Origin of the sequence: Streptomyces sp. NPDC098789, assembly GCF_044759975.1 — a bacterium.
In the GTDB taxonomy this organism is placed as follows: Bacteria; Actinomycetota; Actinomycetes; order Streptomycetales; family Streptomycetaceae; genus Streptomyces.
The window spans coordinates 151,250-206,547 of record NZ_JBIWAJ010000002.1; the positions used below are offsets into that span (position 1 = coordinate 151,250).

At 72.3% G+C, this 55,298-nt stretch carries 52 protein-coding genes and 4 tRNA genes (2 of these 56 running past the window's edge); 29 read left to right on the top strand and 27 right to left on the bottom strand.

Translation table 11 applies throughout. The features are described from left to right. The 8 genes from ACIQWR_RS04955 to ACIQWR_RS04990 all read left to right on the top strand — a co-directional run. Positions 1-32: the 3' end of an ABC transporter ATP-binding protein gene (locus ACIQWR_RS04955; RefSeq protein WP_404005187.1), read on the top strand. It extends 1,018 nt beyond the left edge of the window; the window shows 32 of its 1,050 coding nt (coding positions 1,019-1,050); the start codon falls outside the window, past its left edge; it ends in the stop codon at positions 30-32. Then, positions 25-963 carry a 2-aminoethylphosphonate ABC transporter permease subunit gene (locus tag ACIQWR_RS04960; protein WP_404005188.1) on the top strand — a complete coding sequence of 313 codons (939 nt, stop codon included), beginning with the start codon at positions 25-27 and terminating at the stop codon, positions 961-963. The genes ACIQWR_RS04955 and ACIQWR_RS04960 overlap by 8 nt, the downstream gene beginning before the upstream one ends. Further along, positions 950-1,747, top strand: a complete 798-nt coding sequence (locus ACIQWR_RS04965) for an ABC transporter permease (RefSeq protein ID WP_404005190.1) — start codon at positions 950-952, stop codon at positions 1,745-1,747. The genes ACIQWR_RS04960 and ACIQWR_RS04965 overlap by 14 nt, the downstream gene beginning before the upstream one ends. 49 nt (positions 1,748-1,796) lie before the next feature. Continuing rightward, positions 1,797-2,867 (top strand): 2-aminoethylphosphonate ABC transporter substrate-binding protein, encoded by a 1,071-nt coding sequence (locus ACIQWR_RS04970; protein ID WP_404005759.1) that lies wholly within the window; start codon positions 1,797-1,799, stop codon positions 2,865-2,867. A gap of 149 nt (positions 2,868-3,016) precedes the next feature. Beyond that, positions 3,017-4,546: an alkaline phosphatase family protein gene (locus ACIQWR_RS04975; RefSeq protein ID WP_404005191.1), complete on the top strand. Its 1,530-nt coding sequence runs from the start codon at positions 3,017-3,019 to the stop codon at positions 4,544-4,546. Between the two features lie 153 nt (positions 4,547-4,699). After that, positions 4,700-5,479, top strand: coding sequence for an HAD-IIA family hydrolase (locus tag ACIQWR_RS04980; protein WP_404005192.1), 780 nt, complete (start codon positions 4,700-4,702; stop codon positions 5,477-5,479). 110 nt (positions 5,480-5,589) lie between these two features. Continuing rightward, on the top strand, positions 5,590-6,195 hold the full coding sequence (locus ACIQWR_RS04985; protein ID WP_404005194.1) for a hypothetical protein: 606 nt from the start codon (positions 5,590-5,592) through the stop codon (positions 6,193-6,195). 10 nt (positions 6,196-6,205) lie between these two features. Continuing rightward, the gene (locus tag ACIQWR_RS04990; RefSeq protein WP_404005195.1) at positions 6,206-6,946 is read left to right on the top strand and encodes a class F sortase; all 741 of its coding nucleotides are present in this window, start codon (positions 6,206-6,208) and stop codon (positions 6,944-6,946) included. Between the two features lie 180 nt (positions 6,947-7,126). Here the strand turns inward: ACIQWR_RS04990 and ACIQWR_RS04995 are convergent. After that, positions 7,127-7,200, bottom strand: a tRNA-Lys gene (locus ACIQWR_RS04995). 213 nt (positions 7,201-7,413) lie between these two features. Here ACIQWR_RS04995 and ACIQWR_RS05000 point away from each other — a divergent pair. The 5 genes from ACIQWR_RS05000 (at position 7,414) to ACIQWR_RS05020 (ending at position 13,509) form a co-directional block, all read left to right on the top strand. Further along, on the top strand, positions 7,414-8,760 hold the full coding sequence (locus tag ACIQWR_RS05000) for a peptidoglycan-binding protein (RefSeq protein WP_404005761.1): 1,347 nt from the start codon (positions 7,414-7,416) through the stop codon (positions 8,758-8,760). Between the two features lie 11 nt (positions 8,761-8,771). Next, complete coding sequence (locus ACIQWR_RS05005) at positions 8,772-10,799, top strand: SPFH domain-containing protein (RefSeq protein WP_404005197.1); 2,028 nt, start codon at positions 8,772-8,774, stop codon at positions 10,797-10,799. 240 nt (positions 10,800-11,039) lie between these two features. Then, on the top strand, positions 11,040-11,633 hold the full coding sequence (locus ACIQWR_RS05010) for a lytic polysaccharide monooxygenase (RefSeq protein ID WP_404005763.1): 594 nt from the start codon (positions 11,040-11,042) through the stop codon (positions 11,631-11,633). A gap of 26 nt (positions 11,634-11,659) precedes the next feature. Further along, a complete protein-coding gene (locus ACIQWR_RS05015; RefSeq protein WP_404005198.1) occupies positions 11,660-13,369 on the top strand; it encodes an AMP-binding protein in 1,710 nt (569 codons plus the stop codon). 66 nt (positions 13,370-13,435) lie between these two features. Then, positions 13,436-13,509: transfer RNA gene (locus ACIQWR_RS05020), tRNA-Lys, on the top strand. Positions 13,510-13,592: 83 nt separating this feature from the next. Here the strand turns inward: ACIQWR_RS05020 and ACIQWR_RS05025 are convergent. Next, complete coding sequence (locus ACIQWR_RS05025; protein ID WP_404005199.1) at positions 13,593-14,351, bottom strand: IclR family transcriptional regulator; 759 nt, start codon at positions 14,349-14,351, stop codon at positions 13,593-13,595. 287 nt (positions 14,352-14,638) lie between these two features. Here ACIQWR_RS05025 and ACIQWR_RS05030 point away from each other — a divergent pair, with 287 nt between their 5' ends. Next, on the top strand, positions 14,639-15,745 hold the full coding sequence (locus ACIQWR_RS05030) for an LLM class flavin-dependent oxidoreductase (protein ID WP_404005200.1): 1,107 nt from the start codon (positions 14,639-14,641) through the stop codon (positions 15,743-15,745). 263 nt (positions 15,746-16,008) lie between these two features. After that, complete coding sequence (locus tag ACIQWR_RS05035; RefSeq protein ID WP_404005201.1) at positions 16,009-17,721, top strand: glycosyl hydrolase family 18 protein; 1,713 nt, start codon at positions 16,009-16,011, stop codon at positions 17,719-17,721. A 99-nt stretch (positions 17,722-17,820) separates the two neighbouring features. Here the strand turns inward: ACIQWR_RS05035 and ACIQWR_RS05040 are convergent, their stop codons facing one another. After that, positions 17,821-19,749, bottom strand: a complete 1,929-nt coding sequence (locus tag ACIQWR_RS05040) for a putative bifunctional diguanylate cyclase/phosphodiesterase (protein WP_404005202.1) — start codon at positions 19,747-19,749, stop codon at positions 17,821-17,823. A gap of 326 nt (positions 19,750-20,075) precedes the next feature. Here ACIQWR_RS05040 and ACIQWR_RS05045 point away from each other — a divergent pair, with 326 nt between their 5' ends. Beyond that, positions 20,076-21,341, top strand: a complete 1,266-nt coding sequence (locus ACIQWR_RS05045; RefSeq protein ID WP_399267001.1) for a M6 family metalloprotease domain-containing protein — start codon at positions 20,076-20,078, stop codon at positions 21,339-21,341. 337 nt (positions 21,342-21,678) lie between these two features. Here the strand turns inward: ACIQWR_RS05045 and ACIQWR_RS05050 are convergent, their stop codons facing one another. The 9 genes from ACIQWR_RS05050 to ACIQWR_RS05090 form a co-directional block, all read right to left on the bottom strand. After that, a complete protein-coding gene (locus ACIQWR_RS05050; protein ID WP_404005204.1) occupies positions 21,679-22,353 on the bottom strand; it encodes a DUF7019 family protein in 675 nt (224 codons plus the stop codon). A 106-nt stretch (positions 22,354-22,459) separates the two neighbouring features. After that, the gene (locus ACIQWR_RS05055) at positions 22,460-22,882 is read right to left on the bottom strand and encodes a hypothetical protein (RefSeq protein ID WP_404005206.1); all 423 of its coding nucleotides are present in this window, start codon (positions 22,880-22,882) and stop codon (positions 22,460-22,462) included. A 485-nt stretch (positions 22,883-23,367) separates the two neighbouring features. Continuing rightward, a tRNA-Lys gene (locus ACIQWR_RS05060) sits at positions 23,368-23,441 on the bottom strand. After that, positions 23,432-24,082: a bifunctional DNA primase/polymerase gene (locus ACIQWR_RS05065; RefSeq protein WP_404005207.1), complete on the bottom strand. Its 651-nt coding sequence runs from the start codon at positions 24,080-24,082 to the stop codon at positions 23,432-23,434. Before ACIQWR_RS05065 ends, ACIQWR_RS05060 begins: the two co-directional genes overlap by 10 nt. Before the next feature lie 122 nt (positions 24,083-24,204). Further along, entirely contained in the window at positions 24,205-24,549 is a 345-nt protein-coding gene (locus tag ACIQWR_RS05070; protein ID WP_354382508.1) for a hypothetical protein, read from the bottom strand. A gap of 133 nt (positions 24,550-24,682) precedes the next feature. Then, on the bottom strand, positions 24,683-26,038 hold the full coding sequence (locus ACIQWR_RS05075) for an AAA domain-containing protein (RefSeq protein ID WP_404005209.1): 1,356 nt from the start codon (positions 26,036-26,038) through the stop codon (positions 24,683-24,685). Next, complete coding sequence (locus tag ACIQWR_RS05080) at positions 26,035-27,624, bottom strand: hypothetical protein (RefSeq protein ID WP_404005210.1); 1,590 nt, start codon at positions 27,622-27,624, stop codon at positions 26,035-26,037. Before ACIQWR_RS05080 ends, ACIQWR_RS05075 begins: the two co-directional genes overlap by 4 nt. Beyond that, on the bottom strand, positions 27,612-28,778 hold the full coding sequence (locus ACIQWR_RS05085; protein WP_404005212.1) for a hypothetical protein: 1,167 nt from the start codon (positions 28,776-28,778) through the stop codon (positions 27,612-27,614). Before ACIQWR_RS05085 ends, ACIQWR_RS05080 begins: the two co-directional genes overlap by 13 nt. Continuing rightward, positions 28,717-29,643, bottom strand: a complete 927-nt coding sequence (locus tag ACIQWR_RS05090) for a phosphatase PAP2 family protein (RefSeq protein ID WP_404005214.1) — start codon at positions 29,641-29,643, stop codon at positions 28,717-28,719. The genes ACIQWR_RS05085 and ACIQWR_RS05090 overlap by 62 nt, the downstream gene beginning before the upstream one ends. Before the next feature lie 154 nt (positions 29,644-29,797). Between ACIQWR_RS05090 and ACIQWR_RS05095 the strand changes: the two genes are divergently transcribed. Then, a complete protein-coding gene (locus ACIQWR_RS05095; protein WP_404005215.1) occupies positions 29,798-30,394 on the top strand; it encodes a histidine phosphatase family protein in 597 nt (198 codons plus the stop codon). 48 nt (positions 30,395-30,442) lie between these two features. Here ACIQWR_RS05095 and ACIQWR_RS05100 read toward each other — a convergent pair whose 3' ends face one another. Continuing rightward, positions 30,443-31,786 (bottom strand): tetratricopeptide repeat protein, encoded by a 1,344-nt coding sequence (locus ACIQWR_RS05100; protein ID WP_404005216.1) that lies wholly within the window; start codon positions 31,784-31,786, stop codon positions 30,443-30,445. A 258-nt stretch (positions 31,787-32,044) separates the two neighbouring features. On the opposite strand from ACIQWR_RS05100, the gene ACIQWR_RS05105 reads away from it, so the two are divergent. Together ACIQWR_RS05105 and ACIQWR_RS05110 are read left to right on the top strand one after the other, a co-directional pair. Beyond that, positions 32,045-32,467 carry a hypothetical protein gene (locus tag ACIQWR_RS05105; protein ID WP_404005218.1) on the top strand — a complete coding sequence of 141 codons (423 nt, stop codon included), beginning with the start codon at positions 32,045-32,047 and terminating at the stop codon, positions 32,465-32,467. A gap of 47 nt (positions 32,468-32,514) precedes the next feature. Next, positions 32,515-33,423 (top strand): spermidine synthase, encoded by a 909-nt coding sequence (locus ACIQWR_RS05110; RefSeq protein WP_404005219.1) that lies wholly within the window; start codon positions 32,515-32,517, stop codon positions 33,421-33,423. Positions 33,424-33,450: 27 nt separating this feature from the next. Here ACIQWR_RS05110 and ACIQWR_RS05115 read toward each other — a convergent pair whose 3' ends face one another. Continuing rightward, entirely contained in the window at positions 33,451-33,987 is a 537-nt protein-coding gene (locus tag ACIQWR_RS05115; protein ID WP_404005220.1) for a hypothetical protein, read from the bottom strand. A gap of 79 nt (positions 33,988-34,066) precedes the next feature. Between ACIQWR_RS05115 and ACIQWR_RS05120 the strand changes: the two genes are divergently transcribed. The 6 genes from ACIQWR_RS05120 to ACIQWR_RS05145 all read left to right on the top strand — a co-directional run bounded on the left by ACIQWR_RS05120 (position 34,067) and on the right by ACIQWR_RS05145 (position 38,306). Continuing rightward, the gene (locus ACIQWR_RS05120) at positions 34,067-34,756 is read left to right on the top strand and encodes a response regulator transcription factor (RefSeq protein ID WP_385772660.1); all 690 of its coding nucleotides are present in this window, start codon (positions 34,067-34,069) and stop codon (positions 34,754-34,756) included. Between the two features lie 43 nt (positions 34,757-34,799). After that, entirely contained in the window at positions 34,800-36,200 is a 1,401-nt protein-coding gene (locus ACIQWR_RS05125; protein WP_404005221.1) for a sensor histidine kinase, read from the top strand. Positions 36,201-36,314: 114 nt separating this feature from the next. Next, positions 36,315-36,479 carry a DUF5993 family protein gene (locus tag ACIQWR_RS05130; RefSeq protein ID WP_404005222.1) on the top strand — a complete coding sequence of 55 codons (165 nt, stop codon included), beginning with the start codon at positions 36,315-36,317 and terminating at the stop codon, positions 36,477-36,479. Positions 36,480-36,490: 11 nt separating this feature from the next. Continuing rightward, entirely contained in the window at positions 36,491-37,126 is a 636-nt protein-coding gene (locus ACIQWR_RS05135; protein WP_404005223.1) for a disulfide bond formation protein B, read from the top strand. Between the two features lie 97 nt (positions 37,127-37,223). Further along, positions 37,224-37,937, top strand: a complete 714-nt coding sequence (locus tag ACIQWR_RS05140; RefSeq protein WP_404005224.1) for an NADPH-dependent F420 reductase — start codon at positions 37,224-37,226, stop codon at positions 37,935-37,937. Positions 37,938-38,003: 66 nt separating this feature from the next. Further along, positions 38,004-38,306, top strand: a complete 303-nt coding sequence (locus ACIQWR_RS05145) for a hypothetical protein (protein WP_399266985.1) — start codon at positions 38,004-38,006, stop codon at positions 38,304-38,306. 9 nt (positions 38,307-38,315) lie between these two features. On the opposite strand, the gene ACIQWR_RS05150 is transcribed toward ACIQWR_RS05145, so the two are convergent. Further along, on the bottom strand, positions 38,316-38,834 hold the full coding sequence (locus tag ACIQWR_RS05150; RefSeq protein ID WP_404005225.1) for a MarR family winged helix-turn-helix transcriptional regulator: 519 nt from the start codon (positions 38,832-38,834) through the stop codon (positions 38,316-38,318). Positions 38,835-38,999: 165 nt separating this feature from the next. On the opposite strand from ACIQWR_RS05150, the gene ACIQWR_RS05155 reads away from it, so the two are divergent. Continuing rightward, positions 39,000-39,923 (top strand): NAD(P)H-binding protein, encoded by a 924-nt coding sequence (locus ACIQWR_RS05155; RefSeq protein WP_404005227.1) that lies wholly within the window; start codon positions 39,000-39,002, stop codon positions 39,921-39,923. On the opposite strand, the gene ACIQWR_RS05160 is transcribed toward ACIQWR_RS05155, so the two are convergent. From ACIQWR_RS05160 to ACIQWR_RS05175, 4 genes are all read right to left on the bottom strand, one after another. Further along, a tRNA-His gene (locus tag ACIQWR_RS05160) sits at positions 39,905-39,977 on the bottom strand. The genes ACIQWR_RS05155 and ACIQWR_RS05160 overlap by 19 nt on opposite strands. A gap of 105 nt (positions 39,978-40,082) precedes the next feature. Beyond that, positions 40,083-40,685, bottom strand: a complete 603-nt coding sequence (orn, locus tag ACIQWR_RS05165) for an oligoribonuclease (RefSeq protein WP_385772676.1) — start codon at positions 40,683-40,685, stop codon at positions 40,083-40,085. Positions 40,686-40,839: 154 nt separating this feature from the next. Then, the gene (locus tag ACIQWR_RS05170; protein WP_354382488.1) at positions 40,840-42,012 is read right to left on the bottom strand and encodes a helix-turn-helix domain-containing protein; all 1,173 of its coding nucleotides are present in this window, start codon (positions 42,010-42,012) and stop codon (positions 40,840-40,842) included. Between the two features lie 376 nt (positions 42,013-42,388). Continuing rightward, positions 42,389-42,709, bottom strand: a complete 321-nt coding sequence (locus ACIQWR_RS05175; RefSeq protein WP_404005228.1) for a hypothetical protein — start codon at positions 42,707-42,709, stop codon at positions 42,389-42,391. A 415-nt stretch (positions 42,710-43,124) separates the two neighbouring features. Here ACIQWR_RS05175 and ACIQWR_RS05180 point away from each other — a divergent pair, with 415 nt between their 5' ends. Together ACIQWR_RS05180 and ACIQWR_RS05185 are read left to right on the top strand one after the other, a co-directional pair. Continuing rightward, positions 43,125-43,655, top strand: coding sequence for a universal stress protein (locus ACIQWR_RS05180; RefSeq protein ID WP_404005230.1), 531 nt, complete (start codon positions 43,125-43,127; stop codon positions 43,653-43,655). Positions 43,656-43,846: 191 nt separating this feature from the next. Beyond that, positions 43,847-44,413 carry a GPR1/FUN34/YaaH family transporter gene (locus tag ACIQWR_RS05185; RefSeq protein WP_385772682.1) on the top strand — a complete coding sequence of 189 codons (567 nt, stop codon included), beginning with the start codon at positions 43,847-43,849 and terminating at the stop codon, positions 44,411-44,413. 74 nt (positions 44,414-44,487) lie between these two features. Here ACIQWR_RS05185 and glmS read toward each other — a convergent pair whose 3' ends face one another. From glmS to ACIQWR_RS05200, 3 genes are all read right to left on the bottom strand, one after another. Then, on the bottom strand, positions 44,488-46,305 hold the full coding sequence (gene glmS, locus ACIQWR_RS05190) for a glutamine--fructose-6-phosphate transaminase (isomerizing) (protein ID WP_399266981.1): 1,818 nt from the start codon (positions 46,303-46,305) through the stop codon (positions 44,488-44,490). A gap of 67 nt (positions 46,306-46,372) precedes the next feature. Beyond that, entirely contained in the window at positions 46,373-46,648 is a 276-nt protein-coding gene (locus tag ACIQWR_RS05195; protein ID WP_354382483.1) for a hypothetical protein, read from the bottom strand. Positions 46,649-46,755: 107 nt separating this feature from the next. Continuing rightward, positions 46,756-47,679, bottom strand: coding sequence for a DUF4429 domain-containing protein (locus ACIQWR_RS05200; protein WP_404005232.1), 924 nt, complete (start codon positions 47,677-47,679; stop codon positions 46,756-46,758). 42 nt (positions 47,680-47,721) lie between these two features. Between ACIQWR_RS05200 and ACIQWR_RS05205 the strand changes: the two genes are divergently transcribed. Beyond that, positions 47,722-49,317, top strand: coding sequence for a beta-N-acetylhexosaminidase (locus tag ACIQWR_RS05205; protein ID WP_404005234.1), 1,596 nt, complete (start codon positions 47,722-47,724; stop codon positions 49,315-49,317). A gap of 85 nt (positions 49,318-49,402) precedes the next feature. Here ACIQWR_RS05205 and ACIQWR_RS05210 read toward each other — a convergent pair whose 3' ends face one another. The 5 genes from ACIQWR_RS05210 to ACIQWR_RS05230 form a co-directional block, all read right to left on the bottom strand. Continuing rightward, positions 49,403-51,184, bottom strand: a complete 1,782-nt coding sequence (locus ACIQWR_RS05210; RefSeq protein WP_404005236.1) for an IucA/IucC family protein — start codon at positions 51,182-51,184, stop codon at positions 49,403-49,405. Next, positions 51,181-51,765 (bottom strand): GNAT family N-acetyltransferase, encoded by a 585-nt coding sequence (locus tag ACIQWR_RS05215; protein WP_404005237.1) that lies wholly within the window; start codon positions 51,763-51,765, stop codon positions 51,181-51,183. The genes ACIQWR_RS05210 and ACIQWR_RS05215 overlap by 4 nt, the downstream gene beginning before the upstream one ends. Next, positions 51,762-53,081 carry a lysine N(6)-hydroxylase/L-ornithine N(5)-oxygenase family protein gene (locus tag ACIQWR_RS05220; protein WP_404005238.1) on the bottom strand — a complete coding sequence of 440 codons (1,320 nt, stop codon included), beginning with the start codon at positions 53,079-53,081 and terminating at the stop codon, positions 51,762-51,764. Before ACIQWR_RS05220 ends, ACIQWR_RS05215 begins: the two co-directional genes overlap by 4 nt. After that, positions 53,065-54,555, bottom strand: coding sequence for a pyridoxal phosphate-dependent decarboxylase family protein (locus tag ACIQWR_RS05225; protein ID WP_404005239.1), 1,491 nt, complete (start codon positions 54,553-54,555; stop codon positions 53,065-53,067). The genes ACIQWR_RS05220 and ACIQWR_RS05225 overlap by 17 nt, the downstream gene beginning before the upstream one ends. Before the next feature lie 187 nt (positions 54,556-54,742). Then, positions 54,743-55,298 carry the 3' portion of a siderophore-interacting protein gene (locus ACIQWR_RS05230; RefSeq protein WP_404005240.1) on the bottom strand. It continues 344 nt past the right edge of the window, so the window shows 556 of its 900 coding nt (coding positions 345-900); its start codon lies off the right edge, out of view; its stop codon occupies positions 54,743-54,745.

Genomic DNA, 55,298 nt, shown 5'->3' on the forward strand with positions numbered 1-55,298 from the left:
TCCTGCTCTCGGCGGGAGTCTCCGATGGCTGAGGCCCCCGCCCCCGCACCCCCGGCCCCCGCCCCCGCACCCCCGTCGCTGTCGGCGTCGGCGTCGGTGCCCGCCGCGGGCCGCCGGGCGCGGCCCGCCGGAGCCGGCGCGCGGACCCCGCCCCGCTGGGTGTGGGCCCTGCCGCCCGTGGTCGTGCTCGCCCTGGTCTTCCTCTACCCCCTCGCGCTGGTCGTCCAGCAGTCCTTCACCCCCGACACGGGCGACGGCGCCTTCGACGCCTACGGGAAGGTCTTCGCCTCCACCGCCTTCCGCGAGGCCCTCGGCACCACCGTCTGGCTGGCCGTCGGCGCCACCGTCGGCTGTCTGGTCCTCGGCTTCGCGCTCGCCCTGGTCATCGCCTTCGTGCCCTTCCCCGGGGCGAAGGCCGTCGCCCGCTTCGTCGACGTCTTCCTCTCCTTCCCCTCCTTCCTCATCACCCTCGCGCTGCTCTTCCTCTACGGCAGCGTGGGCGTGGCCAACGGGGTCTGGACGGACGTCACCGGCGCGGCGGAGGGGCCCTTCCACTTCCTCACCACCCCCTGGGGCGTCCTCCTCGCGGAGATCACCTACTTCACGCCCTTCGTGATGCGTCCGCTGCTCGCCGCCTTCTCGCAACTGGACACCGCACAGGTGGAGGTGGCCTCCTCGCTCGGCGCGAAGCCCGGCCGGATCGTCCGGCGGGTGATCCTCCCCGAGGCCCTGCCCGCGCTCGGGGCGGGCGGCAGCCTGGTGCTGGTCATGTGCCTCAACGAATTCGGGATCGTGCTGTTCACCGGGGCCAAGGGCGTCACCACGCTGCCGATGCTGATCTACGGCAAGGCCATCCTCGAATCCGACTACCCGGCCGCCTGCGTGGTCGCCGTCGTCAACATCGCGATCTCCGTCGGCCTCTACGGCCTCTACCGGGTGGTGAGCAAGCGTGCTGGTGCATAGCAAGTCCGGCCGCTGGGCCGCCTGGGCCGGTTTCGCCGTCCTCTTCCTGCCGCTCTTCGCCCTGCCCCTGCTCGTGGTGGTGGCGGCCTCCTTCGCGACCCACTGGTCCGGGGCCTTCCCCTCCGGCCCGACCACCGGGAACTACGCGGCCGCGGTCCGCGGGGAATCCCTCCAGGCCCTCACCACCAGCCTGGTCACCGCCCTGGTCGCCAGCCTGCTCGCGCTCACCGTCGGCACCTGGGCGGCGCTGGCCGCCGCCGGGCTGAAGAAGCGCGGGAAGCGCCTGCTGGACGCCCTGTTCGTGCTGCCGGTCGCCGTGCCGTCCGTGGTCGTGGGCCTCGCCGTGCTCGTGGCCTTCAGCCGCCCGCCGGTCCTGCTCAACGGCACGAGCGGCATCGTCATCCTGGCGCACACCGTTCTTGTCACGGCGTTCGCCCACCAGTCGGTCTCGGCCGCGATCGTACGTCTGGATCCGGCCTACGAGCAGGCGGCGGCCAGCCTCGGCGCCCGCCCCTCGTACGTGCTGTGGCGGGTCAGGCTGCCCCTGTTGCTGCCCTCGCTCACCGCGGCCGCCGGACTCTGCTTCGCCCTGTCCATGGGCGAGTTGAGCGCCACGATGATGCTCTACCCGCCGGACTGGGTGCCCCTGCCCGTCCGGATCTTCACCGCCACCGACCGCGGCTCGCTCTTCGGCGGTTCCGCCGTCGCCGTGGTGCTGATGGCCGCCACCCTGCTGGTGCTGCTGGCCGTCGGCCGCGTCCGCACCAGAGCCTCCTACCGCTGAGCGGTATCCCTCCCGAACCCGAAGGAACCCCATGTCCCGCGTGTCCCGCATGCCCCACAGCCTGCTGCGCCCGCTCGTCGCCCTGACCGGCTGCCTCGCCGTCGGCGCCACCCTCACCGCCTGCGGCGGCTCCTCCGCCGCCGACTCCGGGGGCGCCGAGAAGGTCGTCACCGTCTACAGCGCCGACGGGCTCAAGGGGGAGAAGGGCGACGGCTGGTACGACAAGGTCTTCGCCGACTTCACCAAGAAGACCGGCATCACCGTGAAGTACGTCGAGGGCGGCTCCGGCGAGATGGTGCAGCGCGCCGTCCGCGAGAAGTCCAACACGCAGGCCGACGTCCTGGTCACGCTGCCGCCGTTCATCCAGCAGGCCGACGGCAAGGGGCTGCTCCAGTCGTACAAGCCCCAGGGTTCGGACCAGGTCAACGGCGCGAACAAGGCCGCCGACGGCAAGTGGACCTCGGTCGTCAACAACTACTTCGGCTTCGTCTACAACAAGAAGGAGCTGCCCGAGGCCCCCACGACCTGGGAGCAGCTGCTGGACGCCAAGTACAAGGGCAAGCTCCAGTACTCCACCCCCGGCGTCGCGGGCGACGGCACCGCCGTGCTCATCAAGTCGATGCACGACTTCGGCGGCAAGGAGCCGGCGTTGGAGTACCTGAAGAAGCTCCAGGCCAACAACGTCGGCCCGTCCTCCTCCACCAGCAAGCTCGCGCCGAAGACCGACAAGGGCGAGATCCTCGTCGCCAACGGCGACGTCCAGATGAACTTCGCCCAGTCCAAGTCCATGCCGAACCTGGGCATCTGGTTCCCGGCCAAGGACGGCGGCAAGCCCACCACCTTCGCACTGCCCTACGCGGCGGGCCTGATGGCCAAGGCCCCGCACACCGAGAACGGCAAGAAGCTCCTCGACTACCTGCTCACCGAGGACGCCCAGAAGCTGGTCAGCGAGGTCGGCGGCGGCTTCCCGGCCCGCGCCGACGTCAAGCCCACCGATGCCAACGCGGTCGAACTGACCAAGGTCATGACCGGGGTCGAGGTCTTCGAGCCGGACTGGGCCGACATCGACAAGAACCTGTCCGCGTACGTGGACGCGTGGAAGTCGGCCACTGGCAGCTGACCGGAAGCCGGTCGGTCACCCGCCCGTCACCCGCTCCCTGAAGAGTGACGTTTGCATAACGGGTCTGGTCCAGCGCGATGGACCGGACCCGCGCAGGAACCCGCACCAACCCCCGGTCCCACCCCTTCGCTTACTCCCTGGAGGAGTACGTGTCCCCTGTCCTGCCCGGACGCGCCCTCGCCGTGGCGGCCACCGCCGCGGCCCTGATCGCCGCCGCAGCCCAGACCGCGCCGGCCGCCCCCGCCGCGGCCGCAGCCCCGGCCGCCGCCGTCAACAAGGTCCTGGTCATCGGGATCGACGGCACCGTCCTCGACCGCGTCAAGGTCGCCGACGCCCCGAACCTCAACGGCCTGATGGCACAGGGCCTCACCGCGCGCAGCACCCTGTACGCGAACCCGATGGCCGCGACCTCCTCCGGCCCCGGCTGGTCCACCATCGCCACGGGCGTCTGGCCCGACAAGCACGGCGTGAAGGACAACTCCTTCACAGGCAAGAACTACACCGCGTACCCGGACTTCCTCACCCGCATCGAGAACGCCAAGCCGGCGCTCCACACCTACGCGGCGGCCGACTGGGAGCCCATCGCCTCCACCGACCAGAACGGCCCGATCTTCTCGCCCGCGGTGGACAAGCGCCTCTCCCTCAAGGGCGACCGCGACGGCTACGGCAGCGAGGACCCGAAGATCGCCGCCGCGGCCTCGGCCGAACTGCGCGACCAGAACCCGGACGCCGCCTTCGTCTACTTCGGCGAGATCGACCACGCCGGCCACAGCTCCGGCGCCGCCAGCCAGGAGTACCTGAACACCATCGGCCGCGTGGACAAGCTCGTCGGCCAGCTCCTCACCGCCGTCGCGGCCCGCCCGACGTACGCCCAGGAGAACTGGAAGGTCCTGGTCACCACCGACCACGGGCACACCGACGCCGGTGGCCACGGCGGCTCGACGATCCAGGAGCGCGGCACCTTCGTCATCGCCAAGGGGGCGGGCATCGCCGCCGGTTCGGTCCGTGGCGACGTACGCCTCGTCGACGTCGCGGCCACCGCGCTCCAGCAGGTCGGCGTCCCCACCACCGGATTGGACGGAGTACCGCTGGACGCCCCGGACAGCGACCCCTTCGACACCCTGCGCCCCGCGCTCCAGGCCCGGGTCGACGAGACGGGCATCCCGGCGGGGGTGAAGGGCTTCACGCACACCCCGCCCGCGGGCTGGAGCGTCGACAACTCCAAGATGGGCACGGGCGGTGTCACCGAATGGGCCGGATGGGCCTTCGCCACCGACGAGTTCTGGAGCCAGTCCCAGCGCGACCAGTGGCGCGAGCTGAACGTCCGCTCCCGTGACGTCTTCGCCGTCGCCGACTCCGACGAGTGGGACGACAAGAGCCACACCGGCACCTTCGACTCCACCCTGGTCACCCCCAAGTGGCCGGTGACCGGCGGCGCGACGAAGACCCTCGCCTTCCAGACGCACTACCGCCACGAGGCCGGCCAGAGCGCCCAGGTCCTCGTCTCCTACAACGGCGCCGCCCCCTCGGTCGTCAAGAACTACACCGCCGACGCCGTCGCCAAGGGCGAGGCCATCACCCTCCAGGTCCCGGCGGGAGCCACCGACGTCCAGGTCCGCTTCCGCTACAGCGGCAACAACAACTGGTACTGGACCGTCGACAACGTGACCCTCGGCTGACCTTCGGCTGAGCCTCGGCCCCGTTCTCGCAGGTGACCGGGTCGTGGACGCCCCACGCGTCCGCGGCCCGGTCCGCGTAGGGTGGTAGAGACCACATAGAGCGGTCAGCGGACCGGCCGGAATCCCGGGCCACCGAGAGCGGAGAACAGTCCAGTGGCAGAGCGCAAGCCGATCGAATCCTGGCTCACCGACATGGACGGGGTCCTCATCCACGAGGGCATTCCGATCCCGGGCGCCGATGCCTTCATCAAGCGGCTGCGCGACTCGGGCAAGCCCTTCCTGGTGCTGACCAACAACTCCATCTACACCCCGCGCGACCTCCAGGCCCGCCTCCAGCGGATGGGCCTCGACGTCCCCGTCGAGAACATCTGGACCTCGGCGCTGGCCACCGCGAAGTTCCTCGACGACCAGCGCCCCGGCGGCACGGCGTACGTCATCGGCGAGGCCGGACTCACCACGGCCCTGCACGACATCGGCTACATCCTGACCGACCACGAGCCCGACTACGTGGTGCTGGGCGAGACCCGCACCTACAGCTTCGAGGCCATGACCAAGGCCGTCCGCCTGATCAACGCGGGTGCCCGCTTCATCTGCACCAACCCGGACGAGACCGGCCCCTCCGCCGAGGGCCCGCTGCCCGCCACGGGCGCCGTCGCCGCGCTGATCACCAAGGCCACCGGCAAGAAGCCGTACTTCGCCGGCAAGCCGAACCCGCTGATGATGCGCACCGGCCTCAACGCCATCGGCGCGCACTCCGAGACCAGCGCGATGATCGGCGACCGGATGGACACCGACGTCCTCGCCGGCCTCGAAGCGGGCATGCAGACCTTCCTCGTGCTGACCGGCCTGACCTCCGAAGCGGACACCGAGCAGTTCCCGTACCGCCCCACCAAGACCGTCCCCTCGATCGCGGACCTGGTCGACCTCATCTAAACCCCCCTTCGCCCGACCGTCGTACCTCTGACACGTACGGGCCAAGCGCGCGCCGCTCCGGATGCGGAGCGGCGCGCCGCACGTGAACCTCCTTGTTGAGGAGGTTCACCATGCGCAGTGATCTGATCGCTCTCCGTGTCGCCGGGGTGGCCGTCGCCCTGACGGCACTCTCCGCCGTGACCACCGTGGCAGCGCCCATCGCCCTCGCCAACGGGGACGACCGCGGCAGCGTCTCGGCCAATCCCGACCCGGCCCACCCGGGGGCGCAGGTCAAGCTGCGCGTCCGCGGCTGTGACAGCGACTCGGCGTCCGCCACGTCCTCGGCCTTCGCCTCCGAGGTCCGCCTCGGCCGGGGTCACGGCGGCGGCGAGCGGGAGTTGTGGGGCGACGCCCACATCCGCTCCGACGCCTGGTCCGGCCGGCACGAGATCCGCGTCCAGTGCGACCGGGACGGCAGGGTCAGCGGCTCCCTGGAAGTCGAACACCGGCCCTCGCACCACTCCACCCCGATCTGGCCGGTCCACGCAGGCGGTGGCGGGATGGCGGCCGAGCTGGCCGCCGCGCCCCCCGCGAACGCCACCACCGCCAAGAAGGACCACGGCGCGGACGGCCCCGGCCTGCCGCACACGGTGATCGGCGCGGTGCTGGCCGCCGCGGCGACCCTCGCCGTCGCTGGCCGCGCGCTGGCCCTGCGCCGCCGCCGCAGCGGGCAGTGAGGCCGCCGCGGTGAGCGCGGAGCCGAAGGCGTCGGGCAGCGGCCGGCTGCTGACCGCCGCCGCCTGGACCGTGCTGGTGCTGGGGCTGTGGCTGTGGGGCCGCGAGATCACCGGGGTGCCCGGGGGCCCGTACGCCCAGCCCGGGCTGATGGCCGCCCCCGGCCTGCCCGCCGCGCACGCCCCGCTCCCCGCGCCGGCCGCGGCCGGTCCGCCGCAGCGCGTGGACGTGCCCTCCATAGGCATCCAGGCCCCGGTGATGGTCCGGGGCCTGGACGCCGAGGGGGCGATCGAACCGCCGCCGTACGACAAGCCGGGCACGGTGGGCTGGTGGTCGGGCGGGGTCCAGCCGGGCGCCGCGGGCGCCGCGCTGCTGGTCGGCCACGTGGACACCGAGTCCAAGCCCGCCGTCTTCTACGGGCTCAGCTCGGCGCAGGCGGGCGGCAAGGTGCGGGTGCTGCGCACGGACGGGATGACCGCCGAGTTCACCATCGACGACATCCAGGTCTACGAGCGGGCCTCCTTCGACGCGCACAAGGCCTACGGGCCGAAGGTGCCGGGCCGGGCCGAGCTGCGGCTGGTGACCTGCGGGGGCTCCTACGACAAGGCGGCGAAGACGTACACGGCGAACGTGGTCGTGTCGGCGTACCTGACGGCCACGATGAAGGCGGCCGAGCCGTCCGAGCCGGCCGGATCGCCCGCGGCCGGATCGCCGTCGGTCGGCTCGCCCTCGTCCGCCGCGGCGGGCGGCTGACACGGGCCCGGCCGGGTGTCCGTCGCCCGGGCCGCGGCCGGGCCCGTCCTCGACCGCGCGGGCCCGCCCGGGCTGCGGGAGGAAGCCGGGGGACCGGTGCGGGAGGTCCGCCCGCCACTGTAGGGCCGCAGGGCACAGCGAAGAAGCCCCCCGCGTGAGCGAGGGGCTTCTTCGTGTCTGTGCGCCGCCAGGGACTCGAACCCCGGACCCGCTGATTAAGAGTCAGCTGCTCTAACCAACTGAGCTAGCGGCGCTTGTTCCGACAAAGAGAACTTTACCCCACACGGGACGGTGCTGGTGACAACACACGCCCGCATTGTCCGATTAGCCCACGTTTAGGGTGTTTATCGTGCACGATGTGTTCTGGCCGCGCCGTACCTGATGCCCCGCCAGATGCGCCCCCGGCCGCCCAGTGGACGAAACAGGGGAGTGGACGGAACCGCATGACGACGCAGCCTCCGACACCGATGCCGATGCCGCTCTTCACGGAGTACGACCCCGAGCGCGACTGCGCGTGCCCGGGCTGCGTACGGCGCCGCTCCCTGGCCCGCGCACGGGCCATACCGCTCCGGGACGGCGGGCACCCGGCCGCGCGCGGAGCCCGGCGCGCGCTGGTGCTGGCCACGGCCGCGGGCGTGGTGCTCGGCGGTGGTGGCGGCGCCGCGGTGGCGGTCGCCAACCCCGAACCGGTGCCGGGTCCGCTCGCGCCCGGCAGCCCGCAGGGCCCGCGGGCCCCGCTGCACGGCCCCGCCCCGGCGGCCCCGCCGCACGCACCGACGGTGCGGCGGCAGATCGACCGCGCGACGATCATCAACCGGGCGAAGCTGTGGCTGGACGCGCAGGTCCCGTACAGCATGTCCCTCTACTGGAGCGACGGCTACCGCCAGGACTGCTCCGGCTACGTCTCCATGGTCTGGAACCTCGGCACCAACGAATGGACCGGGAGCCTCGACAAGTTCGCCACCCGGATCACCAAGGACGAGCTCCTGCCGGGGGACATGCTGCTCTTCCACAACCCGGCCGACCCCAACCAGGGCTCGCACGTCACGCTCTTCGGCGGCTGGGTGGACGAGAGCCGCACGCACTACATCGCCTACGAGCAGACGCGCCCCTACACCCGGAAGCTGGCGACCCCCTACGGGTACTGGAACAACGCGACCAAGTACCTGCCCTACCGCTACAACGGGCTCACGGGGGCGACCGTTCCCGGGGCGCCCGCGGTGACGCCGGTGCCCCCGGCGACGCCCGTGACGGTGCCCGCCCCCAAGCCGGCCGTCGACGCGCCCTATCCGGGGGCGGAGAAGTTCGGGCCGGGCGCGAACAACGCGTACGTCACCCAGCTCGGCCGGATGCTCGGCGAGCGCGGCGGCGCACGGTTCTACCCGCAGGGGGCCGGCCCGCAGTGGACCGACTCCGACCGGCTGGCCACCGAAGCCTTCCAGCGGGCCCAGGGCTGGACGGGCGAGGAAGCGGACGGCCTGCCCGGCCCGCAGACCTGGAAACTCCTGGTCCAGAAGAAGGGCAAGGACATCCCGCCCGCGACGACCGGGGCGGCGGGCCCGCCGTCGCTACGGGTGCCGACGTATCCGGGGGCCGCCGCGCTGCGCCCCGGCGCGTTCGGGCCGGCGGTCACCGCGCTGGGGCGGCAACTGATGCGGAAGGGCTTCGGCAAGTACTACACGACCGGCCCGGGTCCCCGGTGGGGCGAGGCCGACCGCCGTGCCGTCGAGGCGTTCCAGCGCGCGCAGGGCTGGCGCGGCGCCTCGGCCGACGGCTACCCGGGCCCGGAAACCTGGCGCCGGCTGTTCGCATGACGGAGGAAACCATGTACCCCACGCGCACGACGTCCACGACGGGCACCATGCGGATCCCCCCGGTGCCGCCGCCCGCGCCCCTGACCGTCCGGGCCCAGGAGCGGGCGCCGGCCCCGGCCCCGACCGCGGAGGCGACCCGGTCCCAGGGGCGCTGGACGATGCCCCCGGTGGCGCCGCGGGCGGGTCTGCACACCCTCGCCGGCCCGCTGCCGGTCCCGGACCCGCCCCGCGCCGAGGCCCACGCCTTCGCGGAGGAGCCGCGTCCGGAGCCGGCGGCGAAGCCGTACGGGTACGCGGCGCGGCCGCACCCGCAGCCGGAGGAGCGGGGCCCCGAGGCCGGACCGGACCCGGAGGAGGACCGGCCGCTGTGGGAGGCGGTCGGGCCCGAGCCCACGGCCGAGGAGGCGGACGCGCCGGAGGACACGGACGCGGAAGCGGACGCCGGTGACACCGGGTGGACGTGGTCCGAGGCGGTCGTGGCCGCCGGGGACCCGACCCGCCACGAGGTCCCCGCCGCGCGCGGCGAGACCGGAACGGAAGCGGAGGTGTCGGCGGCGCCGGTCGAGGCGGACCCGGCCCCGGAGCCGGCCATGGCCGGAGCCGGCGCGGGCCATGGCTCCGGGTCGGGCTGCGGCTCCGCCCCCGCCGTCGCCGCGGCCCCCGCGCACGTGCTGGACATCGCCGCGCTCCCCACCCCCGCGGCGGACGCACCCCCCGCCCCGGAAGCGGACCGCACCCTCCGCACCCCCGCGGCCGACGCCGCCCCCGCCCGCGCGTCGGGCGCCGTTCCCGGACCCGGAGCGGAACCGGCCCCCGGGCCCGGAGCCGGCGCCGTGCCCGGAACCGCCCCCGGTGCGGCCCGCCCGCACGCCGGCGGTGTGTGGCCGCCCGCGCCCGTGCCCGGAGGTGGGCGCGGGGTGCCCGGGCCCGGGGTCGCGCACGTGGTCGCGCAGGCCGTGGCCCGGGGGATGGAGGAGGACACCCAGGACCTGCCCCGGGTGAGCCTCCCGGGCCCGGGCTCCGCGGCCACCGAGGTACCGGCCGGCCTGCCCTTCCGGGACGGGGCGACCGGGGCGCTGCGCCCCTCGGCCGGCCCGCGGCCGCGCCCGGCGGCCCCCGCCGCGCCCGGCCGCCGGGTCCCGCGCGGTGACGAACGGCTGCGCGAGCGCCGCGGCCCGGTCCTGCCCGGCTCGGTCGGCCTGCTCGTCGGCGGCCTCGCCCTCGCGGGGTGCGCGGCCGTGCTCTGGCGGGCCGGGGCGCTGCCCGCCGCGCTGGTGGCGGGCTTCGGCGTGACGCCCAGGGCGTACCAAGGGCTGCGCGCCTACCAGTGGCCCCCGTTGGCCTTCCTCGGGATCGTCGCCCTGTTCGCCCTCGGCGGGCTCGGGCGCGGTCGTACCGGGCACGCGCTGGTGCTGACCCTCTTCGGCCGCTACCGCGGCACGGTCCGCCGCACCGGCCTGCTGTGGGCCAGTCCGCTGCTGCTGCGCCGCCGGGTCGACGTACGGCTGCGGCACTGGCGCAGCGACCCGCTGCCCGCCGTGGACTCGGGCGGTCTGGCCCTCCAGGTCGTCGTGCAGGTGGTCTGGCAGATCAAGGACACCGCCCGCGCCGCGCTGGCCGTCGAGGACCACATCGACTACCTCGCCGAGCAGGTCGAGTCCGCCATGGCCCGGGTGCTCTCGCAGCTGCCGGCCGACGCCTTCCACGAGGACGCCCCGACCCTGCGCGACGCGGAGGCGGTCGGGGACGCGCTGACCCGGATGCTGGCGGACGAGACCGAGGCGGTGGGCATCGAGGTGTACTCGGCCCAGCCGACCCGGATCGAGTACGCCCCGGAGGTCGCCGCGGCGATGCGCCGGCGCCGGGTCGCCGCGCTCGACGCGCAGCACCGGGACAGCGTGCTGACGTCGGTGGTGGACGCGGTGGACGACACCGTCAACCGGCTGACCTCGCGCGGGCTCGTCGAGCTGGACGACTACGAGCGCAAGGCGCTCGTCAAGGACCTCACCGTGGCCTTCTACACGGGCCGCCCCGAGTAGCCCGCAGGGCCGGGTGGACGGGCGAGGGGCGGCCGGAGCCACCGGCCGCCCCTCGCGCGCGTCCGCCCACATTGCGGGACGCCCGTTCGCCGATTGGTCTGGACATGGCCAACTCCCGTCAATAATCTGGAACTTGGTCTAGACCTGAATTCCGGTACCGCAGTCCCACGCGTGCGCACGCTCACCGAACTCCCCCCACGTTCTAGGAGCATCATGCGTAAGTCCCGCATGTCCATCCGCATGCCCAGACGGATCGGCTCCGCCGCGATCGGCCTCGGCATGATCGTCGGCGTATCCGTCCTCAGCGCCCCCACCGCGAGCAGCCACGGGTACACCGACACACCCATCAGCCGCCAGAAGCTCTGCGCCAACAAGACCGTCGCCGACTGCGGACCCATCCAGTGGGAACCGCAGAGCGTCGAGGGCCTCAAGGGCTTCCCGGCGGCCGGGCCCGCCGACGGCCGGATATGTTCCGGCAACCACGCCGAGTTCGCGCAGCTCGACGACCCGCGCGGCGGCGCCTGGCCGACGACGAAGATCACCAGCGGCGCGCCCTACGACTTGCGGTGGCAGTTCACGGCGAACCACTCCACCACCGACTTCCGCTACTACGTCACCAAGAACGGATGGGACCCGACCAAGCCGCTCACCAGGGCCTCGCTCGACCCGCAGCCCTTCCTCACGGTCGCCTACAACGGCGCCCGCCCCGCCATGACCACCATCCACCACGGCACCCTGCCCAGCGGCAAGACGGGCCGGCACATGATCCTGGCGGTCTGGACGGTCAACGACACGCCCATGGCCTTCTACTCCTGCTCCGACGTTCAGTTCTGACGCAACGTCAGCTACCCTCCGGCGGCATGCGGAGGACGACGACACCAGGGACCGTCGCGGAGCTCGTGGCGCGCCAGTGGGGCGATCACCGGCCCGGGCTGAGGTACGGCGACGCCGTCCTCAGCCACCACCGGAGCGCCGCCGAGAGCGCCGCGCGCGCGGCGCTGCTCGTCGACCTGCTCCCTCCGGGGGAGCCGCCGCACGTGGGGGTGCTGCTCGACAACACCCCCGAGTTCCCGTTCTGGCTCGGCGCGGCGGCCCTGGCCGGGGCCGCCGTCGCCGGGATCAACCCCACGCGGCGCGGCCCCGAGCTGGCCCGCGACGTCCTGCACACCGACTGCCGGATCCTGGTCACCGAACGGGCCCACCTGCCGCTGCTCGACGGCCTCGACCTGCCCGGCGTGCGGATCCTGGTGACGGACGACGACGGGGAGTACGCCGCCCTGCTCGCCCCCTACGCCGGCGCCGGGCCGGGGGACGCCGTGCTCCGGCCCGCCGGCCCGGAGCCCGGCGACCGGCTGCTCCTCTACTTCACCTCCGGGTCCACCGGTGCCCCCAAGGCGGCGATCTGCACCCAGGGGCGGCTCGCCGCCGCCGGCGGCGCGCTGGTGCGGCAGTTCTCGGTCACGCCTGACGACGTCCACTACATCTGCATGCCGATGTTCCACGGCAACGCCGTCATCGCCGACTGGCTCCCGGCGCTGGCCGGGGGCGCCTCGGTGGCGCTGCGCCGCCGCTTCTCGGCCTCCGCGTTCCTGGACGACGTACGGGCGTACGGGGCGACGTACTTCACCTACGTCGGGCGGGCCGTCCAGTACCTCCTGGCCACCGAGCCGCGCCCCGACGACCGGGACAATCCGCTGCGCCTCGGCTTCGGCACCGAGGCCGGGGCGGTGGACGCGGCCCGCTTCGCCGAGCGGTTCGGGGTCCGCCTCGTCGAGGGCTACGGCGCCACCGAGGGCGGCGCCTCCGTGCAGCGCACCCCGGACACCCCCGCGGGCGCCCTGGGCCGGGCCGGCGCGGGGGACGACCTGGCGGTGATCGACCCGGCGACGGGCGCCGAGTGCCCGCCCGCGGACCTCGACGCCGGGGGCCGCCTGACGAACGGCGCCGAGGCCATAGGGGAGCTGGCCAACCGGGGCCGCAGCCTCTTCGAGGGGTACTGGCGCAATCCCGACGCGGAGGCGGCCCGCACCCGGGACGGCTGGTACTGGACCGGAGACCTCTTCTTCCGCGACCGGGCCGGCTTCCTCTACTTCGCCGGGCGCACGGACGACCGGCTCCGGGTCGACAGCGAGAACCTGGCCGCCGCGATGATCGAGAACATCCTGGCCCGGTGGCAGGACGCGGCGGCCGTCGCGGTCTACGCGGTGCCGGACGAGGTGGCCGGGGACCAGGTGATGGCCGCCCTGGCGCTGCGGCCGGGGGCCGTCTTCGATCCGGGAGCCTTCGAGGCGTTCCTCGCCGCGCAGCCGGACCTGGGCACGAAGATGGCGCCGCGCTACGTGCGGGTGGTGGCGGCCATGCCCGTCACCGCGACGAACAAGGTGCACCGGGTGGGCCTGCGCCGGGCCGGCTTCCTCCCCCAGCTGTCGCTGGGAGGTGCCCCCGGGCCGGACCCGGTCTGGTGGCGCCCGGCCGGAGAGGCGGGCTACCGGCCGCTGGCGGCGGCGGACCTGTCCGCGCTCCTGGCGTCCTACGCGGCCCAGTCCCGCGCGGAACTGCTGGACCGCTGACCGGGGCGGCCGCGGGAATCGTGGTCGCGAGCACCCCCGGGGACCAGGTAATATTTTCTTTGTCAGGCGCCGCTAGCTCAGTTGGTTAGAGCAGCTGACTCTTAATCAGCGGGTCCGGGGTTCGAGTCCCTGGCGGCGCACCTGTACTTCGGGCGGTTTCCGGTTCACCGGGAACCGCCCGAAGTGTTTTTCGGCCCTGATCGCCGGCCCCGTCCGCGCCGCCCTACAGCGTGAGCGACAGCAGCAGCGGCGCGGCCTTGCGGTTCAGCGCCTCGGCCGCGGCCCGCAGCCGGTGCGCGTGTTCCACCGGCATCGACAGCGCCAGGCAGCCCACGGCCGATCCGGCGGTGATCGGAACCGCCGCGCACACCGTGCCCACCGCGTACTCCTGGAGGTCGAGCATCGGCACCGTGGCCGGCTGGCTGTCCAGCTTCGAGAAGAGGATCTGCTCGTTCGTGATCGTCTTCGACGTCAGCCGGGCGATCTTGTGGCGCGACAGGTGGTCGCGGCGGCCGTTCTGGTCCAGCTGCGTCAGCAGGCACTTGCCGACCGCGCTCGCGTGCGCGGCGGAGCGGAAGTCGACCCACTCGTGCACCTTGGGGGTGCGGGGACTGTCCGCGAACTGCGTGATGCTGACCTCGCCGTCCACGTACCGGCTGATGTAGACCGCCGCCCCCACCGAGTCGCGCAGCCGGTCCAGGGTCTCCTGGAGCTTGTCCTGGAGGGCCTGCTGCCGGTCGACGCCGGAGCCGAGCAGGACGAGCGAGTCGCCTATCGCGTAGGCGCCGTCGGACACCTGGAGCACGTAGCCCTCGCGGCGCAGCATGAGGAGCATCGGAGTGAGGTGGGCCGTGGGCAGCCCCGTCTCACGGGCGATCTGTACGTCCGTCACACCGCCGGAGTGCCGTGCGATGGTTTCGAGTACGCGCAGTGCGTACTGCACCGAGTGGAACGGCGCGGTCGGCTCGGGCTTCAGCGCCACGGTTTCCCCCTAGCAGGTTGTTACCGCTTGCTCTCACACGATAGCCACGAAGAAGCCCGCACGGGGCGCCTGTTGAAGAACTTGATGGCTCAATCATGCCCTTCCGCCAGTGGCTACTCCTGCGGCATATGCCAAGGTCAACCACCCTGTCCCGGTGTGCCGGGAATGCCCCGGGCGTGGGCGCTGTTCGACCCCTTCGTACGGCCGCGTCACGGACCGATCACGACCGTGGCGCGAACACGACGAGTGGCCGCACGAGGCCGCCGAGGGACGACAGAGGAGCGAAGATGGCTGACACGGGGGACGCGGTGGGCGCGGCGGACGCGATCCACGGGAGCGTCCACGGCTCGGCGCCGGTACCGCTGTCCGTACTGGATCTGGTCACCGTCGGCGCGGGCAGCAGCGCGCACGCCTCGCTGCGGACCAGCGTGGACATCGCCCGGCTCGCCGAAGCGCGCGGCTACCACCGCCACTGGGTGGCCGAACACCACTCCATGCCCGGGGTCGCCAGCTCCTCCCCGGCGGTGATCCTGGCGCACCTGGCCGCCCACACCTCCCGCATCCGGCTCGGCTCCGGCGGGGTCATGCTGCCCAACCACGCGCCGCTCGCGATCGCCGAGCAGTTCGGCACCCTGGAGGCGCTCGCGCCGGGGCGGATCGACCTGGGCCTCGGCCGTGCGCCCGGCACCGACGGGCGCACCGCGACGGCGCTGCGCGGCGGCGGCCGGCTCGACGAGGGGGCCGAGGACTTCCCGCGCCAGCTCGCGGAGCTGACCCGCTTCCTCGACGACGACTTCCCCGACGGGCACCCCTATGCCCGGGTGCACGCCGTGCCCGGGCCGGTGCAGGGCCCGACCGCGCGGCCGCCGCTGTGGCTGCTGGGCTCCTCCGGCTTCAGCGCGGCCCTCGCCGGGCAGCTCGGGCTGCCCTTCGCCTACGCCCACCACTTCTCCGCGGCGGGCACGATCCCCGCGCTGGACCTGTACCGACAGAGCTTCAGGCCCTCGGCGGTGCTGGCCGAGCCGTACGCGCTGATCGGGGTGTCGGCGCTGGCCGCCGACACCGAGGAGGCCGCCCGGGCTCAGGTGCTCACGGGCGCCCTGTCGATGCTGCGGCTGCGCAGCGGCCGGCCGGGCCTGGTGCCGACGCCCGAGGAGGCGGCGGCGTACGACTTCGGCCCCCTGGAGCGGGAGTTCGTCGACAGCTGGCTCGCGAACGTCGTGTACGGCACCCCGGACGCGGTGCGCGAGGGGCTGGACGCCCTGGTGAAGCGGACGGGTGCGGACGAGCTGATGCTGACCGCGACCGGGCACAGCGGGGCGGCCCGGTTGCGTTCGTACGGGCTCGTCGCAGATGCGTACGGCATGCCCGGGGAGGGCGCCGGACCTGCCTGAGTGCGCTGGATCGGGGTTTGGTTGGTTTGTTGCCAAAACCTTGCAGGAAGGTGGCCTAAGGGGGCCTTAAACCGCTCGTCACCGGGGTGACGGGCGGTTTCTGTTGGGCGGTCAGGTCTCTGACGAGGGCATTTGCCGCCTGAGTGGTCTAGTCCTTGTTTGGTCCAAACCATTGACGCGGAGTTGAAGTGATCGCTATCACTTCTCTCACCCACAGCGTTGCGACCTCCCCCCGAACCTCCCCCCGCCTCCGGAGGCCCCCCATGCACATCCGTAAACCCCTCGTAGCGGCGGCCACCACGGCCGCCCTCGCCGCCGGGGTGCTCGCCACCTTCGCCGGCCTCGGCACCGCACAGGCCGCGGACTCCTCGACGACCGCCGCGGCGGCCGGTGGTGGCGTCAAGATCGCCTACTACGACCAGTGGAGCGTGTACGGGAACGCCTTCTACCCGAAGCAGCTCGACACTCGGGGGATCGCCGGCAAGCTGGACGTCCTGAACTACTCGTTCGGGAACATCCACCCCACCAACCTCACCTGTTTCGAGGCGAACAAGGCGGCGGGCGACGACAACAACCCCAACGCCGGTGACGGCGCCGGGGACTCCTACGCCGACTACCAGAAGTCCTTCAGCGCGGCCGACAGCGTCAGCGGCGTCGCCGACAAGTGGGACCAGCCGATCGTCGGCGTGATGAACCAGTTCAAGCAGTTGAAGGCGAAGTACCCGCACCTCAAGATCAACATATCGATCGGCGGCTGGACCTACTCCAAGTACTTCCACGACGCGGCGCTCACCGACGCCAGCCGGAAGAAGTTCGTCTCCTCCTGCATCGACCAGTACATCAAGGGCAACCTGCCGGTCGAGGGCGGTTACGGCGGCGCCGGCAGCGCGGCCGGGATCTTCGACGGCATCGACATCGACTGGGAGTACCCCGGCTCCACCGGCGGCCACCTGGGCAACCACACGGGCCCCGAGGACAAGGCCAACTACACGCTCCTGCTCAAGGAGTTCCGCGAGCAGCTCGATGCCTACGGCACGGCCAACGGCGGCAAGAAGTACCTGCTGACCTCGGCCCTCCCGGCGGGCCAGGACAAGATCAAGTACATCGAGACGGACAAGATCGGCGCGTACCTCGACTACGCGAACATCATGACCTACGACATGCACGGCGCCTGGGACGGCGACGGGCCCACCTACCACCAGTCCCCGCTGCTGAACTCGGCCGCCGACCCGACCGACCCGATCGCGCCGGGCACCCAGAAGTACGGCATCAAGAACGCCATCGACTCCTGGATCGACGGCAACGCGGCCTACGGCATCGCGGGCGGCTTCCCGGCCAACAAGCTGACCCTGGGCTACGAGTTCTACTACCGCGGTTGGAAGGGCGTCCCGGCCGGCACCACCAACGGCCTCGCCCAGACGGCCACCGGCCCCTCGGCCGCCCGGCCCACCAGCCAGCAGGCGGGCATCGCCAACTACAAGGAGCTGGGCGGGATCGTCGACAACCCGGCCACCACCTTCTGGGACGACCAGGCCAAGGCGTCCTACTTCTACAAGGACGGCGAGTTCTTCACCGGCCTGAACCAGAAGTCCATCCAGGCCCGGGTCGACTACGGCAAGCAGCGCGGCCTGGCCGGCGCGATGATGTACTCCCTGCTCGGCCTGGACGACAAGACCACCCTGCTGAACCAGATCTCGGACGCCCTCGGCGGCACCACCCAGCCGCCGACCACCCCGCCGACGACGCCTCCCACGACGCCGCCGACCACGCCCCCGACCACCCCGCCGACCACGCCTCCCACCACCCCGCCCGCGGGTTGCGGAGCGGTCGCGGCCTACGTCGGCGGCACCATCTACACCGGTGGCCAGCAGGTCTCCTACGGCGGCCACAAGTGGCAGGCCCAGTGGTGGACGCAGAACGAGGTGCCCGGCACCACCGGTGCCTGGGGTGTCTGGAAGGACCTCGGCGCCTGCTGATCCCCCCACCCCGCGCCGAGCGAGCGCCGCCCCCGACCCCGCCAGGGTCGGGGGCGGCGGTGTTCGCCGGGCGGTCGCCCGGTCGGGCCGCCGGGAGGTTCAGCGGGCGAGGTCCTGCGGGCGGGCGCTGATCATCTCGGCGATCCGCTCCGGGGCCACCGCGCGGGAGTACAGCCAGCCCTGGCCGGTGTCGCAGCCCACCCGGCGCAGCCGGGCCGCCTGGCCCGCGGTCTCCACGCACTCGGCGGTCACCGTCAGGCCCAGCCGGTGCGCGAGCTGCACCAGGGCCTCGACGATGGTCTCGTCGGCCGGGTTCGGGTGGGCCCCCTCCTCGTAGCGGAAGCCGCGCACGAAGGAGCCGTCCAGCTTCAGCACCGAGACCGGCAGCCGGGACAGGTAGGCCAGGTTCGAGTAGCCCGTGCCGAAGTCGTCGATGGCGATCCGCACGCCCATGTCGCTGAGCGCCTGGAGGGCCTGGAGCGGCCGGCCCGCCGAGCCCATCACCGCCGACTCGGTCAGCTCCAGCTGGAGCAGCTGCGGCGCGAGCCCGGTCTCCGCCAGGATCTCCGCCACGTCACCGACCAGGTCCGAGTCCCACACCTGGCGCACCGCGACGTTCACGGAGACGAAGACCGGTGCGTCACTGGGGTGTTCGATCTGCCACCGGCGCGCCTGGCGGCAGGCGGTCCGCAGCACCCACTGCCCCAACTGGACGATGGAGCCGTCCTCTTCGGCGATCCCGATGAACCGATTCGGCGTGAGCGTTCCGAACTGCGGGTGGTTCCAGCGCACCAGGGCCTCCACGCCCCGCACCACCCCGCTCTCCAGGTCCACCAGCGGCTGGTACTCCAGCACGAACTCGTCCCGCTCCACGGCCGGTCGCAGCGTCGACGACAGGGCCTGGCGGGTCATCCGGTGGGCGTTGCGCTCGGGGTCGAAGAGCGTCCAGCGGGCCTTGCCGTCCTCCTTCGCCCAGTAGAGCGTGGTGTCGGCCGCCTGCATGAGGGCCGTCGCCGAGGTGCCGGCCGTCACCCGCTCCACCACGCCGATGGACGCGGAGACCGACAGCCGCTGCCCGGCCAGGTCGAAGGGCTCCTGTACGGCCGCCAGCGCGGACCGGGCCAGGTCCGCGAGCTGTTCGGTGCCGGTGGAGTCCTCCACGAGCAGCGCGAACTCGTCGCCGCCGAGCCGCGCGACCAGGTGGCCGCCCGTGCGCCCGTAGCCGGACTGGTCCGCGCAGTGGGTGAGCCGGGCCGCGACGGCGGTCAGCAGCCGGTCGCCCACCCGGTGGCCCAGGGTGTCGTTGACCGCCTTGAACCCGTCGAGGTCGAGGTAGCACAGGCCGATCCGGCCGGTCCCGCCCCGCTCGTAGGACGGGGTCTCCAGGGCGGCCGACAACCGTTCGAAGAAGAGCGCCCGGTTGGGCAGCCGGGTGACCGGGTCGTGCATCTGCAGGTGCCGCAGCCGGGCCTGCAGGTCGCGCCGGTCGCTGATGTCGGCGACCGAGAGCAGGACGTCGCCGGTCCCGGGCACCGGCCCCAGCGTGATCTCGGTCCACAGGGAGTGCCCGTCGGGGTGTTTGAGCCGGCGGGTGCAGCGCAGCCGGGCCCGCCGGCCGCGCAGCACCTCGCGGTAGGCCTGCCAGGTGCGGGCCTCGGCGGCCAGGTCCACCAGGTCGGCCGCGTTCTGCCCGTCGAGGGCGTGCGGCTCGGTGCCCAGCAGCCCGGCGAGGGCCGCGTTGGCGCTGACGACGAAGCCGTCCCGGTCGACGACGGCCATCGCGAGGTGGGCCGCGTTGAACGCGGCCCGGTAGTCGCGCAGTTCTGACTCGCGCGGTTCGGACTCGCGTAGTTCTGACTCGCGCGGCTCGGATTCGCGCACCGCGGTCCGTCCCGCCGCGGCCCGGCCGGAGGTGCCCGAGGGCGCGGTCGACGCGGCCGGTACGGCCGGTGCGGCCGGGTGACGCTCCGTAGTGGTCTGGCGGATGCTGTCGGCCGCCGAACCGGTTCCTTCTGAGGTTCCGCTCACCGTTGGCTCCCGCAGTGCTCGTGGTCTCCGCGCAGGAAAGTGTGCCGATCATAGAGGTTGCCGGGAGGCCCTATCCAGCGGCGGCGCCGTGCGGAGCCCGCCGGGTCGGCGTGCTGACGGTGTGTCGGGCCTTCGTCGCTCGATCGTTTCTGCACAGCTGTGAGCGCGCGGAGTCCGCGCCTGACCTCGACTGATCGCTCGTGACGTTCTGTAGGCACAGCTGGATATGCGCGTAAAGCGTCGGGGTCACCGGGATGCCGGATCGCTCACTCGTGTGGGGCACCGGAACAGGACATTAGTAAGACAATCGCCGCAAGGTGGGTGGGATGTTACGAAATCCACCACCGGAGGTCGATGTGCCGCTGCAGCAGACACCCGGGGGAGTGGAGCGCTACCGCGTGCGCAGTGCCGCGGCCGCCCTCACCTCCCTCGCGGCCATCGCCGCGATCTCGCTCGTGGCGGGTCCGGCGGTGGCCGATCCCGGGTCCGGGCCGTGCGAGCTGACCCGCACGCAGGCGCACCACTCGCTCGGCCTGGACACCTGGAACGGCGCCTATCCCAAGCCGGAACGTTCCCTCAACGCCCTGATGGTCTTCCTGTCCTTCCCGGACTCCCGGCCGCTCACCACCCCCGAGCAGCTGACCGGTGACTACTTCCCGGCCACCAGCGACTTCTTCGAGCGGGCCTCCTACGGCCGCTTCCGGCTCGTCCCGCACCCCCAGCGGCAGTGGATGCGGATGCCCAAGCCCTCCACCGCCTACGGGATACAGCGCGACTGGGCCCCCGAGTCCCGGGCGGCGTACCTGCGCGACGCGGTCGCCACCGCCGACCCGGCGGTCGACTTCAGCAAGTACGACATCGTGTACTTCGTCGCCGACCCGGACGCGCCCGGGGTGGACTCCGACGCCACCAAGGTCGTCAACTTCGACCGGCCGCTGCGCGCCGACGGCACCGACCTGCGGCGGATCGTCACGGTCTTCGAGAAGCACCCCCCGGACCGCAACGTCCTGGCGCACGAGACCGGGCACGTCTTCGACCTGCCCGACCTCTACCACCGGCCGACCGACGGCAAGGGGGACTGGGACACCTACGTCGGGGACTGGGACGTGATGGGCAGCCAGTTCGGGATGGCCCCGGACCTCTTCGCCTGGCACAAGTGGAAGCTGGGCTGGCTCGGCCCCGGCCAGGTCGACTGCGTGCGCGGCGGCACCTCGCTGCACACCCTCCAGCCGCTGGGCCAGGCCCCGCAGCGGGGCGGATCGGTCGGGACCCGGCTCGCGGTGGTCCGTACGGGCCCCGGCAGCGCGATCGCCATCGAGGCCCGGGGCTCCGCGGGCAACGACGGGACCACCTGCACCGAGGGCGTCCTGGTCTACCGGGTGCGCAACGAGCCCGCGTCCGGCGGCGGCCCGATCGAGGTGCTGGACGGCCACCCGGACACCGACGCCTGCTGGGGGCGCTCGGTCTACCCGCCGCTCGCGGACGCGCCGCTGGAGGTCGGGGAGACCTTCACCGTGCCGGGGGAGCGGATCACCATCGAGGTGGCCGACCGCACCCAGTCCGGCGCCTACACGGTGAAGATCACCAGCTAGTACGGGACGGCGGAACACGAAGAAGGCCCCCACTCGCGTGGGGGCCTTCCTCCGTCTGTGCGCCGCCAGGGACTCGAACCCCGGACCCGCTGATTAAGAGTCCGATGGACGACGAGTCGGACGGTGACGAGTAAGGTCGCGCCTTACCGTTCTCGCAGGGCAGCGGATATCAGGGTGTGTCGGCCCCAACCGACGCTCGGTGGGGTGCTTCGGCGCAGCCGTTGGCCTCGCGCTGGCACGGGGGCGGTCATGAACGCCGCGTCCGTTGCATCGATCATGGAGGCGCCCATGCCTCACGGACAGCTCGGCCGGGCCTGGAAAGTCGTTGTCAGCGCTGTCAGGCACTTTCGTCCTCGGCCATCGCGACGTACAGAGGTGTACCGATGACGATGTCGAGTACTCCGTTTTCAGCAATGTGGGTGCCGTGGAGCAGACGACGCGCAAGGAACTCACATTTGACGCCCGGACTCCTCAATCCACCGGAGAAGTCGAGGACGTCGGCGAGGGCTTGCTGCTCATTCCATGGTCCGTCCAGGACTCTCGTCCGCGAGTCGGGAGGTGCAATGTGCCAGTTCTCCCGGGCCTCACGCAGCAGCTGGAACAGCGGTGGCAGCATGGAATAAGACCCTGGGATGTGTTCAGTCGGGGTGTTGTGTCCTAGCAGGTGGTGCGCTGATCCGATCAGTGCAACGACTGTGTGAGCTTGCCGACCGGTCATGAACACTGGGCCTGTCACGTCTTCATATCCGGCGATCTGAAGCCCGAGTTCGCCCCGGAACCAGGTCGTGGGCTCAGTCATCCACCCGATGCTGTATTCCCTGTCGAGGTACCCCTCGACGACGTTCAGCCGCTCGTACATGCTCGGCTCGGGGCTTGCTTCCTTCTGCACGGCAAGGCTCAGAAACTTCAGATCCACCTTTGCCTCGGTGGCCAACTGCGGGAGCAGCTTCCGCGGGATCTGCTGGAACAGCATGTCAACCTTGCTCTCGGAGACATACATGTAGTAGCGCACGTCGCTCCAATCGGACCCTCGCAGCCCCTACTGCCTTGTGGGACACCTTCACCTTGTGGGCCCTGAAGGCTCTCAGAGCCCGTCCAAGGGCGGTCAACGACGGCGCTCAGCAGCTGATCGTCTTTTTGTTCCACCACGTCTGGCCGCCGTCGTACCACCAGAAGGCGCGTAGGTCCTTCGTCCCAGGCGGCAAAGTTCCCCTGAAGCGGACCGACGGGTTGGAGCCCGGGTAAAAGGAGCGGTTCCACTCGAACGTAGGACTCAGTCCGATACGGCTCCCATTGGCACGGAAGTACCCGAGGCGAGTTTTCCAACCCCAGGCGGTGATGGGGATTGCGAACTTCGTCGTGGCTCCGGTGGCGCAGTTCACGTCATAGATCAAGACATCGTCGGTCTGGGCGAGGACGGTAATCGGAGGCGCCTCAATGTCCTCGGAGTCGTCCGCCACCACCATCTCCACATCGAACCCGGCCAGGGGCGCAGCGGTGAGCAGGTCACCAATCTCGTCGAGCTTATCTGTCGTCGACATCTCCGGATCTCCCTTCTGCATGGACAGCCGTCTGGCGACCGTCAACACCGAGCCCCTTGGTCTCGTGCTGACGATCGTCGGCCAGCCACCGATCTCCCGGGGCCGTGGGTGCAAAGTAGGCGTTGGCCCGGCCAGCACGCCCACGGGCCGGTGACGTCCCAGCGCTCGACGCCGTCATAGAGCTCGACCAGCACCGTGCGGGGCCTCACACCTCAACCATGCCCACCCTCGTGGACACCCCGCAATGCAAGACTCCCGCTCCGCGTGCGACGACGCAGCCAAGCCGAGCGGCGTCGGAAACCTCTTCTGTTTGAAGGTCGCGAGTTCGACGCCAACGCCGAAGCAGCCATCGCGCTGGTGCCGCAGCCGAAGCCCGCGCGGTCGGGTGGCGGCGCGGTTGGCCCCTCGCTAGCACTGGGCCCTAGAAACGCCAAAGGCCGTTCTCCCCGAAGGGAGAACGGCCTAGTCAGGCGATTGCCTCGCTGTGCGCCGCCAGGGACTCGAACCCCGGACCCGCTGATTAAGAGTCAGCTGCTCTAACCAACTGAGCTAGCGGCGCGTGCTGACGTCGTAGACATTAGCATCCGGACCGGCGGAAGGAAAAATCGATATCCGCAGGTCCGGCGCGCCCGCGGCGGCGGCGCCGGTGCCGCCGCCGGTGCGGGCGGCCCGGACGCAGGCCCACAGCAGGGCCTCCGGCCCCGGCAGCCAGGGCAGCCGGGCGTCCGGCGCCACCACCCAGCGCGAGTGGCTCGGCGCGGCCCCGGGCGCGGCGGTCAGCGCCGGTACGGTCACGGCGTCGCCCCGGCCGTGGCAGAGCGGTGCGGGCAGCCGCCCCGGGGCCGCGCCGTGGGCCTCGCCCCACTCCTCCCAGTCGAGCAGCGCGGGCAGCCGTTGGGCCGTGCCGGGGGCCGCGAACAGCAGCATCCGACCGCGGTGCACGGCCACCGGCCCGCAGCCCGGCCCTTCGGCCCACAGCAGGTCCAGCATCCGGCGCCCGAAGACCGCGGGGACGTTGACGACGTCGAAGGCGGTGCCGCACGGCAGCACCGCGGGGGCCGTGGGCCGGTCCTGCCACAGCGCGAGCGTGCTGCGCGGGTAGGGCGAGGCGGAGGCGAGCCACGCGGCGCCCTGCGGGGTGACGTGGGTCGCGGGTCCGTGGAGGGCGGGGCAGCCGGTAGCCGTCGTCATCGTGGTCATGCGGCAGGTCTACCGGCCGTAGCGCCCCGGTTCCGCGGAGTTACGGGAAACCCGGACAGTGCGGGTCGTGCTGGGGTATCTTGCGCTGCGCATATGCCGGAACAGGCGTGCGGGCGGCTGCGTCAGCGGCTCTCCGCACCGCCCCGCAGCAGGCCCTCGCCGAAGTCGATCATCTTCTCGGCGTAGTCCTCGGACCACTGCGCGGACTCGCCGATGGCCGCCGGCGAGAGCCGGTCGAACCGGCGCGGGTCCGCCAGTTGGGCGGCCGCCATGGCCTGGAACTCGACCGCCCGGTCCTGCGCCGCCCGGAAGGCGAGCGCGAGTTCGGTGGCGCGGGCCAGCAGCTCGCGCGGGTCCTCGATGGATTCGAGATCGAAGAAGTGCTCCGGATCCGTGGCCGCGTCCGAGGGCTCGAAGAGCAGCGGGGCGGGCCGCAGCCTCCGCTCGGTGCGCTCGGGCTCTGCCATGCGTGTCCTCCTGCTTCGTGGACGAATTCCTTCCGGGCCACCGTCCATTGTCCAGCGCCGCGCAAGCCCGCCCCAAGGGGCCCCGCGACGCTGGAACGCGCGTACGACCCCTCCCGCGTGTCGCGCGCCGTGGCTACGGCTTCCAGGCGACCCGGTGCTCCGAGAGGTGTGCCAGGACCGAGTGGTTGGCCTCCCACCCGTCCGGGAACTTCATGGTCACGCCCAGCTGGACCGGTTCCGTCGAGGGGTGGTCGTCCAGGAGGCGCGCTATGCCCGCGCGGGCCACCACCACGCAGGCGTGCCGGTGGCGGGAGGCCAGGACGCACAGCCGGCCCGTCTCCAGGTGGAAGGCCGTCGCGTCCGGGCGGCCCGACAGGGGGTGCAGGACCACCGTGAGGTCGTACTCGCGGCCCTGGAGCCGGTTCGCGGTGTCCACCGTCACCCCGGTGACCCCCAGCCCGGCCAGGGCCGCGCGGATCGCCGCGGCCTGGTCGCGGTGGGCCGTGCCGACCGCGATGCGGTCCGCGGTCAGCGGCGCCGGACCCGGGCCGCGCTCGTCCGTGGTCACCGCGCCCCGGTCCAGCGCCCGCCGGACCACCAGGGCCACCGCCCCCACCGCCTCCGGGTCGGTGCGCGGCGTGTGCCGGGCCGGCAGCTCCAGCAGGCCCCACCCGGACTCGGCGGCCTCGTCGAGGACCCGGTCAGGACCCGACCCGTCCGAGGGCACGCCGTACGAGAGCCGCCGCTCACCGTGGTCCGTGCCGCTGCGGAAGCGGGCGTACGGGTAGAAGGCGCGGGAGACCAGCGGCGCGGCCGACGCCGGGAGCCGCCAGGACACCGGCAGCCGGTGCTGCGGCAGCTGCGGGTTGTGCGCGAGCAGGGTGGAGACCGCGGAGGCGGACGGGTCGTAGGACAGGCCCGCCCACTGCTCGGCGCCGACCACGCTGAAGGGGTCGAGCTGGCCCGGATCGCCCACGAACAGCGCCCGTTCGAACAGGCCGGCCACGGCCAGCAGCGCGTCGGAGCGCATCTGGTACGCCTCGTCCACGATCGCGTGCTCCCACGGCTCCACGTTCTGGGTGTGGGCCCACTTCGCCGCCGTCGAGATGACGACCGGCAGCCCGGCCAGGTCGCCCGCCTTCGCCGAGAGCGTCACCGACTCCAGCTCCAGCAGCGCCTTGTCGTAGGCGTCGCCGTCACTGCTGTGCAGCCGCCCCACCCGCAGCTGCGGGTCCTTCTCGGCGAGCCGCAGCACCAGGTCGTCCACCTGCGCGTTGGTCTGCGCCACGATCATCATCCGGCGCCCCGCCGCGGCGAGCTCCCGGGCCGCCCGCACCACCAGGGTGGACTTCCCGGCCCCGGGCGGGGAATCGACGACCACGCCCCGCTCGGCGCCGTGCAGGGTGTCGTGCAGGATCGCCTCGGTGGCCCGCGCGGCGGCGGCGCCCGGGTCGGCATCCGGCGCGGGCGCGGACAGGATCGTGGTCACAGGATGTCCTCGTCGGTCACGGCGTCGGGCTGCGGCGCCGTGGCGGAGCCCGCGGAGCCGGGCGGTCCGCCGTGCGTCCACGGCGTGTTCTCCGGGTCGGGCAGCTTCGGCCCGCCCCGCGCGTCGTGCTCGAAGAGCGTCCAGCACACCCGGTCGCCCTTGCCCGGCACCGAGCCCGCGTCCGGCTCCTTGCCGCGGCCCATCTTGTCCAGCAGCCGCAGCACCAGCAGCCCGTCCTCCTTGGGCCCGGCGTAGCCCACGAACTCGGCCGACTGCGGGCGCCCGTCCAGCGCGCGGTACACCTTCGCCCGGCCGCCGTCCTCGGGCAGCTGCGGCCGGTCCTCCGTCGCCACCGTCACCAGCGGGCGGGGACTGGGCCGCTTGGCCTGCGTCCACTCCATGACCACCTCGGTGACCTCGCCGGCGAAGGCCTCGCCCGCGAGCCGCCGCCCCGCCATCACCAGCGGGTCGTCCAGCGCCTCCTGGGCTTCCACCCGGACCTGCTCGGTCTCGCGGGTGGCCAGCTTCTGCGCCGCCGTCACCGCGTCGTCACGACGGGGCTGCGGAGGCTCGCCCGCCCGGACCCGGTCCCGGTGGCCGGTGAAGGACCAGCGGTCACGGGTCCAGCGCTGTTCGACGTACGCGCCCTCGGGCAGCCCGTGCAGCAGGTCCAGGGACCGCCACACCGCGTCCCAGGTCGGCCGCAGCTGCGACTCGACCAGCCGGTGCACCTCGCGGCCGGCCCGCTCCACCGCCTCCTCGACGCGCGGATCGGCGCCGCGGGCCGCGTCGAAGCGGCTCATGGCGGGAGCCAGCAGCCGGTTGTCGAAGGCCGGGTCGGTGGCGGGCCCCGCCGGGGGGACGAGCAGCTGACCGTCCCGGTCCCGACCCAGCTCCGCGCGCAGCGCGGCCGCCGCGCCCGATTCCCCCGCCGGCGGGTCCAGCCAGGCCAGCACCGCGCCCAGGTGCTGGTCCTCCAGATTGCTCTGACCGCTCGCCCAGTGCCGGGCCAGCAGTTCCGTCGCGGACAGCAGCATCGAGGAGCCCGGCACCCGGGAGCGCTCCGCGAGATGGGTGAACCAGCGGCCGAGCAGCGGCACCAGCGGCGGAGCGGGGTAGGGGGCGTCCGGATCCTCCTCGGCCGTCCGCCGGAACCGCATCGAGCGCCCCAGCAGCCGGACGTACTCGACGCCCGCCCGGCTCGGCACGATCAGCTGCGGCGCGTCCGCGCACAGCTCGGCGGCCACCTTGACCTTCTTGCCGGTCGTCGGGTCCGTCTCGGTCCGCTCGGCCGCCTCGACCTCGTCCGCGTACGCGTCGAGGTACGGCACCACCTCGTCCGCCAGCGCGGCGAGGAACCGCCAGCGCAGGTCCCGGTCGCGCGGCTGCGTCACGACGAGCAGCCGCGGCCGCTCCCGGTCGGTGCCCACCAGCGCGCCCAGCGGGGCCCCCGCCTCGCCCGCCGTGGTCAGCGGGACGAACACCAGCGGGCGGGCGCCCAGGTGCCGGTGCCGGACGGTGGCCAAGGGCTGCGCGCGCCCCGCGCGGACGGCCTGGAGCCGGGCCAGTGTGCTCAGCAGGGGCATGCGACGGCCTCCGGAAGCGGGTCCGAGCGGACGGCGGAGAATTCCAGGGCCTCGGCGCGCAGCCGGGCCGCCCGGTACAGCGCCTCGGCGGTCGGATCGCCGGGCGCGCCCGCTCCGGCGGCGGCCGCCAGCGCCGCGCCGACCGTGGTCAGCGCGCCCAGCTCGCCCCGGACGGACCGGCCGAGCGCGCCCGCCGCATCGGCCGCGCGGGACCGCTCCCGGCAGTGGAAGGCCAGCTCGCAGGAGGCCAGGCACTCGGGGGCGTAGGCGGCGTCGACCGCCTCGACCGCCTCGGTCAGCTCGTCGGCGGGCCGGGCCGGGTCGAAGCTCAGCCCCTCGGGCAGCTCCGCGGCCAGCTCCTCGATCCGGGTGAGCCGGGCCAGCTGGCGCGCCGTCACCGAGCGCTGCTTGCGGATGTCGAGGACCGCCGCGGTGGGCAGGTTGGAGAAGTCCTTGGGGCAGACCAGCAGGGCCGCGTGCGCGACGGTGGCGCCCGTCAGCACGGCGGCGATCCGCTCCAGGGCCAGCACGTAGACCGCGGACTGGCGGGCCGCGGCGCCGGCCTTCGCCGCGTCCGCCGTCCCGTCGATCATCGGGAAGGACTTGATCTCGACGACGGTCCAGCGTCCGTCGGGATGCACCACGACGGCGTCGGGCTCCAGGTAGGCGGGGGAGCCGGCGACCTCCAGCGCGAGCATCGGATGGTCGAGCAGGGTCCAGGCGGCCGCCGCCGTCGCCTCGCGCAGCGCCAGCGCGGTCCGCGCGGCGCGGCCCTCGGGCCCGGCCGCGGTCAGGTCGGGGACGAGGGCGCCCCGGGTCGGCGCTTCGGCCCCGGCGCCCAGGTGCGCGTGCACCAGGCGCAGCAGCTCGGCGCCGCCGTCGCCCTTGACCTTGGCCTCGAAGGAGTTGCCGCGGATCATCGCGAACTGCGACTGCCCGAAGCCGGCCGGCGAGCCGAGCGCCGAGGCCAGCGCGGTCTTGTCCACCCCGGCGCCGTCCAACAGCGCCCGTCTGCCGCAGCCGGGGTTGGCGGCGAGGGCCGCCAGCGCCCGGGCGTCGAGCGGGCGTGGCGGCACGGCGGGGCCGCGCAGATCAGCGAGCCGTTGCCGGAGCGTCGTCGGCTGCGGGGGGCCGCTGGGCGGGAAGGAGCTCACCCGCGGAAGTCTCCCATCCGCCACTGACAATCGTGGACTTACGGCGGAAACCGGCTCCCGGCGCAGTGGCGGCCGAGGCGGCCGAGGCCACCGGGGTCGCAGTGGCAGGAGCGGCAGCGGCAGCGGCAGCGGCGGACCGGCGTCCGGCGAGCCGCTCCACGCCCAGCGCGATCAGGAAGCCGACGCCCATGACGCCCGCTCCGGCGACGGCGTCGAGGAAGTAGTGGTTGGCGGTGCCCATCACGACGAGGGTGGTCAGCAGCGGGTACGCCGCGCCCAGCACCCGCAGCAGCGGGTGGCGCCCGTAGCGCCACAGCAGCACCCCGCACCACAGCGCCCAGCCGACGTGCAGGCTCGGCATCGCCGCGTACTGGTTGGTGAAGGAGCCGAGCCCGCGCGGTGCGCTGGCCTCGGCGCCCCACCAGCCGTACGCGCTGTACTGGGCCATGGTGTCGGTGAACCCGTGGGCGAGGTGGAGCAGCCGCGGCGGGCAGGTGGGCACCAGGGCGAAGCCGACGAGCCCGAGCAGGGTGGAGGAGACCAGCCAGGTCCGGGCCGTGCGGTAGCGCTCGGGGCGCCGGTGGTAGACCCAGATCAGTACGGCCGGGGTGACCAGGTAGTGCAGCGAGGCGTAGACGAAGTCGGCGGGTATGCCGAGCCACGCGTGGGTGCTGAAGAGCCGGTTGAGGGGGCTCTCGAAGTCGATGGACAGGCCGCGCTCGAAACGCAGGATCGCGAGGCCGTGATCGACGGCGAGCTGCACGTCGCCCCGGGCCAGGAGCCGGCCGCCCGAATAGGCGCCGTACACGAGGCCCAGGAGCAGCAGTTCGGCCCACCATCGAGTGGGCCGTCGCCAATTAGTCATACGGTGTAAGACGCGGATGAGCGCCGGGAGGTTGCCTGGCGTTCGTGTGATGGATGATGGCCTGAAGACAGACCATATGATCCACGGCATACGCGCGACAACGCTGGCGAAGCTGACAACGCCGGTGAACCCTCACGGACCGGGAGAAAACGACATGGCCCCCCGCATCCTGCTGGCCCGCCACGGACAGACCGCCTGGTCCTTGTCCGGCAAGCACACGGGACGTACGGACGTCCCGCTGCTGGAAGAGGGGAAGCGGGGCGCGAAGCTGCTCGGCGAGCGCCTGGTCCGCGACCCCTGGGCGGGCCTGCCGGGGATCGAGGTCCGCACCAGCCCGCTGATCCGCGCGAGCGAGAGCTGCGACCTCGCGGGCTTCGGGCTCCAGGCGACGCCCTGGGACACCCTCATGGAGTGGGACTACGGCGACTACGAGGGCATGACCCCGGCCGAGATCCACGCGGTCCAACCCGGTTGGCTCATCTGGCGCGACGGGGCGCGCGGCGGCGAGACGATCGCCGACGTCTCCGCGCGGGCGGACGAGGTGGTCACCTGGGCCCGCTCGTCCGAGCGCGACGTGCTGATCTTCGCCCACGGCCACATCCTGCGGGCCCTCGCCGCCCGCTGGCTCGGCCTGGACCTCTCCTTCGGCGCCCGGATCAAACTGGACCCGACCTCGCTGTCCGTCCTCGGCTGGGCCTACGGAGACCCGGCGCTGGAGCGCTGGAACGACACCGGGCACCTGGACACGTAGGCGCGTGGGCGCAGGGCCGAGCGACCGCGGGGGCCGGCCCCCGCCGGGTCAGGTCGAGGCGTGCCGGGTCAGGAAGGCGCCGACGCGCGGTGAGCGCTGGTGCGGGACCAGCGCGCGGGCCGTCCCGGACAGCATCGACTCGACCCGGGTCGACTGCACCTCGGCCAGCAGGTCCAGGACCCGGTGGCCCGCCCAGGCCGCCTCGTCCGGGGCGCCCGCGCGGGCCAGGTCGTCGGCCAGCTCCGAGGTGTAGAGGGCGACGTTGCGGGCGAAGTGCGGGTCCTGGAGGTCGGCGGCCCGCCGCGCGTGCCGGGCGGCGCGGGAGTACTCGCCCAGGGCCGCCCAGCAGCGGGCCTCCAGGAACTCCAGCTCCGCCTCGCCGAAGAACGACATCCACTCGGGGTCGGCGGCGGCCGGGCCGCGCGAGAAGTGGGTGTGGGCGCGGGTCAGCGCGTCCTCGCAGGACCTGCGGTCCGCCATCCCGGCCCAGCCGCCCGCCTCGCGCAGGGCCAGCAGGGACAGCAGCCGGGCGGAGCCGAGGCTGCGGGCCGCCCGGGCGCCGGCCTGGGCCGCCCGGACGGATTCGCGGGGCCGCCCGCAGTCCCCGGCGAGGAAGGCGGCGTTGCTGAAAGCGTGCGCTTCCAGGGCCGCGTCCCCGGAGACCCGGGCGGTGGCGAGGGCCTCCGCGTAGTGCGAACGCGCGTCCTCGAAGCGGCCCGAGTCGTGGGCCAGCCAGCCCACCGAGATGGCCAGCTCGCCGGCGCCCGCGTGCAGCCGGTCCTCGGTGGACTGGCGGGTGGCGCCGGCGTCCAGCAGCGCGTAGGCGGTGCGCAGCGGTTCGGCGGCCTTGCGGTAGAGGGCGTCCGCGCCGTGCCGGTCGTCCAGCAGGCGGATCTGGCGTACGGCGTCCTCGACCGCCGCGGCCTCGGACTCACCGGCCCGCGCGGGGACCCGGCGGTTGTCGCCGAGGAGGGTCAGGTTGAGCGTCGCGGCCGCCGCGACGGTCGCGGAGCCACCCGCCATGAATGCGCGACGCAGCACGTCGCTCTCCTTGGAGGAATGCGTGAAGCCTGGGAACAGGGACAGGGGTGCTGAGGGGATCCGGGGCGAGGGGATCCGGTGCGCGGACCGGCCGCGTACCGCCTCGCGGGGGGAGAAGCCGAGATCGGCGAGCGTCCGCCCGGGAAACATGTGCAGAAAGACGCGCTCGTAGGCGTAGTTGGGACAGCGGATCTCCCCCGACTCGACCCGACCGATGTAGCGGGCGTCGCAGGAAACCGTTTCTCCGATCTCTTTCGCCGCCCGGCGCACCATGCCCGCGAACTCAGCGGGGGAACGCTGTCCCCGGAGGCGTCGGAACGACGAGTTGGGTGAGTGGGGGGACGCCGCCATGGACGTGGCCTCTCTGGCGAGGAACGCTGCCGGCGATCTGGGGCCCGGCGCGCACGAACGTACCGCCAGGGAGGGGCGACCCACACGGTGTTTGCCTACAAAACGGATATCTCACCCGCGATCCGCCATGAACTGCCATCCTTTGCGGCGTCCTGTCGCCGCACCCGTTGACGACTCCGTGCGTTGAACCATGCGGACCGGGAGGAGACTCCCGGCCGGCACGCGCATCGAGGAGGGGTTCCCTTGTTGGAGGGCGGCATGGAGACCAGTGGCACGAACACCGCGACCGAGCCGGGCACGGCCCCGACCGGAACCCTGGCGGGCGCCCCGGCCCCGGACCTGGTGACCGTGCCCGCACGACAGGGGCTGGAGGCGGTGGACATCATCCGCCGCGCCGCCGCCCGGGACAGCGGAGTGGGCCCGGTCCTGCACGACGACTCCGGCGACACCCTCGGGTTCCTGGTGCCGCCCGGCACCGCCGACGCCTGGGACATGCCGGGCAGCGCCTGTACGCAGACCAACGGGCGTGGGATCCGGCTCTTCGGGGATTCCCCCACGGCGGGCGGCACCGGCTGGCTGCTGCCCCCGGACAGCACCGGTCCGGTCACCGATCCGGAGGTGCTGCGCGCAGCCCTCGGCGAGGCGGCCCGGCTGATCGAGGCCGCCGACAACTGCCGCTGAGGCAGCGGTGACGGGCTCGTGAGCTGGGACGACGTCATAATGGCGGCATGGCAAAGGGTAGGCAGCGCGGCGAACGGGGCGGCAGCGGGAGCGGCAGTGCGAGCGGGAGCGGACGCACGGCGGCCGCCGGGCCCCTCGTCGGGCCGGTCGACGGCGGCACGGCGGAGCTGGCACCGGACCGCGAGCGCTCCCACGCCTGGACCCTGCTGATCGACGGCGCCCCGCAGTCCCACGTGGACCTGGACGACCCGCAGTACCTGGACTTCTCCTACCAGCGCCGGATCGGGCACCTCATCGACCTGGTCGCGCCCGCCCGACAGCCCCTCAACGTGCTGCACCTGGGCGGCGGAGCCTTCACCCTGGCCCGCTACACCGCGGCCACCCGCCCCCGCTCCACCCAGCAGGTCGTGGAGATCGACGCGGGCCTGGTGGCCTTCGTACGGGCCCACCTCCCGCTGGACCCCCAGGCGCGGGTCCGGGTCCGGACCACCGACGCCCGGGCCGGGATGGGCAAGGTCCCGGACGGCTGGGCGGACCTCGTGATCGCCGACGTGTTCGGCGGCGCGCGCACCCCCGCGCACCTGACCAGCACCGAGTTCCTGGACGACGTGCGCCGGGTGCTGAACCCCACGGGGTGGTACGTCGCCAACCTCGCGGACGGTCCGCCGCTCGCGCACCTGCGGGGGCAGATCGCCACCGCCGCCTCCCGGTTCGGGCAGCTGGCGATGGCCGCTGACCCGGTGGTCTGGCGGGGCAAGCGCTTCGGCAACGCGGTGCTCGTGGCCGCCGACCGGGAGCTGCCGGTCGCCGAATTCACCCGGCGGGTGGCGAGCGACCCGCATCCGGGGCGGGTCGAGCACGGACGCGAACTGGCCGCCTTCGCGGGCGGCGCCGCGCCGGTGGCCGACGCGGCCGCGGTGGCCTCGCCGGCGCCGCCGCCGTCCGTCTTCCGCTGAGCGCGGTCCACCGGCTGCGATCCGGCCTCAGCCGTCGACGACCTCGACCAGCGGCGGGTGCCCGTTCCAGGTGCAGAAGACGGACACCGCCCGGTTGTCCCGGGTGAAGTTCACCCGGATCCACTCCGACTGCTTCCACACCTGCATCCGCCACCCCGCGTCCGGGGTCGCGGAGACCAACTGCCCCGCGGCGCCGCCGAGGTCGAAGACGACCCGGCCGCCCGTGACCGCGTAGCTGCGCACGCTCCCGCCGTCCTCGCCCCCGGGCCGGCCGTACGACTGCTCCCGCGGCGGCGGCGAGGACGTCCGGGCGCTCGGTGACGGGACCGCGGCGGACGCGGACGCGCTCGGCGACGGAGCGGGGGAGGACGGGGCGGAGGACGCGGGGGCGGGCGTCCGGGCGTCCCCGGTCGAGGAGGAGCGCGGCAGCGCGGTCAGCGGCACGGCGCGCGGAGGATCGTAGGCCGTACCGGACATGACGGTGTGCACGCCCCACCACGAGAGCGTCACCGCTGCTCCGGTCGCCAGCGTCCAGGCCAGTGCGTGGACAAGTCCTCGATGCATCAGGGGTCATACTGCACCACCCGATCGAGTGGCGGTCCGAGGGCTCCGGGGGTCCCTCTAATGGCGTACGGTGCCGCTCATGGCAAGTGTGCTCGTGGTCGAGGACGACCAGTTCGTACGTTCCGCCCTCATCCGGCACCTGACCGAGGCCTCCCACACCGTGCGGAGCGTCGGCACCGCCCTGGAGGCCCTGCGCGAGGTCGCGCACCACCGCTTCGACGTGGTCATCCTGGACCTCGGGCTGCCCGACCTGGACGGTTCGGAGGCGCTGAAGATGCTGCGCGGGATCACCGACGTACCGGTGATCATCGCGACCGCGCGCGACGACGAGGCGGAGATCGTCCGGCTGCTCAACGACGGGGCCGACGACTACCTCATCAAGCCCTTCTCCGTCGAGCACCTCTCCGCCCGGATGGCCGCCGTCCTGCGCCGCTCGCGCGCCGCCACCGGCGCCGAACCGCCCTCGCGGGTGCTGCGGGTGGGCGGGCTGGCCATCGACCCGCTGCGCCGCCAGGCCGAGCTGGACGGGGCCGTACTGGACCTGACCCGGCGCGAGTTCGACCTGCTGACCTTCCTGGCCGGGCGGCCCGGGGTGGTCGTGGCCCGGCGGGAGCTGCTGGCCGAGGTGTGGCAGCAGTCCTACGGCGACGACCAGACGATCGACGTCCACCTGTCCTGGCTGCGCCGCAAGCTCGGCGAGACGGCGGCCAGCCCGCGCTACCTGCACACGCTGCGGGGTGTGGGCGTCAAGCTGGAGCCGCCCCTGTGAGCCCCGCCGACGGTGTGGGCCCCGACCCCGCGGGCGGCCCGCGATGAGGTGGGCGCTCGTCAAGGTGTGCCTCGCGGTCACCACCATGGTCGTCGCGGCCTTCGCCGTCCCGCTCGGGCTGGTCGTCCGGGAGATGGCCAGCGACCGGGCCTTCTCCAACGCCGAACGGCAGGCCGCCACCATCGGCCCCACCCTCTCCATCACCACCGACCCGCTCCAGCTGCGCAAGGCCGTCGAGTCCACGCAGATGGGCGCGGCCCGCCGGATGGCCGTGCACGTCCCGGCCGTCGCCGGCGCCGCCGCGGTGGACATCGGCGGGCCCGGGGAGAGCGGCGCGGGCTGGGCGGGAGCGCAGGCGGTCGCCGAGACCCGCGGCTACGGGCGCGGGATGACCACGTCGGTGGCGGGCGGCGGTTCGGCGCTGCTCCAGCCGACCGCCCTCTCCTCCGGCGACATCGCGGTGATCGAGATCTACGTGCCGGAGAGCGAGGTCAGCAACGGGGTCACCACGGCCTGGCTGGTCCTCGCGGGCGTCGGACTCGCCCTGATCGTGGGCTCGGTGGCGGTCGCGGACCGGCTCGGCGCGCGCCTGGTGCGCCCGGCCGAACGCCTCGCGGACGCCGCGCACCGGCTCGGCGAGGGGAAGCTGGGCGCGCGGGTGCCCGAGGAGGGGCCGAAGGAACTCCGCTCGGCCGCCGTCGCGTTCAACTCCATGGCGGACCAGGTCGTGGAACTCCTCGCCAGCGAGCGGGAGCTGGCCGCCGACCTCTCGCACCGGCTGCGCACGCCGCTGACGGTGCTGCGGCTCAACGCGGCCTCACTAGGGGACGGTCCGGCGGCCGAGCAGACCCGGGCCGCCGTCGAACAGCTGGAGCGCGAGGTGGACACCATCATCCGGACCGCGCGCGAGCAGCGGCCGACCGCCGCGCAGGGCTTCTCGGGCGGCGGGTGCGACGCCTCGGAGGTGATCCGGGAGCGGATGGACTTCTGGTCGGCGCTGGCCGAGGACGAGGGCCGCGAGGTGCGGCTGGCGGGCGTGGACCGGGTGGTGCGGATCCCCGTGGCCCGGCCGGAACTGACCGCCGCGCTGGACGCGATGCTCGGCAACGTCTTCCGGCACACCCCCGAGGGCACCCCCTTCGCGGTGGACGTGCACGACGCGACGGACGCGGTGATCGTGCTGGTCTCGGACGCGGGGCCGGGGATCGCCGACCCGGACGCGGCGCTGCGGCGCGGGAACGACGGGGGCCGGGACGGGTCCACGGGCCTGGGCCTGGACATCGTGCGCCGGGTCGCGGAATCGACCGGCGGGGACGTCCGGCTGGGGCGCTCGGTGCTCGGGGGGACCGAGGTGCGGGTGTGGATCGCGCTGGACGGGCGGACCCGCGGCGGGTCGGCCGGGGCGCGCGGCCGCCGGGGCGGTCGGCGCAAGCGGAGCAGGTGAGGTCGGGGCCGCCGGGGCGGGGTTCGTCACGGGGGCGGCGCAAGTGACGTAACCGCAGGCGGGCGGGGGCGCGCCTCGTGAGGGGCGCGGCGTGCGATCGGTACGGTCCGGCGCATGGACACCCTAATCTTCGGCGGCCTCCTCGCCACGATGATCGCGATGTGCCGGGACTCGTCCCGGACGATCGTGCTCTGCGCCTGGTGGGTCATGCTGCTCGCCGTGATCCTGCTGATGGCGCACCACATCACCAGCAGCCTCGCCCTGACCCTGAGCTACTGACCGTGGCCGCGATGCGCAGCATCATGCCCGAGGCACCGCTGGAGGGCGGGCTGCTGGGGCGGGTCCAGTACTGGTTCGCCTGCGTCTTCGCCATCGGCTGGACGGGGGTCGTCTGCGGGGGCCTCTTCTTCCAGTTCGGGCTCTGGGAGTACCCGTGCCCGCTCTGCATCGTGCAGCGGATGTTCATGCTGCTGGCCGCGATGGGGGCCGCGTACATCATCCGGACGGGCATCCGCACGGGGGCGGTGACCGGGCGGGACTACATGATGGGCTGGGGGCTGGCCCTGGTCGCGGTGATCGCCGGCTCCTTCGCCTCCTGGCGGCAGACGATGCTGCACATCCTGCCGGGGGACAAGGGGTTCGGGAGCGAGGTCCTCGGCCTGCACCTGTACGTCTGGGCGTGGGTGCTCTTCCAGGCCTCGGTGGTCGCGATCGGCATCGTCCTCGCCTTCGCGCACGCGACGGCGGACCGGGCGGTGCCGGAGGACGGGCCGTACCGGACGGTGGGGCTGTTCGCGCTGTGGTTCCTCGGCGCGGTGATCGCGGTGAACGTGGTGGCCGTCTTCTTCGAGGAGGGGTTCCACTGGTTCCTCCCCGACGACCCGACGAAGTACCGGCTGCTCTACGACATCGGGATCCTCGACTGACGGCAGCGGCCGCATCCTGTTGGTGCCGCGGCCCGGTCAGCCCTTACCTTCAGGGTCGTTGAGACCTCAACTCACGCTCCACGAAGGGAAGTCCGCAATGCGCTACGCAGTCCTCGGCACCGGGGTCGTCGGCCGGACGCTCGCGGGGAAGCTCGTCTCCGTCGGCCACGACGTGGTGATCGGCACCCGGGACCCGGCCGCCACGCTCGCCCACACGAGCGACGACCCCGCGGCCCCGTCCTACGCCGACTGGCAGGCGGCCCACCCCGAGGTGGGGCTGGCCGCCTTCGCGCGGGCCGCGGAAGGGGCCGAGGTGCTGGTCAACGCGACCGGCGGTCGGGCCAGCCTGCTGGCGCTGGCCACGGTGGACCCCGCCCACCTGGAGGGGAAGGTGCTGATCGACATCGCCAACCCCCTCGACTTCTCCCGCGGGTTCCCGCCCGGCCTGGATCCGGTCGACAGCGACAGCCTCGGCGAGCAGATCCAGCGCGCCCACCCGGGGCTGCGCGTGGTCAAGACCCTCAACACCATGCAGTGCGCGGTGATGGTCGACCCGGGCCGGGTCGCCGGTGAGCACCACGTCTTCGTCTCCGGGGACGACGCGGAGGCGAAGAAGGAGGTGCGGGAGCTGCTGTACTCCTTCGGCTGGCCGCAGGACGCCGTCCTCGACCTCGGCGGGATCGAGACCGCGCGGGGCACCGAGATGCTGCTGCCGATCTGGCTGCGGCTGATGGGCTCCCTGGGGCACGCCGAGTTCAACTTCCACATCCAGGGCGCGGGCGCCGCGGGCGGCGGTGGCGAGGGCCACTGACGGGTGCGGACGTGTTGCCGGGGCGGGTGGGCGCGCGGAGTGTGGGCGTGACGGAAGGAGTCACGCATGAGAGTCATGCTCCGCGCCCATTTCGACACCACCGCCGCCAATGAGGGCATCAAGAGCGGCGCCCTGCCCGCGGCGGTGGGCAGGATGATGGACACCCTGAAGCCGGAGGCCGCCTACTTCGGGCTGTCGGAGGGGGTGCGGACCTGTTGGCTCGTCTTCGACATGCAGGACAGCTCGCAGCTGCCGCCCGTGGGCGAGGACCTCTTCATGCAGTTCAACGCGGAGGTGGAGATCTCTCCCGTGATGAACCGCGACGACCTGGCGAAGGGGTTGGAGGCGCTGAAGGCGACGAGCGGCTGACGGCCGCCCTCAGCCGGTCGGTGCGTCGGCCGTGCCCGAGGCGAGGCGGTGGGCCTGGGCGCGGCCGACTTCGGCGGCGCGGTGCAGGTAGTCCGCGATGACGTGGAGCTCCGCGTCCGAATAGCTCGCCAGTACCTCGCCGAAGGCGCGGCCCGGGGTCTCCCAGGCCGCGCCGATGCGTGCGCGGGCCTCGGGGGCGAGGGCGACGAGGGAGCGGCGGCGGTCGTGCGGATCGGCCTGCCGCTCGACGATGCCCGCCTTGACCATGCGGTCCACGAGGCGGGTGGCCGAGCCCGAGGTCAGGCCGGTGAGGCGGGCGATGTCCCCGGTGCTGACGGGGCCGGGCTCGATGTCGAGGAGCGCGATGCACTGCAGGTCGGTGGGGTGCAGGCCGACGTGGTCGGCCATGGCCTGGCTGAAGAGGGAGTAGTCGGCGTAGTGCCGCTGGCTCTCGGTGATGACGCGCGCGAGCAGCTCGGCGCGGCTCCAGGCCGGGGAATCACCCGAAGGAAGTGAATCGGTTGACATCGGCATCTCCGTGCTCCAAATTTAACTGTGTGACGCAGAGATTGTGTCGCACAGAATCTGCGTCACATGTTCATCGTAACCGGGCGCACCGCCGAACGCGCGGCACCCCGCAGATCAACCCGCAGATCAACCCGTAGATCAAGCCGTAGGAAAGGACCCACCGTCATGACCGTCCTCATCACCGGAGGCCGCGGAGCCGTCGCCCGAGGTCTCGCCGCCCTCCTCGCCGAGCGCGGCGCCGCATATCGGCTCGCCTCCCGCGAGCCCACGGGTGCGCCCCCGGGGGCCGTGCACTGCGATCTGACCGACCCCGGGACCTTCCCGGCCGCCCTCGAAGGCATCCGCTCGGTGTTCCTGTACGCCGCTGCCGAGCACATCGACGCCTTCGTCGAGGAAGCCGTCCGCGCCGGAGTGGAGCACGTCGTGCTGCTGTCCTCCTCCAGCGTCCTGGACCCCGGCGCCCGCGAGAACGCCCTGGCCGCGTCCCACCTCGCCGTGGAGGAGGCCCTGCTGGCCGCGCCGCTGCGCACCACGCTGCTCCGCCCCGGCTCCTTCGCGAGCAATGCCCGCAGCTGGGCCCGGTCCATCCGCTCCGGGGCGGCGGTGCAGCTGCCCCACCCCGGCTCGCACAGCGATCCCGTCCATGAGGCGGACCTCGCCGAAGCGGCCTTCGCCGTCCTCGCCGACCCGGAGCTCGGTGGCCGCACCCACACCCTGACGGGGCCGCGGTCGCTGACCTTCCTGGACCAGCTGGAGGTGCTCGCCGAGGTGCTGGGGCGGCCCGTGGCCCACGAGGAGGTGACCCCGCAGGCCTGGAAGGACTCGGTCGCCGCGTACCTCCCCGGGCCGTACGCCGATGCGCTCCTGGCCCACTGGGCCGCCGGGGTCGGGGTCCCCGCGCGGATATCCGGGTCCGTGGAGCTCCTCACCGGGCACCCGGCCCGTTCCTTCGCCGCCTGGGTCGAGGACCACAGGGAGGAGTTCGGCGGTTCCGCAAACGCGAAGGGCCCCGGTCCGCTCGCGCGTACCGGGGCCCTTCAACAGGGCCGCGTACCGGGGCCCTTCAACAGGGTGAGTGACGGGACTTGAACCCGCGGCCACCTGGACCACAACCAGGTGCTCTACCAACTGAGCTACACCCACCATGCCCGGCGGGAATCCCGACCGGCCGATTAAAAGGGTACAGGGTCCGAGAGGGTGCTCGCTCCCACCTTTTCGCCGGCCCATGGGCACCCGCCCGATGGGCCGCTATTCGGCGGGGACGACGTGCTTCGCGGCGATGGTGCGCGCGGTGTCCGAGTCCGGTCCGGGCTGCGGGACGAAGACCGCTTCGCGGTAGTAGCGCAGCTCGGCGATGGACTCCTTGATGTCCGCGAGCGCCCGGTGGTTGCCGCTCTTGGGCGGGCTGTTGAAGTAGGCCCGCGGGTACCAGCGGCGCGCCAGCTCCTTGATCGAGGACACGTCCACGATCCGGTAGTGCATGTAGGCCTCCAGCGTGGCCATGTCGCGCAGCAGGAAGCCGCGGTCGGTGCCGACCGAGTTCCCGCACAGCGGGGCCTTGCCCGGCTCCTTGACGTGCTCCCGTACGTAGGCCAGGACCTGGGCCTCGGCGTCCGCCAGGGTGGTCCCGGCCGCCAGTTCGTCGAGCAGGCCGGACGAGGTGTGCATCTCGCGCACCACGTCGGGCATGGTCTCCAGGGCGGCGTCCGGCGGGCGGATCACGATGTCCACGCCTTCGCCGAGCACATTGAGCTCCGAGTCGGTGACCAGTGCGGCCACCTCGATAAGTGCGTCGTCCGCCAACGAGAGCCCGGTCATCTCGCAGTCGATCCACACCATGCGATCGTTCATGCGTCCCACCTTATGCGGAGCTTCCCCCTCTACGGGCCTCCCGGCGGGCGCGGGTGTGCGCCAGTGTGCGCCCCCGCCGGAACGCGCAGGTCCCCCCGGCCCTGATCAAGGGTCGGAGGGACCTGCCGTTCGGCGGTGTACGCCCGGGCGGGGACTACGCGTGCTCGCGCAGGACCCGGCCGGGGGAGTACAGCTCGGTCACCGACGGTCCGGTGGCCGCCAGGGCGGCCGCGGCCCGCTGGGGCTGCGGCGTGCGCTGGTGCGGAACCGGCCCGTCCGAGAGCTGCGACACCTGCGGCACGTCGACCTGCGGCCGGCGCGCCCGGTAGGCCGAGCGGTAGGCGGCGGGAGAGGACCCCAGCTGCCGCCGGAAGTGCCCGCGCAGCGCGACCGGCGAGCGGAAACCACAGCGCCCGGCGACCTCGTCGACCGAGTAGTCGGAGGTCTCCAGCAGCCGCTGTGCCTGGAGCACCCGCTGGGTGATCAGCCACTGCAACGGCGCGCTGCCGGTCAGCGAACGGAACCGCCGGTCGAAGGTGCGCCTGCTCATGTAGGCGCGCGCCGCCAGCGTCTCCACGTCGAACTGCTCGTGGAGGTGTTCCAGTGCCCAGGCGACGACCTCGGCGAGCGGATCGGCGCCGATCTCCTCCGGCAGCGACCGGTCGAGATAGCGCTCCTGGCCCCCGGTGCGGCGCGGCGGCACGACGAGTCGGCGGGCCAGTGCCCCGGCCGCCTCACTGCCGTGGTCCGTGCGCACGATGTGGAGGCACAGGTCGATTCCGGCCGCGGTGCCCGCGGACGTCAGCACGTCGCCGTCGTCCACGAAGAGTTCGCGCGGATCGACATGGACGGACGGGTACCGCTTGGCCAGCGTCGGCGCGTACATCCAGTGCGTCGTCGCGGGTCGGCCGTCGAGCAGACCGGCAGCGGCGAGCACGAAGGCTCCCGTGCACAGCCCGACGATCCGGGCCCCCTCCTCGTGCGCCTGACGCAGTGCGTCGAGCGCCTCCGGCGGTGGCGGCGAAGTGATGGAGCGCCAGGCCGGGACGACGACCGTGCCTGCCCGGGCGATCGCCTCCAACCCGTACGGCGCGGTCAGTTCGAGCCCGCCGGTGGTCCGCAGCGGACCGTCCTCCCCGGCGCACACGAGCAGTCGATAGCGTGGAACTCCCGCGTCCTGCCGGTCAATGCCGAACACGGAGAGTGGAATGGAACTCTCGAAGATCGGACCGCCGCTGAAGAGCAGCACCGCAACAATTTCCCTGCGGCGGCGCCCTGCGAGCTTCCGGCCGGCGTCCGCGACGACGGCGGTGGAATCCTGGCTCATGGCGCTAAGCCCCCCTTGGGTGTCGCGACTCCTTGGTCTGGTCGCACCTGCACGTTTCCCCTCGGCCTTGCACGTGGATCCCCCGCCGTAAATACATGATCGAATCTACTGCGTCCCGTGGTGTCGGCGTGACAAGTTCACCACGCAGCGCTATGTCGACTTGGCAACTTGGCGAAAAGCATTCGATCAGGAACCCTTCCACTCCGCCAGGCGGGTGGGAAGTGCGCCGTCCGCTGCTGGCCAGTACACGTAGGGTCTGGGCGCTCCTGCGGCTCTGTCGTCCCTGGTGGTAGGGGGATTGGCCGGGGCTTCCGGCAAAGGTCGGGTCCGGAAGTGAAGTTGGCTGAAAACATGCGGGCGCGAGTGTGCGAATAAGTCATTCGTGGGTGGAGATCCCGCCGGAACCATGGCATCCGCGGTGTGTTCCGGCCCCGGCGCGGGAGTGCCGGCCGCGGGGTACGGCCCCCGGAGGGAGCGCTACCGGAACCCGGGCCGCGGTCCGTTGGGTCTTCTCCGAGTGGCGCAGCATCACCCGGCACACCGCGGTGACCGTCACCAGCCCCAGGGTCGCGACGGCGGCGCCGTCGAAGGAGGTCCCGTAGACGACGAGGACCACGGGGACGAGCAGGCAGCTGAAGGCGGCCCAGCGCACCACGTCACCCGCGGGGTCGTCGCCGGGCTGGCGAGCCGGGTGCACGGACGAGTGAACGGCCGCGTGGCGGGAATGCGGGAGGGGCGGGGCGGACTGTGTCGGCGGAGCTGGCTGGACGGGGTGGACCGGATGACCGGGCACGGCGTACTCCCTGCGGGCTCTTCCTGGACGGTCGGACCCTTGTCCAACGCCGGGCGGCGCGGCTCGGTCACTGCGCGCACGGGTGGCTCGTCACTGCCTGTAGGGGGCAGCGGCCATTGCCAAGGAGCCCTGGCTCCGGCATGCTCCCTTCGACGCTCTCCAAGGGCGGCAAGGGACGGCAAGCCCTGTGCACGGCAGGAGTGTCGCCGTACCCTGGGGGGTAAGGGCTTGGGAAGATGGTTTCCCGGACAGACCCCCGTCACCCTGAGTCGCCGATTCCGCGCGACCCTGATCCCGAGGACCTTTCGCCGAGACGCCCATGGCCGGTCACGAATTCTCCGAACCCGCGGACCGCAAGCGCAAACCCGTCGCCGACTCCGTGTCGAGCGACCTGCGCGCGGTGGAACAGACACGTCTCGCCTGCGACCCGGCCTTCCGGCACGGGGTCGTGGTGGGATTCGACGGCTCGATGTCCAGCGAGCGCGCGCTCGCCTATGCGATCGGGATGGCCCGCCGCTCCGGCTCCGGCCTGATCATCGTCCATGTGGCCAATCGGCTGCCCACCACCGTGTGGGCGGGCTGTGAGCCGCCGGTCTTCGTGGACGTCCCGGACCACCGCACCGAGGTGCTCGGGCTGGAACTCGCCTGTGCCGACTATCTGACCGAGATCCCGTGGATCCTGGTGGAGCGCGGCGGGGACATCTGCCACGAGCTGGAGGAGGTCGGCCGCGAGTACTCGGCCGACGCCATCGTGGTCGGCTCCACGCAGGGCTTCGTCGGGCGCATCTTCGGCTCGGTGGCCGGACGCCTCGCGAAGCGCGCCCAGCGGCCGGTCGTCGTCATTCCGTGAGCCGTCCCGTGACGCGTCCCACCGTGCGTCCCGTGACGCGCCCACGGATCGCTCCGCCGATCATCCCGTGACCGGTTGTGTTCGCTCCGTGACCCAGCCGTGACCCGTCGCGTGGTGGATTGAGCGGTTGTGAAGGGTACATAAAAGTCGCTGGGACACAGCATAAAACTGCAGATCGAAGGGAGCCCGCCGTGGACAATGATGTCTCTGCGGGAAGCACTGCCACGACTTCGACCCTGGGGCACCTGGCCCTGGGTCTGACCCTTCTCGCGTTCGGAATCGGCCACACCGGCATCATCGACGGAGTGTCGGCGGCCGATTCCGTCTCGCTCGCCACGTACCTCGGCGGCCTCGCCCTGTTCGTCCTCGGGATCCTTGAGTACCGGGGCGGCAACGGCTTCAACGGCACTGCCTTCGCCGGACTCGGCGTCTTCTGGTTCACCTGGGCCAGTGGCGCGGGCGACAAGGTGTCGGCCGACGCAGGCGGAACGTTTCTGGTGCTGTTCGCCCTGCTCGCGCTGACCCTCACGGTCGGTGCCTCGGGCGGACTGTTCGGGCAGGGCATGTACGCCCTGCTGTTCCTCTCGCTGGTGCTGCTGGCGATCTCGGCCTTCGCGGACAGCGGCTCGCTGGCCAAGGCGGCGGGCTGGGTCGCGGCGGTCTCCGGACTGCTGGGCTGGTACGGAGCCACGGCGGCCCTCGCCAAGTGGCCGATGGCGCTCGGCCGGCGCTCCGGCGGAGCCGTCGCCGCGAGCTGAACCACGAACTGCCCCCCGTGCGCCGTGCGCACGGGGGGCAGTTCGCTGCCCGCCACCTCGGGCGGCGGGGTCGACTACTCGACGGTGACCGACTTGGCCAGGTTGCGCGGCTTGTCGATGTCCCGGCCCAGGGACAGGGCCGTGTGGTAGGCCAGCAGCTGGAGCGGGATCCCCATCAGGATCGGGTCCAGCTCGTCCTCGTTCTTCGGCACGACGATGGTGTGGTCGGCCTTCTCCTGCGCGCGGTGGGCCACCGCGAGGATGCGGCCGCTGCGGGCCTTGATCTCCTCCAGGGCCGCGCGGTTCTTCTCCAGCAGGTCGTCGTCCGGCACGATCGCGACGGTGGGCATCGCGGGCTCGATCAGGGCGAGCGGGCCGTGCTTGAGCTCGGAGGCCGGGTAGGCCTCGGCGTGGATGTAGGAGATCTCCTTGAGCTTGAGCGAGGCCTCCAGCGCGACCGGGTAACCGCGCACCCGGCCGATGAACATCATCGACTTGGCCTCGGCGTACTCGGCGGCCAGCTGCTTGATGTCCTCCTCGCCGTCGAGGATCTCCTGGATCTGCGCGGGCAGCTTGCGCAGGCCCTCGATGATCCGCTTGCCGTCGGTGACGGACAGGTCGCGGATGCGGCCGAGGTGCACGGCGAGCAGCGCGAAGGCGACCACCGTGTTGGTGAAGCACTTGGTGGAGACGACGCAGACCTCCGGGCCGGCGTGCACGTACACGCCGCCGTCGGCCTCGCGGGCGATGGCCGAGCCGACCACGTTGACCACGCCGAGGACGCGGGCGCCCTTGCGCTTGAGCTCCTGCACCGCCGCGAGCACGTCGTACGTCTCACCCGACTGCGACACCGCGATGTAGAGGGTGTCGGGGTCCACCACCGGGTTGCGGTAGCGGAATTCGGACGCGGGCTCGGCGTCGGCGGGGATCCGGGCCAGGCTCTCGATGAGGCCCGCGCCGATGAGGCCCGCGTGGTACGAGGTGCCGCAGCCCAGGATCTTGACCCGGCGGATGCCGCGCGCCTCGCGCGGGTCCAGGTTCAGGCCGCCCAGGTGGACGGTGTTGAACCGGTCGTCGATCCGGCCGCGCAGCACGCGGTCGACCGCGTCGACCTGCTCGGTGATCTCCTTGTGCATGTAGGTGTCGTGGCCGCCCATGTCGTAGGAGGCGGCCTCCCACTCCACGGTCTCGGGCGTGGCGGTGGTCGTCGTACCGCTCGTCGTGTAGGTGCGGAAGTCGTCGGCCTTGAGGGTCGCCATCTCGCCGTCGTTGAGGGTGACGACCTGGCGGGTGTGGGCGATCAGCGCGGCGACGTCGGAGGCGACGAGCATCTCCTTCTCGCCGATGCCGAGGATGACCGGCGAGCCGTTGCGGGCGACGACGATGCGGTCGGCGAAGTCGGAGTGCATCACGGCGATGCCGTAGGTGCCCTCGATGACCTTGAGCGCCTCGCGGACCTTCTCCTCCAGGGTGTTCGCCTGGGCGCGGGCGATCAGGTGGACGATCACCTCGGTGTCGGTCTCGGAGGCGAAGACGACCCCGTCGGCCTCCAGCTTGGCGCGCAGCTCGGAGGCGTTGTCGACGATGCCGTTGTGGACGACGGCGACCTTGTTCTCGGGGTCCAGGTGCGGGTGGGAGTTGTGGTCGCTCGGGGCGCCGTGGGTGGCCCAGCGGGTGTGCGCGATGCCGGTGGTGCCGGTGAAGCGCTTGGGGACCTTCGCCTCCAGGTCGCGGACCCGGCCCTTGGCCTTGACCATCTTCAGCGCGGGGGACTTCGGGGTGTTGACGACCATGCCGGCCGAGTCGTAACCGCGGTACTCCAGTCGCGCCAGCCCCTCCAGCAGCAGCGGTGCCACGTCACGCTTGCCGATGTAACCCACAATTCCGCACATACGGTTCTTGCCCCTCCTGAAGTTCGGTGTTCGTGCCCGGCGGCGGCCCCGTGGCCGCCCGGCCGGTTCAGCCGTAGACGATGCGGCGCAGCTGCCGCAGCGAGAGCTCCGGCGGCGCCACGGCGCGGTGCGGCAGTTCGCCCGCGATGCGCTCGAAGATGTCCGCGTTCACCGCGCCGCCGGACTGCAGCTCGCGGTGGCGGCGCCGGACGAATTCCTCGGTCGTCTCGTCGAAGTACGCGAGGACGTCGAGCACCACCCGGGCGGCTTCTCCGCGCTGCAGCGCGGTGCTGCGCACCAGGTGGTCGACGAGGTCGTCATGCGACGTGCGGCGGTCGGACACCCGTAGATACTGGCCGGTGATCTCCGGGAATGCAAAGATCCTGCCCGAAATCGGGCAGGATCTCGCTGGTACGGACCAACGGAAGCGAATAATCCGGTCGGGGTCGGTCAGAAACGACGCAAAACGGCCTGCTTCGTCGCCGCGAACTCCTCCGCGGTGAGCACCCCCGCCTGGTGCAGCTCGGCCAGCTCGCGCAGCCGCCGCAGCAGCACGTCGTGGTCCTCGGCCGGAGCCGCGGCCGCAGCCGGGCCCGCGCCGGAGTCGGAGTCGGTGGTCCCGGCCGAGGACAGCTCCTTCGGCCGTGCGCCGGCCGGTACGGCGTCCCGCGGCCCCGCCGGGTGCGGCATCCGCACCAGCACGGCCGCGGCCACCAGTGCCATCAGCGGGTCCTTCTTGAAGCCGAACAGCTCGACCGCGTACGGGTCGTACTTCGCGGCGGGTGCGGACGGCGCCCCCGTCAGAGCGAAGCGGAGCCAGCCGTTCTCCAGCCCCGTCGCCGGGAACCACTCCACCGACCCGAGCGCGCCCACCCGGAAGTCCCGGGCGCCGAAGGAGCTCTTGGCCTGCTCCGTCTTCCAGTTCCACTCCAGCGACACCCGGTCCCCGTCGAAGGAGACGGTCCCGTCCCCCGCGCCGACCGTGATCGGCACGGCGGGCCCGGCCAGCAGGTACGCGTCCACCGGCCCCGGATCCACCTGGTCCAGCAGCAGGGCGTTGCGCACCTCGTCCACGAAGTACTCGGCGACGCCGCTGCGGTTCGGCTCCACCGTCAGCACGTACGGATCGGAGCCCTCCGGCAGCCGTCCGCCCGTGACCTGGAGCAGCGGATCGGCCCCGTCCCGCAGGCGCAGCCGCAACCGGCCGCTCTTGCGCCCCGGTTCGAAGGAGATCCCCGCCAGCGCGCGCAGCGGGACGACCACCTCACCGAGGGTCTGCCGGAGCAGCCCCACCCCCTTGTCGCGGCCCGGAACGATGCGGACCGCCTCCCCGTCGAAGGTCCAATTGCCGTCCTTCTGGATGATTTCCGCCATCCAGGGATTCTCGCACCGCACGGGACGCCTATACCTGGCCACATGAGAGTCCCGCGCACCTTCGCCGCCCTGCTGGTCCTCATGGCGGCGGTCTCCTGCACCGCCGCCCACGGGGACGACGGGAAACCGGGGGCCGCGGCTCCCGTGCTCCCCGCCTTCCAACGACTGCTCCCGGCCCCCGAGCAGGCCCGGGCCACCGCCCCTGGCACCGGCTACCGGCTGGAGCCGGGCACGGTGATCCGCGCCGGCTCGGCCTCCTCCGCGGAAACCCGCGAGGCCGCCGAGCGGCTCGCCGAGCAGCTGCGCGCCAGCAGCGGGTACTCGCTGATGGTGGTGGACGGCGACCAGGTGGACGGGATCCTGCTGCGGATCGACGAGGACGCCGCGGACCTGGGGGACGAGGGGTACAAGCTCACCTCGGACGAGCACGCCGTGGTCCTCACCGCGCGCACCCCCGCCGGCCTCTTCTACGCGGTGCAGACCCTGCGCCAGCTCGTGCCGGCGGCGGGCGGCGGGATCGTCCAGGGCGGCACGATCACCGACCGGCCGCGCTTCGCCTACCGCGGGGCGATGCTCGACGTCGCCCGCCACTTCTTCCCGGTCGGCCAGGCCAAGCGGTACGTCGACCAGCTCGCCCAGTACAAGGTCAACAAGCTGCACGTGCACCTGAGCGACGACCAGGGCTGGCGGATCGCCGTCGACTCCTGGCCGCGGTTGGCGGAGTACGGGGGCGGCACCGAGGTCGGCACCGGGCCCGGCGGGTACTGGAGCAAGGAGGAGTACCGCTCCCTGGTGACGTACGCGGCCGAGCGGCACGTCGAGGTGGTGCCCGAGATCGACATGCCCGGGCACACGAACGCGGCCCTGGCCTCCTACGCGGAGCTGAACTGCGACGGCAAGGCCCCCAAGCGCTACACGGGGATCAGGGTCGGCTTCAGCTCCCTGTGCATGTCCGAGGCGAAGAAGGAGGTGACGTACCGCTTCATCGACGAGGTGCTCGGCGAGCTCGCGGAGCTGACCCCCGGCCCGTACCTGCACATCGGCGGCGACGAGGCGCACAGCACCGGCGCGGCGGACTACGCGACCTTCATGGACCGGGCGCAGCAGGCGGTGGCGAAGTACGGGAAGACGGCCGTGGCCTGGCACCAGCTGTCGGCGGCCCGCCCGGCGGACGGCACGGTGCTCCAGTACTGGGGGACCGCGATCACCTCGGCCGCCGAGAAGGAGAGGGTGGCGGACGCGGCGAAGAGCGGGCACCCGCTGATCCTGTCCCCGGGGGACCGGCTGTACCTCGACATGAAGTACGACCTGACCACGAGGCCGGGGCTGACCTGGGCCGGCTTCGTGCCGGTGAAGAAGGCCTACGACTGGGACCCGGGCAGCTACCTGAGCGCGGCCGGAGTGCCGGAGGACGCGGTGCTGGGAGTGGAGGCCCCGCTGTGGACGGAGACCATCGCGACCCGCGCCGACCTGGAGTTCATGGCCTTCCCGCGGGTGCTGGGCCTCGCGGAGCTGGGCTGGGCGCCCAAGGGCGCGCACGACTGGACGGCGTACCGGCAGCGGCTGGCCGAGCAGGGGCCGCGCCTCGACGAGCAGGGCGTGACCTTCTACCGGGCCCCGGACGTCCCCTGGTCCTGACCCCCGGGGGCGACGCGGGGCCGGGGCCGGACGAGCCGGGCGCGCTGTGCGAGGGACCGTATCGGACAGCGCGCCCGGCCCGCGGTCACCGCCGCGCGAAGGGCGCGACGGGGTTCTTGAGGGTGCCGATCAGCTGGAGCGCGGCGGCCGGGTCGGCGAGGTCGACCATCTGCTGGTTGTCGCGCAGCTGGAGCCGGTTCAGGCAGGACAGCTGGAACTCCTCGGCGAAGAGGTCGTAGCGCTCGAAGCGCTCCGCGAGCTGCGGCATCGACTCCTGGTAGTCGTGCCCGCAGTCGGCGACGGCGCGCCAGAAGGTGGACTCCTCGCAGATGCCCTCCGCCGCCAGGATCGAGCCCAGGAAGCGGAAGAAGCAGTCGAAGACGTCCGTGAAGATCGACAGGATCTTCATGTCCTCCGGGATGTCCGCCCGGACCCGCTCGACCGCGGGCGGCAGCACCGCGTCCGGGTCCATGATCACGATCTCCTCGGCGATGTCCTTGAAGATCGCCCGCTTCACCACGCCGCCCTCGATGACGAGGATGGTGTTCTCGCCGTGCGGCATGTACGCGAGGTCGTACTGGTAGAAGCAGTGCAGCAGCGGCACCAGGTAGGCGCGCAGGTACGAGCGCAGCCACTCGGCCGGGGTCAGCCCCGACTCCTCGATCAGGGCGCCCACGAAGGACTTCCCCTCGGAGTCGACGTGCAGCAGCGAGGCCATCGTGGCCAGGCGCTCGCCCTCGCGCAGGGACTCCACCGGGGACTCGCGCCAGAGCGCGGCCAGCATCTTGCGGTACGGGGAGTACCGGTCGGTGGCGCGCTCGTACTGGCGGTGGTGGTAGCCGATGGCCGCCCGCTCGCGGATGATCGAGAAGTCGACCGAGCGCAGTGTCTCGTCGCCCTGGATCAGCTGGTGCAGCCAGTCGTTGATGGCCGGGGTGGCCTCCATGTAGGCGGCGGAGAGGCCGCGCATGAAGCCCATGTTGAGGACCGAGATCGCCGTCTTGACGTAGTGCTTGTGCGGTGCGCTCCGGTTGAAGAAGGTCCGGATCGACTGCTGCGCGAGGTAGGCGTCCTCGCCCTCGCCCAGCAGCACCAGGCGCCGGTTGGCGATCTCGGCCGCGAAGGTGACCGAGGTCTTGTTCCACCACTGCCAGGGGTGGACCGGCAGCAGGTGGTAGTCCGCGAGGTCGAGACCCAGCTCGCGCAGCCGGGCGGCGAAGCCCTCGACGGCCTGCTCGCCCAGCTCGGCGCGGAGGAAGGAGTCGTGGTCCAGGCCGGCGCCCGCGGTGAAGGTGGAGACGTCCCGGTGCGCGGCGACCCACACGAGGTGGACGGGGCCGGCTGCCTCCGGGGCGTAGGAGAGGAACTCGTGGACGCCGAAGCCGAGGCGGCCGTTGTTCGCCACGAAGCAGGGGTGGCCCTCGGTCATGCCGGTCTCGATGTCCTGGAAGGAGGACGCGGCGAGGACGGCGGCGGGGGTCTGGTCCTTCGTGTACTTGAAGGCGGAACCGGCGAGGGTGGAGGAGATCTCCTCCAGGTACACCGGCAGCACCTCGGGGCTCAGCCCGAGCGCCCCGCGCAGCTCGATGTGGAAGTCGAGCGCGTCGAGGGGGAGTTCCCGGCCGCCCTGGTAGCGGGTGATCGAGGGCTCCTCGACCGCCCAGTGGTCCAGGGCGTGGCGGCGCGCGGTGAAGCGGTACTCCACGCTCCCGTCGTCGCTGCGGACGGCGTAGCGGTCCTCGCCGAGCGGCTCGGGGGTGAGCAGGCGCTCGTGCGAGAACTCCGCGAGGCCCTTGCGGACGAGGGCGCGGTTGGCGCGTTCCCACAGCTCGGGGGAGAGGTGGGAGACGGCGTCGGCGAGGCTCATGCGGAGGCTCCCTGCGCGGCGGTGGCCGCCTGGAACTGGGCGCGGGTGCAGAAGCTCAGCAGGGCTTCCTTCTCCGGCTTGGTGATCGGTCGCTCGGGTACGAAGCCGACGGCCTCGTTGAGGGCGTGCACGGCGGTGTTGACGACGTCGGGCTCGACGACCACGCGCACGGTGGCCGGGTCCTCGAACAGGGCCGCCACGACGGTGGTGATGACGGCGCGGGTGAACCCGTGCAGCGGCCGGTCGCTGGGGGCGACGAGGAAGTGCATGCCGACGTCCCCGGGCTCGGGGTCGTAGAGACCGACCAGCTCCAGCTCGCGCGGGTCGTAGCGCTCCATCAGGAAGGCCGGGCGGCCGTCGTGCAGTCCGATGAACGCCTCGTGGTGCTCGGCCGCGGCGATCCTCATGTACTCGCGCTCGATGTCCGGCAGCGAGGCGTCCTGCATCATCCAGAACGCGGCCTTCGGATGGGTGATCCAGCCGTGGAGCAGCTCCGCGTCGGCGAAGGGGTCCAGCGGGCGCACGGCGAAGGTGCCCAGCGCCGGATCGGTGCGGGTGAAGAGGGTGTGGGCGGTGCTCATACCAGGGCGCCTTCCGGGGCGGCGAACTGCTGGAACGCGATGGACTTCTCGACCTTGTAGTACTCGCGGCCGAGCAGCTCTCCGACGATGTACGCGTTGCGGTACGCGGCCATGCCCAGGTCGGGCGAGGTGATGGAGTGGTTGTGGACCGTTGCGTTCTGGAGGAACACGCCGCGGCCGGTGGTGTCGATGCTGTAGTTGCGGGCCGCGTCGGGCCGCCCGTGGCCGTCGAAGTTCAGCCGGTCGCGGACCGGGTCCAGGAACCGCGGCACGGTGTACTTGTAGCCCGTGGCCAGTACCAGGCCCTCGGTGGCGAGGGTGAAGTCGCGCTCCTGCTCCTCCTGGCGCAGCCCCAGGGTGTAGGTGCCCGTGGTGGTGTCGTACGCCGCGGAGTTCAGCGAGGTGTTGGTCATCAGGGTGGTCGGGACCGCGCCCGGTGAGGAGAGCTTCTTCTGGTAGAGCAGGTCGAAGATGGCGTTGATCAGCTCGCCGTCGATGCCCTTGAAGAGGTTCTTCTGCGAGGTCTCCAGGCGGTAGCGGGTCTCCTCGGGGAGCGCGTGGAAGTAGTCCACGTACTCGGGGGAGGTCATCTCCAGCGTCAGCTTGGTGTACTCCAGCGGGAAGAACCGCGGGGAGCGGGTGACCCAGTTGAGCCGGTAGCCGTGGATGTCGATCTCGGAGAGCAGGTCGTAGTAGATCTCGGCGGCGCTCTGGCCCGAGCCGACCAGCGTGATCGACTTCTTCTTCTGCAGCTCCGCCCTGTTCTCCATGTAGGCGGAGTTGTGGGTGAAGTCGCCGCCCAGCCGCGCGCAGGCCCGCGGGACGAAGGGCGGGGTGCCGGTGCCGAGGACCAGGCGGCGGGCGCGGTGCACGGAGCCCTGGTCGGTGTGGACCTCGTACAGCCCGGCCCGCTCGTCGTAGGTGACCTCGGTGACGGAGGTCGAGTAGAGGACGTTCTCCAGGCGGTCGGCGGCCCAGCGGCAGTAGTCGTTGTACTCGGCCCGCAGCGGGTAGAAGTTCTCCCGGATGTAGAAGGAGTACAGCCGGTCCTTGTCCTTCAGGTAGTTCAGGAAGGAGAAGGGCGAGGTCGGGTCGGCCAGCGTGACCAGGTCGGACATGAACGGCGTCTGCAGGTGCGCGCCGTCCAGGAACATCCCGGCGTGCCATTCGAAGTGCGGCTTCGACTCGATGAACAGGCCGTCGAGCTCGTCGATCGGCGCCGTCAGGCAGGCCAGACCCAGGTTGAAGGGACCGAGTCCGATGGCGATGAAGTCGTGGGGCCCGCGGGGGTCACGGAGGTCACGAGGCGTGGACAAGGGATTCTCCCAGGTACTGCTCGGCGTGGGCGGCGAGCAGGTCGAGGACGGCCGCGATGTCGGACGTCGTGGTCTGCGGGTTGAGGAGGGTGAACTTCAAGTACTGGTCGCCGTCCACCTTGGTGCCGGCGACGACGGCTTCGCCCGAGGCGAACAGGGCCTTGCGGGCGTGCAGGTTCGCCTCGTCGATCAGGTCGGCGCGGTACTCGCCCGCGTCCGCCGGGGGGACGTAGCGGAAGACCAGGGTGGAGATCTGCGGTTCGACGACGACCTGGAAGCGGGGGTCCGCGGCGATCAGCTTCCAGCCCTCGGCGGCCAGGTCGATGACCTCGTCGAAGAGCGAGCCGATGCCGTCCGCGCCCATCACGCGCAGGGTCATCCAGAGCTTGAGGGCGTCGAAGCGGCGCGTGGTCTGGATCGACTTGTCGACCTGGTTGGGGATGCGCTCCTCCGCCATCCGGCGCGGGTTGAGGTAGTCCGCGTGGTACGTGGCGTGCCCCAGGGTGTCGCGGTCGCGGACCAGTATCGCGCTGGAGGAGACGGGCTGGAAGAACGACTTGTGGTAGTCGACCGTGACCGAGTCGGCCCGCTCGATGCCGTCCAGGAGGTGCCGGCGGGTGGGGGAGGCCAGCAGGCCGCAGCCGTAGGCGGCGTCGACGTGCATCCACGCGGAGTGCTCGGCGGCCAGGTCCGCGATCTCCTGGAGCGGGTCGATGGACCCGAAGTCGGTGGTGCCCGCGGTGGCGACGACGGCCATCGGGAAGAGGCCCTCGCGGGCGCAGTCCTCCAGCTCCAGGGCGAGGATCGAGGTGTCCATCCGGCGCTTGGAGTCGCAGGGCACCGAGATGACCGCTTCGTAGCCGAGGCCGAGCATGGCGGCGGACTTCTGGACGCTGAAGTGGCTGCACTCGGAGGTGAAGATGCGAAGCTTCGGCAGCACCTGCGACTTGGGCAGCTCGGTGTCGCTGTTCCGCATGACGATCCGGCAGGCCTCGTCGCGGGCCAGGAGCAGCGCGTGGAAGTTCGACTGGCTGCCGCCGGAGGTGAAGACGCCGTCCGCGGTGGGGCCGAGTCCGATGCGCTCGGTGGTCCAGTCGATCAGGCGGCGCTCGATGAGCGTGCCGCCGATGGACTGGTCCCAGGTGTCGAGCGAGGAGTTGACGGCCGAGAGGACCGCCTCGCCGAGCACGGCCGGGATGACGACCGGGCAGTTGAGGTGGCCGAGGTAGCGCGGGTGGTGGAAGTACACCGCGTCGCGCAGGTAGACCTCTTCCAGCTCGTCCAGGACGAGCGCCGGGTCCGCCAGCGGCTTGTCCAGGTCGATCCCGTTGATGACCGGGGCGAGTTCGTCGACGGATATACCGGTGTGGGGGCGTTCCGTGGTGGCGATCTTGGCCGCCACGCGCGAGACGCCCTCGGTGACAGAACGCCGGTAGAGGTCCGCGGTCGTCTCGTTGAGCAGATGCTGGCGCATCAACGTGTTCCTCCGGGCAGGGAAGAGGGGTGGGGGGGAGGTGGTTAGGTTAGCCTAACCTAACCACCTGGCCAAATAGAGATGGGCCCTGGCTGAAAGCCAGGGCCCATCTCACAAATCGGGGGTGACAGCGCGGAGTCGGGTACCGCAACGCGGAGTCGGGTACTACGGCGCGAAGAGTCGGGTACTACAGCGCGGAGTCGGGGTCCTCGCTCGGAGCCCGGCCCGCGTACGCCTCGGCGAGGAGCTGCTCCTCGCTCCTGCCGAGCCGCCAGTAACCGGTGAAGCGCACCGCGCGCCGATCGACGCCGCGTTCCCGCACGACGTGGCGGCGGACCGCCCGCACCGTGCCCGACTCGCCCGCGATCCAGGCGTACGGGGCCTCCGCATCCGGGAGTTCGGCCGCCCGCAGCGCCTCCAGGACCTGGTCGGTGCGCCCGGGACCGTGGTCCGCGCGGACGATCCAGGTGATGTCGAGGTCCGCCGGGCTGGCCGGCGCGAGCCGGTCGTCCTCGTGGGGCACCTCGAACCAGGCCTTCACCGGTGTGCCGGCGGGGATCCGCTCCAGGACGGCCGCGGCCGCGGGCAGCGCGGTCTCGTCGGCGTACATCAGGACCGCGTCGGTGCCCGCGGGCGGCTGGAACCGTACGGACTTGTTCTCCGCGACGGCCGGGCCAATCGCCATGATCCGACGGCCGGAGACCGCCCTGCCCGCCCAGGAGGAGGCGGGGCCGCCGTCGCCG

Excerpts from the sequence above, each read along its gene's own strand:
- ACIQWR_RS05045 (WP_399267001.1), top strand. The coding sequence starts at position 20,076 with ATGTTACGAAATCCACCACCGGAGGTCGATGTGCCGCTGCAGCAGACA.
- ACIQWR_RS05015 (WP_404005198.1), top strand. The coding sequence starts at position 11,660 with ATGCGGAGGACGACGACACCAGGGACCGTCGCGGAGCTCGTGGCGCGC.
- ACIQWR_RS05095 (WP_404005215.1), top strand. The coding sequence starts at position 29,798 with ATGGCCCCCCGCATCCTGCTGGCCCGCCACGGACAGACCGCCTGGTCC.
- ACIQWR_RS05215 (WP_404005237.1), bottom strand. The coding sequence starts at position 51,765 with ATGAGCACCGCCCACACCCTCTTCACCCGCACCGATCCGGCGCTGGGC.
- ACIQWR_RS05135 (WP_404005223.1), top strand. The coding sequence starts at position 36,491 with ATGCGCAGCATCATGCCCGAGGCACCGCTGGAGGGCGGGCTGCTGGGG.
- ACIQWR_RS05005 (WP_404005197.1), top strand. The coding sequence starts at position 8,772 with ATGTACCCCACGCGCACGACGTCCACGACGGGCACCATGCGGATCCCC.
- ACIQWR_RS05125 (WP_404005221.1), top strand. The coding sequence starts at position 34,800 with ATGAGGTGGGCGCTCGTCAAGGTGTGCCTCGCGGTCACCACCATGGTC.
- ACIQWR_RS05010 (WP_404005763.1), top strand. The coding sequence starts at position 11,040 with ATGCCCAGACGGATCGGCTCCGCCGCGATCGGCCTCGGCATGATCGTC.
- ACIQWR_RS05090 (WP_404005214.1), bottom strand. The coding sequence starts at position 29,643 with ATGACTAATTGGCGACGGCCCACTCGATGGTGGGCCGAACTGCTGCTC.
- ACIQWR_RS05000 (WP_404005761.1), top strand. The coding sequence starts at position 7,414 with ATGCCGATGCCGCTCTTCACGGAGTACGACCCCGAGCGCGACTGCGCG.
- ACIQWR_RS05055 (WP_404005206.1), bottom strand. The coding sequence starts at position 22,882 with ATGTCGACGACAGATAAGCTCGACGAGATTGGTGACCTGCTCACCGCT.
- ACIQWR_RS05070 (WP_354382508.1), bottom strand. The coding sequence starts at position 24,549 with ATGGCAGAGCCCGAGCGCACCGAGCGGAGGCTGCGGCCCGCCCCGCTG.
- ACIQWR_RS05210 (WP_404005236.1), bottom strand. The coding sequence starts at position 51,184 with ATGAGCCTCGCCGACGCCGTCTCCCACCTCTCCCCCGAGCTGTGGGAA.
- ACIQWR_RS05120 (WP_385772660.1), top strand. The coding sequence starts at position 34,067 with ATGGCAAGTGTGCTCGTGGTCGAGGACGACCAGTTCGTACGTTCCGCC.
- ACIQWR_RS05150 (WP_404005225.1), bottom strand. The coding sequence starts at position 38,834 with ATGTCAACCGATTCACTTCCTTCGGGTGATTCCCCGGCCTGGAGCCGC.
- ACIQWR_RS05035 (WP_404005201.1), top strand. The coding sequence starts at position 16,009 with ATGCACATCCGTAAACCCCTCGTAGCGGCGGCCACCACGGCCGCCCTC.
- ACIQWR_RS05115 (WP_404005220.1), bottom strand. The coding sequence starts at position 33,987 with ATGCATCGAGGACTTGTCCACGCACTGGCCTGGACGCTGGCGACCGGA.
- glmS (WP_399266981.1), bottom strand. The coding sequence starts at position 46,305 with ATGTGCGGAATTGTGGGTTACATCGGCAAGCGTGACGTGGCACCGCTG.
- ACIQWR_RS05145 (WP_399266985.1), top strand. The coding sequence starts at position 38,004 with ATGAGAGTCATGCTCCGCGCCCATTTCGACACCACCGCCGCCAATGAG.
- ACIQWR_RS05180 (WP_404005230.1), top strand. The coding sequence starts at position 43,125 with ATGGCCGGTCACGAATTCTCCGAACCCGCGGACCGCAAGCGCAAACCC.
- ACIQWR_RS04985 (WP_404005194.1), top strand. The coding sequence starts at position 5,590 with ATGCGCAGTGATCTGATCGCTCTCCGTGTCGCCGGGGTGGCCGTCGCC.
- ACIQWR_RS05170 (WP_354382488.1), bottom strand. The coding sequence starts at position 42,012 with ATGAGCCAGGATTCCACCGCCGTCGTCGCGGACGCCGGCCGGAAGCTC.
- ACIQWR_RS05105 (WP_404005218.1), top strand. The coding sequence starts at position 32,045 with ATGGAGACCAGTGGCACGAACACCGCGACCGAGCCGGGCACGGCCCCG.
- ACIQWR_RS05200 (WP_404005232.1), bottom strand. The coding sequence starts at position 47,679 with ATGGCGGAAATCATCCAGAAGGACGGCAATTGGACCTTCGACGGGGAG.
- ACIQWR_RS05155 (WP_404005227.1), top strand. The coding sequence starts at position 39,000 with ATGACCGTCCTCATCACCGGAGGCCGCGGAGCCGTCGCCCGAGGTCTC.
- ACIQWR_RS05225 (WP_404005239.1), bottom strand. The coding sequence starts at position 54,555 with ATGCGCCAGCATCTGCTCAACGAGACGACCGCGGACCTCTACCGGCGT.
- ACIQWR_RS05205 (WP_404005234.1), top strand. The coding sequence starts at position 47,722 with ATGAGAGTCCCGCGCACCTTCGCCGCCCTGCTGGTCCTCATGGCGGCG.
- ACIQWR_RS05065 (WP_404005207.1), bottom strand. The coding sequence starts at position 24,082 with ATGACCACGATGACGACGGCTACCGGCTGCCCCGCCCTCCACGGACCC.
- ACIQWR_RS04970 (WP_404005759.1), top strand. The coding sequence starts at position 1,797 with ATGCCCCACAGCCTGCTGCGCCCGCTCGTCGCCCTGACCGGCTGCCTC.
- ACIQWR_RS05140 (WP_404005224.1), top strand. The coding sequence starts at position 37,224 with ATGCGCTACGCAGTCCTCGGCACCGGGGTCGTCGGCCGGACGCTCGCG.
- ACIQWR_RS05100 (WP_404005216.1), bottom strand. The coding sequence starts at position 31,786 with ATGGCGGCGTCCCCCCACTCACCCAACTCGTCGTTCCGACGCCTCCGG.
- ACIQWR_RS05130 (WP_404005222.1), top strand. The coding sequence starts at position 36,315 with ATGGACACCCTAATCTTCGGCGGCCTCCTCGCCACGATGATCGCGATG.
- ACIQWR_RS04960 (WP_404005188.1), top strand. The coding sequence starts at position 25 with ATGGCTGAGGCCCCCGCCCCCGCACCCCCGGCCCCCGCCCCCGCACCC.
- orn (WP_385772676.1), bottom strand. The coding sequence starts at position 40,685 with ATGAACGATCGCATGGTGTGGATCGACTGCGAGATGACCGGGCTCTCG.
- ACIQWR_RS05110 (WP_404005219.1), top strand. The coding sequence starts at position 32,515 with ATGGCAAAGGGTAGGCAGCGCGGCGAACGGGGCGGCAGCGGGAGCGGC.
- ACIQWR_RS05080 (WP_404005210.1), bottom strand. The coding sequence starts at position 27,624 with ATGCCCCTGCTGAGCACACTGGCCCGGCTCCAGGCCGTCCGCGCGGGG.
- ACIQWR_RS05030 (WP_404005200.1), top strand. The coding sequence starts at position 14,639 with ATGGCTGACACGGGGGACGCGGTGGGCGCGGCGGACGCGATCCACGGG.